We start from the raw sequence: 55,711 nt of genomic DNA on the forward strand, positions 1-55,711 counted from the left end.
GTTTCACGGGACAGGGCCCCCCTTCTCCCGAAGTTACGGGGGCATTTTGCCGAATTCCTTGACCACAGTTCGCTCGAACGCCTCGGTATTCTCTACCTGACCACCTGTGTTGGTTTGGGGTACGGGTCGCGTAGGAACTCGCTAGAGGCTTTTCTCGGCAGCATGGGATCACTCTACTTCGCCTCAAACGGCTATGCGTCACGTCTCAGCCTTGATGGTGAACGGATTTGCCTGTCCACCGGCCTACACGCTTGCACCAGCACTACCACTAGCTGGCGGAGCTGCCCTCCTGCGTCACCCCATCGCTTGGCTACTACCAGGCGGGGTCCCGCGCTCCCCTCGAGGTGCTCCCGAAGGAGACACCCGAGGTTCGGGCGGTTAGCACACCTGGATTCGCCAGGGACGCGCCTACACGAGCACGGGAATATCAACCCGTTGTCCATCGACTACGCCTGTCGGCCTCGCCTTAGGTCCCGGCTCACCCTGGGCGGAAAAACCTGGCCCAGGAACCCTTGGTCATCCGGCGGCAGAGTTTCTCACTCTGCTATCGCTACTCATGCCTGCATTCTCACTCACACGGGCTCCACGACTGGATCACTCCGCCGCTTCACCGCCCGCATGACGCTCCCCTACCCAACACCACCACCAGCTACGCCATCAAGGGCAAGCAGTGTTCACGCGGTGTTGCCGCGGCTTCGGCGGTGCGCTTGAGCCCCGCTACATTGTCGGCGCAGGACCACTTGACCAGTGAGCTATTACGCACTCTTTCAAGGATGGCTGCTTCTAAGCCAACCTCCTGGTTGTCTGGGCGATCCCACATCCTTTCCCACTTAGCGCACGCTTAGGGGCCTTAGCCGGCGATCTGGGCTGTTTCCCTCTCGACTACGAACCTTATCGCCCGCAGTCTCACTGCCGCGCTCTCGCTCACCGGCATTCGGAGTTTGGCTGACTTCAGTAAGCTTGTAGGCCCCCTAGGCCAACCAGTGCTCTACCTCCGGTGAGTACCACGCGACGCTGCACCTAAATGCATTTCGGGGAGAACCAGCTATCACGGAGTTTGATTGGCCTTTCACCCCTACCCACAGCTCATCCCCCAGGTTTTCAACCCTGGTGGGTTCGGGCCTCCACGCCGTCTTACCGGCGCTTCACCCTGGCCATGGGTAGATCACTCCGCTTCGGGTCTAGAGCACGCGACTACGATCGCCCTATTCGGACTCGCTTTCGCTACGGCTACCCCTCAACGGGTTAACCTCGCCACGTACCGCTAACTCGCAGGCTCATTCTTCAAAAGGCACGCCATCACCCCGCAAGGCTCTGACGGCTTGTAGGCACACGGTTTCAGGTACTGTTTCACTCCCCTCCCGGGGTACTTTTCACCTTTCCCTCACGGTACTCGTCCGCTATCGGTCATCAGGGAGTATTTAGGCTTACCGGGTGGTCCCGGCAGATTCACAGCGAATTTCACGGGCTCGCTGCTACTCGGGAACACCGCAACGGGAGAACGCAGTGTTTTCGTCTACGGGGGTCTCACCCTCTACGCCGACGCGTCCCAACGCCTTCGACTAACACCACGAACACCCGCACCAGGGCGGCAGCCCTGATACGCGGAACCCCACAACACCCCACCAGCAACGCCTGCCGGCTCTCACACTGGCGGGGTTTAGCCTCTTCCGCTTTCGCTCGCCACTACTCACGGAATCACTCTTGTTTTCTTCTCCTGCGGGTACTGAGATGTTTCACTTCCCCGCGTTCCCTCCCACCGTCCTATACATTCAGACGGCGGTGACACCCCATGACGGGTGCCGGGTTACCCCATTCGGACACCCTCGGATCAAAGCTCGGTTGACAGCTCCCCGAGGACTATCGCGGCCTCCCACGTCCTTCATCGGCTCCTGATGCCCAGGCATCCACCGTGCGCCCTTAACAACTTGACCAACACACACATCAAGAAATCACGACACAAATGTGCACAGAAACAAAAGATGCTCGCGTCCACTGTACAATTCTCAACGACCACACGAACCGCCACCACACCCCCCACAACACGGGGAGCAGGTGAACGATCGCCCCTAGAGACCAACAACCACCCCACACCTCCGAAGAGAGTGCGGGGCCGGTTGTCCTCTCAGGACCCAACAGTGTGCTGCCCAACCTCGAAAAGTCGGGAGTTCGGTGATTCCACATTTCTCGAGCAACCCCCTCCCACCCCCGACACAGAGTCCGAAGACTCCTGGTCCGAAGACCGAGTTCGGGGAGGTACTGGGGCCCTCCACCACCAGCACGGGCGTGCACAGAACATTCGCCTGTGGACACGCCGGCTGATGGTGTTCGGTGAAGCTCCTTAGAAAGGAGGTGATCCAGCCGCACCTTCCGGTACGGCTACCTTGTTACGACTTCGTCCCAATCGCCAGTCCCACCTTCGACCGCTCCCCCCCTTGCGGGTTGGGCCACGGGCTTCGGGTGTTACCGACTTTCGTGACGTGACGGGCGGTGTGTACAAGGCCCGGGAACGTATTCACCGCAGCGTTGCTGATCTGCGATTACTAGCGACTCCGACTTCACGGGGTCGAGTTGCAGACCCCGATCCGAACTGAGACCGGCTTTACGAGATTCGCTCCACCTCACGGCTTCGCAGCCCTCTGTACCGGCCATTGTAGCATGTGTGAAGCCCTGGACATAAGGGGCATGATGACTTGACGTCATCCCCACCTTCCTCCGAGTTGACCCCGGCAGTCTCCCATGAGTCCCCGGCATCACCCGCTGGCAACATAGGACAAGGGTTGCGCTCGTTGCGGGACTTAACCCAACATCTCACGACACGAGCTGACGACAGCCATGCACCACCTGCACACCAGCCACAAGGGAACGCCCATCTCTGGACGCGTCTAGTGCATGTCAAACCCAGGTAAGGTTCTTCGCGTTGCATCGAATTAATCCACATGCTCCGCCGCTTGTGCGGGCCCCCGTCAATTCCTTTGAGTTTTAGCCTTGCGGCCGTACTCCCCAGGCGGGGCGCTTAATGCGTTAGCTGCGGCACGGAACCCGTGGAATGGACCCCACACCTAGCGCCCAACGTTTACGGCATGGACTACCAGGGTATCTAATCCTGTTCGCTACCCATGCTTTCGCTCCTCAGCGTCAGTATCGGCCCAGAGACCCGCCTTCGCCACCGGTGTTCCTCCTGATATCTGCGCATTTCACCGCTACACCAGGAATTCCAGTCTCCCCTGCCGAACTCTAGTGATGCCCGTATCGACCGCACGCCCAGAGTTAAGCCCCAGGTTTTCACGGCCGACGTGACACACCGCCTACGAGCTCTTTACGCCCAATAATTCCGGACAACGCTCGCACCCTACGTATTACCGCGGCTGCTGGCACGTAGTTGGCCGGTGCTTCTTCTCGACCTACCGTCACCCCATCCAGAAGATGGAGCTTCGTCGATCGCGAAAGAGGTTTACAACCCGAAGGCCGTCATCCCTCACGCGGCGTTGCTGCGTCAGGCTTCCGCCCATTGCGCAAGATTCCCCACTGCTGCCTCCCGTAGGAGTCTGGGCCGTGTCTCAGTCCCAGTGTGGCCGATCACCCTCTCAGGCCGGCTATCCGTCGTCGCCTTGGTAGGCCATCACCCCACCAACAAGCTGATAGACCGCGGGCCCATCCCCCACCGAAAAAACTTTCCACCAAGAAACATGCGCTTCAAGGTCATATCCGGTATTAGACCCAGTTTCCCGGGCTTATCCCGAAGTGGAGGGCAGGTCACCCACGTGTTACTCACCCGTTCGCCGCTCGTGTACCCCGAAGGGCCTTACCGCTCGACTTGCATGTGTTAAGCACGCCGCCAGCGTTCGTCCTGAGCCAGGATCAAACTCTCCAACAAATAACATTGGAACAAAACAGTCCCAGCAAAAACACCCGACCCCACTGGCAAACAAGGCCGAGCGCACTCAAAGAAACCCGATCAAACACCCGAGAACCCCAAAAGAGGGGTCCTCACGATGCCGACGGGATAAAACCCACCAAACATTCAGCACACTGTTGAGTTCTCAAAGGACAACCACACCACCGTACAAGCCAGCCCGCGAGGGCCAGACCTTCCGGAGGGCGACCTTTCTACCCTAGTTCTCCGCGAGGCCCGGGGGCAACCCCTGATCTCGCGATGACCAGAACTCTACACACGCTCGAAACCTGCCCTCACGCGGGGGGTGGATCAGCGCGTCGTCCCTGGTCATCGGAGGTTCCCCCGCTCCCAGCAGGCGAAACGGCTCAGGCGCCGGCCAGCTCCACCCCGGCGGCGTTGCGCTTGCCCCGCCGCAGGACCAGCCAGCGGCCGTGCAGGAGGTCGCCGTCGCCGGGCGCCCAGTCCTCGGTCTCGACCTTCGCGTTGTTCACGTACGCGCCACCTTCGGCGATGGTGCGCCGGGCCGCGCCGCGCCCGGTGGCGAGGCCCGTCCCGACGAGCATGTCGACGATCGTGGGGCGCTCCGAGCGCTCCGCGGTGTACGACGGGATCTCGGCGACCGCGGCGGCGAGCGTCGCGGCGTCCAGCTCGCGCAGCTCTCCCCGTCCGAAGAGCGCGCGGCTCGCGGCCTCGGCCCGCTCGACCTCCTGCTGACCGTGCACCTGGGCCGTCACCGCCCGGGCCAGTGCCCGCTGGGCCTCGCGCGCCTGCGGCTTCTCCGCGGTGAGCCGCTCGAGCTCCTCGATCTCCTCGCGCTCGAGCCAGGTGAAGGCGCGCAGGTAGGTGCCCACCATCGCGTCCTCGGCCTGGATCCAGAACTGGTAGAAGGCGTAGGGGCTGGTCATGCTCGGGTCGAGCCACACCGTGCCCGACTCCGTCTTGCCGAACTTGGTGCCGTCGGCCTTCGTGATCAACGGTGTCCCGAGCGCGTGCAGCGACTTCCCCTCGACGCGGTGGACCAGGTCGGTGCCCGCGGTGAGGTTGCCCCACTGGTCGCTCCCCCCGGTCTGCAGCGTGCAGCCGTACCGGCGGTGGAGCTCGAGGAAGTCGTAGGACTGCAGCAGCTGGTAGGAGAACTCGGCGTAGCTGATGCCCTCGTCGGACTCCATCCGCCGGCTCACGGCCTCCTTGGCGAGCATCCGCCCGACCCGGAAGTGCTTGCCGACGTCGCGCAGGAAGTCGAGCGCGGAGAGCCCCTCGGTCCAGTCGAGGTTGTTGACCAGCAGGGCCGCGTTCTCGCCCGCGTCGAAGTCCAGGAACGGGCGCAGTTGCGCGCCGAGCTTGCCGACCCACTCGGAGACGACCTCACGGTCGTTGAGGACCCGCTCGGACGTCGGCTTCGGGTCGCCGATGAGGCCGGTCGCGCCGCCGACGAGGGCGATCGGACGGTGCCCGGCGCGCTGGAACCGGGCGAGCGTGAGCCACTGCAGCAGGTGCCCGATGTGGGCGCTGGGCGCGGTGGGGTCGATCCCGGAGTAGAGGGTGACCATGCCGGCGTCGAGGTCGCGGCGCAGGGCGTCGAGGTCGGTGCTCTGGGCGATCAGACCCCGCCAGGCGAGGTCGTCGAGGAGGTGCGGGCCCCCGGTCGAAGCGGTCACGGCGCCATTGTCGCGCGCGGGCTCACCAGTCGGGACCGTCGGCCCGCGCGCGTCCGGCCTTGTACGGCGTCACGGCCCGGGATCCCGCCACCCAGAACCGCCACGGACGCTCCTGGCCCGCCGCGACGCCGACGCGCGGACCGGTGCGGACGTCGGCGTCCGGCACCCGCTGCCCGGTCTCGAGACGGACCGGCGACGACGCGGACAGCACGTCGATGCCGTTGTGCTCGCGCCCGAGCCCGAGCAGGGCGCACAGGCGCGCGGGGCCCCGGGCCAGCTCGGCGTCGCGTCCCCGCGCCGTCGGGCGACGGGCGTGCGCGAGCCCCAGGTCGGAGATCACCTCGCCGGCGCGCAGGAGCACCGCGCCGGCCTCGCCCTCGGTGAGGCAGACGACGTTGGCGCAGAAGTGCATGCCGTAGACGAAGTAGACGTAGAGGTGCCCGGCCGGTCCCCACATGACGGCGTTGCGCGGGGTCCGCCCCCGGTAGCAGTGCGACGCGGGGTCGTCCGCGCCGCGGTAGGCCTCCACCTCGACCACGCGCACGCGCACCTCCCCCTCGGGGGTGTCGGCGACGAGCTCGGCGCCGAGCATGCGCGGAGCGGCCTCGAGCACGTCGACCGAGAGGTCCGAGGCGTCCAGGAGCGTCATCGCCGCTGATCCTCCCCCGCAGGATCGGACCGTCAGCGCGGCGCCCCCGTCCGGGCGAGGTACTCGTCGGCCCGGATCGCGCGGGGCTCGTCGTACCCGACGGGCAGGTGGACCCGGCCCGACGTCGTCCGGAAGTACACCTCCCAGGCGTGGAAGGCGAGGAACGCGCGCTCGTCGGCCGCCATCACGCCGGCGTAGGCGCGCACGGCGCGGACGTAGCGCTGGTCGTTGTTGTAGCGACGCAGCGCGCGGTCCACGCCCGCCGCGGTGTCGGCCCCGTTGGCCTGCAGGTAGTTCGCCGCCCCGAGGATCGCGTCGTGGGGGTCGTCGACGTCGCCACCGAGCCCGTAGCTCGCCCAGGTGGAGGGCATGAACTGCATCGGCCCGCGGGCCCCGGCCTCGGAGTGCGAGGCGATGCGTCCCATCCGGGACTCGACGAGGTTGACCGCGGCGAGGACGTGCCACGGCACGCCGAAGCGCTGCTCGGCCTCCGCGTAGAGGGCGCGCAGCCGGTCGGGCGGGAGCGGCTCGGCGATGCGCCAGGCCGGGAGCTCGTCGCCGGGGGCGCCCTTCGCCATCGCGAGCAGGTCGCGGCCCGCCGTGACGATGCGGTTCGTGACGTCGGCGGGGCCCGGCGGCAGGGCGGCGAGGACGGGGCGAGCCGCTCGGGGTGGAACGCGAGCTCCTCGTACGCGACCTGGGCGGTGCGCGCCGCGGCCGCGACCTCGCGTGGCGACCGCGCGGGGTCGGCGATCGTGGCCTGGGCCGTCTCGATCTCCCGGGCCAACGCCGCGGGGTCGCTCGAGACCGTCGGTCCGTGGGGGCCGATCGCGTCGGACGACGGCTCCGGCGCGGCGGCCGGGACGGGGGCCGCGGGTGGCGGCGTCGGGGGTTGGTCGGCACACCCGGCGAGCGCGGCGACCAGGGCGGCCCCGACCAGGAGTCGCCGACCCCACCGTCCCCCGATCACGGTGTCCGAGCGTAACGACGTCCGGCATCCTCGGGCGTGGCCGAGGGAGGAGCTCATGACCGCATCCACACGGACGGAGGACCTGCTGCGCGGGCTCCGGGACCGCTGCCTGGCGCTCCCCGAGGTGACCGAGGGCCCGACGCACGGCGCGCCGACGTGGTTCGTGCGCCGCCGGTCGTTCGTCAAGTTCGTGGATCCCGCCGGCCACCGGCTCGCCGAGCGCAGCATCGCGTTCTGGGCGGCGGCGCCGCCCGGGGCCCGCGACGAGCTGATCGCCGCGGACCCCGAGCAGTACTTCGTCCCGCGGTTCGGCGGTCGCGCGTGGGTCGGGATGCGCCTCGACACCCCGCGCCTGGAGTGGGCGGAAGTCGGCGAGATCGTCACCGACGCCTACCGCCAGGTCGCGCCGAGGTTCCTGGTCGCGCGTCTCGACCACGCACCGTGAGTCCGAGGCGCCCGTCTCCGATCGAGTGCGTGGCCCTCTCGGCGTGCTCCCCCGATTCGGACAGACTCAACGTCTGCGACGGTCCGACGCTGACACGAATCGGGGGTGACCCTCAGCGACGGTCGATCGGGCGCCCGGCCCAGGCGTGGGCCTCGATCGCGGCGGCGAAGACGCGGTCGAGCTGCTCGGACACGCGCTTCGGGGCCGTGCCGCCGTGCGCGTCGCGCGAGGCGATCGAGCCGGCGACCGTGAGCACGGCGCGGACGTCGGGGGTCAGCGCCGGGTCGCACTCGGCCAGCTCGGCGTCGGTGAGCTCGTCGAGCCCCACGCCGCGGGCCTCGGCCGCGCGGACGCAGGCGCCCGCCGCGGCGTGGGCCCGCCGGAACGGCACGCCCTGGCGCACCAGCCACTCGGCGAGGTCGGTGGCCAGCGTGAAGCCCGCCGGGGCGAGCTCGGCGAGACGGTCGGTGTGGAACGTCAGCGTCCTGATCATGCCGGCCATCGCCGGGAGCACCATCGCGAGCTGGGCCGCCGAGTCGAACAGCGGCTCCTTGTCCTCCTGCAGGTCGCGGTTGTAGGCCAGCGGCAGGGCCTTGAGCGTCGTCATCAGCCCCGCGAGGTTCCCGACGAGCCGGCCGGCCTTGCCGCGCGCGAGCTCCGCGACGTCCGGGTTCTTCTTCTGCGGCATGATCGACGACCCGGTCGACCAGGCGTCCGCGAGCGTCACGTACCCGAACTCCGCGGTCGCCCAGAGGATGACCTCCTCGGCGATCCGCGAGAGGTCCACCGCGATCTGGGCCAGCACGTACGCGCCCTCGGCGGCGAGGTCGCGCGACGCCGTCCCGTCGATGGAGTTGTCGACGGCGTCGACGAACCCCAGGTCGTGGGCGACGGCCGCCGGGTCGAGGCCCAGCGAGGTCCCCGCCAGGGCCCCGGACCCGTAGGGCGAGTACGCCAGCCGCCGGTCGAGGTCCCGGCACCGGCCGACGTCGCGCAGCAGGGCCTGGGCGTGCGCCGCGAGGTGGTGGGCCAGCAGCACCGGCTGCGCGTGCTGCAGATGCGTGCGGCCGGGCATGGCGGCGTCCGGGTAGGCGCGGGCCTGGATGAGCAGCGCGTCGACCACACCCGCCACGCCGCGCACCACCTCGCGCAGCTCGTCGCGCAGCCACATCCGCAGCTGGGTGGCGATCTGGTCGTTGCGGGAGCGGCCGGCGCGCAGGCGCCCGCCGACGTCCTCCCCCGCCCGTTCGATCAGACCCCGCTCGAGGGCGGTGTGCACGTCCTCGTCGTCCTCAGCGGGCAGGAACGCGCCGGAGTCGACGTCGTCGGCGAGGCGGCGCAACCCGTCGAGCATGGCCTCGAGCTGCTCGTCGGTGAGCAGCCCCGCGCCGTGCAGCACCCGGGCGTGGGCGCGGGAGCCGGCGATGTCGTAGGGCGCGAGCACCCAGTCGAACTGCGTCGACTTCGACAGGGCCGCCATCACCGCGTCCGGCCCGGACGCGAACCGCCCGCCCCAGAGGGCAGACCCTTCCGGCATCAGGCCTGATCCCCCAGATTCTGATCACGCCGTGCGGCGATCTTGGACGGCAGACCCCAGAGCTGCACGAAGCCCTTGGCCAGCGACTGGTCGAACAGGTCGCCCTCGTCGTAGGTGGCGAGGTTGAAGTCGTAGAGCGACTCCGCGCTGCGGCGCCCGGTGGGCACCGCGCGACCGCCGTGCAGCGTCATCCGGACCTCGCCGGTGACGTGCTCCTGGGTCGAGTCGACGAACGCGTCGAGGCTGCGGCGCAGCGGCGAGAACCAGAGGCCGTCGTAGACCAGCTCGCCCCAGCGCTGCTCGACCTGGCGCTTGAACCGCGCCTGCTCGCGCTCGACGGTGACGTTCTCGAGCTCCTGGTGGGCGGTGATCAGCGCGATCGCGCCCGGGGCCTCGTAGACCTCGCGGCTCTTGATGCCGACGAGGCGGTCCTCGACCATGTCCAGCCGCCCGATGCCCTGGGCGCCGGCGCGCCGGTTGAGCTGCTCGATGGCCTGCAGGACCGTGACCTTCTGCCCGTCGAGCGTCACCGGCACGCCGGCCTCGAAGCCGACGACGACCTCGTCGGCCTCGCGCGGCTCGGCGGGGTTCGCGGTGTAGGAGTAGACGTCCTCGATCGGCCCGTTCCAGATGTCCTCGAGGAAGCCGGTCTCGACCGCGCGGCCCCAGACGTTCTGGTCGATCGAGTACGGCGAGCGCTTGTTGACGTCGATCGGCAGCGAGCGCTCCTCGGCCCACTGGATCGCCTTCTCGCGGGTCCAGGCGAAGTCGCGGACCGGGGCGATCACGTCGAGGTCCGGCGCGAGCGCGCCGACGCCGACCTCGAAGCGCACCTGGTCGTTGCCCTTGCCCGTGCAGCCGTGCGCGACCGTCGAGGCGCCGTGGGCGCGGGCGGCGTCCGCGAGGTGCTTGACGATCAGCGGCCTCGACAGCGCCGAGACCAGCGGGTAGCGGTCCATGTAGAGCGCGTTGGCCCGCAGCGCCGGCAGGCAGAAGCCCTCGGCGAACTCGTCGCGGGCGTCGGCGACGGCCGCCTCGACCGCCCCGCAGTCCAGGGCGCGCTTGCGGATGACCTCCAGGTCCTCGCCGCCCTGCCCGACGTCGACGGCGACCGCGACGACCTCGCGCCCGGTCTCCTCCGCGATCCAGCCGATGGCGACGGAGGTGTCGAGACCTCCGGAGTACGCCAGCACGATCCGCTCGCTCACTGCTCTCCCTCTTCCTGCTCACGCTCGATGGTCGAGGACGACCGCGCCGTCGTCCGGGTGCTCAACGTCCGCAGCAGCGCCGCGAGACCTGCCCCGTCGAGGGGCTCGCGGGCGACGACGAGCACCGTGTCGTCACCGGCGATACAGCCGACCACCTCGGCCAGGGCCGCGCGGTCCAGTGAGCTGGCCAGGTAGTGCGCGGCCCCCGGTGGGGTACGCAGCACCGCCAGGTTGCCGGAGTGGTCGGCGGAGACCAGCAGCTCGGCGAGCAGCCGGGACAGTCTGTCGGTGCCCCCGACGACGCCGCGCACCGGGCTGCCGTCGTCGGGCACCACGTACCGGCCGATGCCGCCGTCGGCCCCGCGCAGCTTCACCGCGCCCAGCTCGTCGAGGTCGCGCGAGAGCGTGGCCTGGGTGACCTCGACGCCCTCGGACGCGAGCAGCCCCGCGAGCTCCGCCTGGCTGTGCACCTCGCGCTCGGTGAGCAGCGCGACGACCCGGGCCTGGCGCGCGGCACGACTGGTGACACCCCTGGTCTCGGTCATCGCGACCGCTCCAGCAACCACGCCAGCACCGCCTTCTGGGCGTGCAGGCGGTTCTCGGCCTCGTCCCACACCGCCGACGCGGGCCCGTCGATGACGCCCGCGGTGATCTCGTCCCCGCGGTGGGCGGGCAGGCAGTGCAGGACGGTGACGCCGGCGCCCGCGCGGGCCACCGCGGCCTCGTCGAGGCGGAACGGTTCGAGCACCGCGCGGTCGCGGCCGTCGGACTCCTGGCCCATGGAGGTCCAGGTGTCGGTGACCAGCACGTCGGCGCCGTCGGCCGCGCCCGGGTCGTCGGTGACGGTGACCGAGCCGCCGGTCTCGACGGCGCGCGCCCCGGCGTCCTCGAGCACCGCCGCGTCGGGGGTGAAGCCCGCCGGCGCGGCGATCCGGACGTGCATGCCGGCGGTGGCGCCGCCGAGCAGCAGCGACTGGGCCATGTTGTTGGCGCCGTCGCCGAGGTAGGTCAGCGTGAGGCCCGCGGTGCGGCCGTGGCGCTCGACGATCGTCTGCAGGTCGGCGAGGACCTGGCACGGGTGGAAGCCGTCGGTCAGCGCGTTGACCACCGGCACCGTCGCGGCGCCGGCCATCTCCTGGATGCGCTCCTCGGTGCTCGTGCGCCACACGATCGCGTCGACGTAGCGCGAGAGCACGCGGGCGGTGTCGGCGATCGTCTCGCCGCGGCCGAGCTGGGCGGCGTTCCCGTCGATCATCACGGGCGTGCCGCCGAGGGCGGCGATGCCGACCTCGAACGACACCCGCGTGCGCGTCGACGCCTTGTCGAACACCACCGCGACGGCCCGCGGGCCGGCCAGCGGCGTCCGGGCGAACGGGGCGGCCTTCATCGCCGCGGCGAGCTCCAGCACCTCGGCCTGCTCGGCCGGGGTCAGGTCGTCGTCCCGCAGGAAGTGCCGCACGCCCGTCGTCAGGAGGGTCACGAGCCGGCCGCCTCGGCCGCCGCGGCGCCCTGGTCGAGCACCTCGGGCAGGGCGTCGAGGAACCCGTCGAGCTGGGCGTCGCTGACCACCACCGGCGGCGCGAGCCGCACCCGCTCCGGGACGGCGTTGTTGATCAGATAGCCGGACTCGCGGGCCGCGGCGGTCACCTGCGTGGATATCGGGCTGCGCAGGGCGATCCCGATGAGGATGCCGACCGCGTCGACGTGGTCGACCTGGCCGTGGCCCAGACCCTCGATCCGCGTGGCGACGTCGCGCCCCAGGGCCGTCGCCCGCTCGAGCAGCCCCTCGGAGGCGATCGTGTCGAGGACGGCGAGCGCCGCGGCGCAGCACACGGGGTTGCCGCCGAAGGTGGTGCCGTGCTGGCCCGGGCCGAGGAGGTCGCCGGCCGCGCCGACCCCGATGCAGGCGCCGATCGGCAGCCCGCCGCCGAGGCCCTTGGCCAGCGTGACGACGTCCGGGACGACGTCGGTGCGCTGGTGGGCGAACCACAGGCCGGTGCGCCCGACCCCGGTCTGGACCTCGTCGAGCACCAGCAGCGCCCCGCGCTCGGTGGTGATGTCGCGGGCGGCGCGCAGGTAGCCGTCGGCGGGGACGATGACGCCGGCCTCGCCCTGCATCGGCTCGAGGAACACCGCCGCGGTGTCGTCGTCGACGGCCGCGCGCAGCGCCTCGACGTCCCCGTAGGGCACGAACTCCACGCCGGGCACGAGCGGCTCGAACGGCGTCCGCTTGGCCGGCTGCCCGGTCAGCGAGAGCGCGCCCATCGTCCGGCCGTGGAAGGCGTTCTCCGCGGCGATGATCTTCGGGCGGCCGGTGCGCCGGGCGATCTTGAAGGCGGTCTCGTTGGCCTCGGCGCCGGAGTTGCAGAACAGCACGCGACCCTCGTGGCCGAGCAGCCCGAGCAGGCGCTCGGCGAGCTCGACGGTCAGCGGGTTGATGACGAGGTTCGACGTGTGGCCCAGCGTCGCGACCTGCCGGGACACGGCCTCGACCACGGCCGGGTGCGCGTGGCCGAGCAGGTTGACCGCGATGCCGCCGAGCAGGTCGAGGTACTCGGTGCCGTCGGCGTCCCACACCCGCGCGCCCTCGCCGCGCACGAGGCTGATCGGCGGGGTGCCGTAGTTGTCCATGAGCGAGGCGGCCCACCGACGGCGGAGGTCCTCACCCGCTGCAGCTGTCTCCATGGCGGTCGCCGTCATCGTCAGGCCTCCTTCCCGTCCGTCGGGACGACCATCGTCCCGACCCCTGCGCTGGTGAACACCTCGAGCAGCACCGAGTGCGCGACCCGGCCGTCGATGACGTGGGCGCGCGGCACGCCGCCGCGCACGGCCCGCAGGCAGGCCTCCATCTTCGGGATCATCCCGCTGGCCAGGCTCGGCAGGAGCGTGGCGAGCTCGGTGTCGTCGATCTGCGAGCGCAGGCTCGAGCGGTCCGGCCAGTCGGTGTAGAGCCCCTCGACGTCGGTGAGGACGACGAGCTTGCGCGCGCCGAGCGCCTCGGCCAGCGCGGCCGCCGCGGTGTCGGCGTTGACGTTGTGGACGACGCCGTCGACGTCCGGCGCGACCGTGGAGACCACGGGGATCCGGCCGCCGGCGACGAGGTCGAGCACCGCCGCGGGGTTGACGTCGACGACGTCGCCCACCAGCCCGACGTCGACCGCCTCGCCGTCGACGGTCGCGGTGCGCCGGGCCGCGGTGAACAGGCGGGCGTCCTCGCCCGAGAGCCCGACGGCGTAGGGGCCGTGGGCGTTGATGAGCCCGACGAGCTCGCGGCCGACCTGGCCGACGAGCACCATCCGCACCACGTCCATGGTCTCGGGCGTGGTGACGCGCAGGCCGCCGCGGAACTCGCCCTCCATGCCGAGCCGGCCGAGCATGCTCGTGATCTGCGGCCCGCCGCCGTGGACGACCACGGGGCGGATGCCGGCGAGGCGCAGGAAGACCATGTCCTCGGCGAACGCGCGGCGCAGCGCGTCGTCCGTCATGGCGTTGCCGCCGTACTTGACGACGACGACCGCGCCCTGGAAGCGCTGCAGCCACGGCAGCGCCTCGGCGAGCACGCCGGCCTTGGCGGCGGCCGAGTGGAGGCGGTCGGGGACGTCGGCGGGGACGGGGATGGACGTGAGCGTCTGGTCGGCGTCGATGTCGATGTCGGTCATGTCGAGTACGCGCTGTTCTCCTCGACGTACGCGTGCGACAGGTCCGTGGTGAGCACGGTGGCCCGCCCGTCGCCCAGCCCGAGGTCGACGTCGACGGTGACCTCCGGGCCGGAGAGGTCGGCCTTCGAGCGGTCGCCGACGGCGGCGGCGGCCTCGCAGAGCAGCACGCCGTTGACGGTGACGCTCAGGCTCTGCGGGTCGACGTACGCCTCGCTCGCCCCGACCGCGGCGGCGATCCGGCCCCAGTTCGGGTCGGAGCCGAAGAGCGCGGTCTTGACCAGGCTGTCGCGGGCGATCGTGCGCGCGCCGAGCAGGGCGTCGCGGTCGTCGCGGGCCCCGGTCACGGTGACGGCGATCCGCTTGGTGACGCCCTCGGCGTCGGCCTGCAGGCCCTTCGCGAGCTCGTCGCAGACCTCGGTGAGCACCTCGGTGAACGCTCCTGCGTCGGCCTCGATCCCGGAGGCCCCGGAGGCGAGCAGCAGGACGGTGTCGTTGGTGCTGGTGGCGCCGTCGATGTCGAGGCGGTCGAACGTCGTCGACGTCGCGGCGCGCAGCGCGGCGTCGGCGGTGGCGGCGTCCACGACGGCGTCGGTGGTGATGACGACGAGCATCGTCGCGAGGCTCGGCGCCATCATCCCGGCGCCCTTGGCGAAGCCGCCGACCGTCCAGCCGTGGCGGGTGCGGGCGGCCTGCTTGTCGACGGTGTCGGTGGTCAGCACGGCGGTGGCCGCGCTGGTGCCGGCCTCCTCGCCGTCGGCGAGCTCCGCGGCGGCGGCGTCGACCCCGGCGAGGAGCTTCGACAGCGGCAGGCGCTCACCGATGAGGCCCGTCGAGCAGACGGCGACCTCGATGGCCCCGCAACCCAGGACGTCGGCGACCTTCTCGGCCGTGCGGTGGGTGTCGCCGAACCCGTCGGGCCCGGTGCAGGCGTTGGCGCCGCCGGCGTTGAGGACGACGGCGCGCAGGTCGTGCTCGACGAGCACCTGCTGCGACCACAGCACCGGCGCGGCCTTGACCTGGTTGCGGGTGAAGACCCCGGCGGCGACCTGCGTCGGACCGTCGTTGACCACCAGCGCGAGGTCGGGGCGCTCGCCGTGGGCCCGCAGGCCGGCGCGGACCCCGGCGGCCCGGAATCCCTGGGCGGCGGTGGCGCTCACGGACTCACTCCTGTCGTCGGGAGCCCGAGGGTCTCGTCGAGCCCGAGGGCGAGGTTGACCGACTGGAACGCGCCGCCTGCGGTGCCCTTGGTGAGGTTGTCGATGACCGCGGTGACGACCAGACGCCCGGCGTCGGGATCGACGGCGACCTGGATCTGCACGGCGTTCGAGCCGACCACGGACTTGGTCGCGGGCTGGACGCCGGCCGGCAGCAGGTGCACGAACGGCTCGGCGGCGTAGGCCTTGGCGTAGACCTCGCGGGCCTGGTCCTCGGTGACGGCGTCGTCGGCCAGGGGCGCGCTCGCGACGGCGAGGATGCCGCGCGGCATCGGGGCGAGCACGGGCGTGAACGACACCCGCACCGGCTCCGGGCTGACCGTCGCGAGGTTCTGGACGATCTCCGGGGTGTGCCGGTGCCCGCCGCCGACGCCGTACGCGGTGGCCGAGCCCATGACCTCGGAGCCGAGCAGGTGGGGCTTGGCGGCCCGTCCCGCGCCGGAGGTTCCGGAGAAGGCGACGATGCTGATGTCCGGGCGGACGAGGCCGCCGGCGACCGCGGGGAACGCGGCCAGGGTGCTCGCCGTCGGGTAGCAGCCGGGGACGGCGATGCGGCGGCTCCCACGCAGCGCCTCGCGCGCGCCGGGCAGCTCCGGGAGCCCGTAGGGCCAGGCCCCGGCGTGCTCGCCGCCGTACCAGCGCTGCCAGGCGACCGGGTCGGTGAGCCGGTGGTCGGCGCCGCAGTCGACGACGAGCACGTGGTCCGGCAGCTGCGCGGCGAGCTCGGCGGAGCGTCCGTGCGGCAGGGCGAGGAAGACGACGTCGTGCCCGGCGAGCTGCTCGGGCGTGGACTCGGCGATGATCCGGTCGGCGAGGGTGGGCAGGTGGGGCTGGTGGCCGCCGAGCGCGGTGCCCGCGGACTCCCCCGCCGTCACCGCCCCGATCTCGACCTCGGGGTGGCCCAGGGCGAGCCGCAGGACCTCACCCCCGACGTACCCACTGGCTCCGGCCACGGCGACGCGCATACGCATCACTATGCATGCTCACGGAAATCCATGCAAAGAGGGGTCAGCGACGGCGCCGCGCGGGGCGCCAGGTGAACGTGATCGTCTCGTCCGGGGCGAGATCGCGCCAGCGGTCCCGCAGGGTGCGCAGCTCCTGGACCGCGACCGAGGCCTGCGCCGCCGTGAACGGGCTCGGGCCGGTCCCGGTGATCCCCCATGCGCGGTCCAGCGCCGCCTTCGTCGACGGACCGTCGCCGCCGAGGCTCTGCGCGAGGACGCCGACGACGGTCTCGGCGAGCCGGAGCTCCGCCGCGTTCTCCCGCCGGACGGCGTCGGAGCGCTGCCGGCGGTCGTGGCGCAGCCGGCCGGACACGACCTCGACGCTGTCGAACAGCGCGCCCGCCTGCAGGGAACCCCAGAGCCCGCCGGTCAGGCCCAGTGCGCGCTCGCCGATGAGGTGGACCGCGTCGTGCGGGACCTCGCCCGTGCGGTCGTAGGAGCGCAGCCGCAGCCGCACCCCGTCCTCGCGGTCGATGAGCGCGAGCGACCCGCCGTCGGGGCGCTTCGAGAACGCGACGTCCACGGCGCCATGTCACCACCGAGCGGGGCGCTGCGCAGGCGATTTCTCCCGCGGTGACGGGCTGGTCTCAGTTGCGGCGGCTGTGGTCGGCGCTCAGGGAGTGCCGGGGCCGGCTCGTCGACGGGTACGGCGCGCGGGGGCCGGCGGCCGACTCGTCGCGGGCGGCCGTCGGGAACGACGGGTGCGGCTCGCGGAAGGACCCCGACGGGCTCGGGTCGTCCACCGGCTCCCCGAACGAGAGCGACGGGGTGGGCTCGCGGAACGTGGGCAGCGGATAGCGGTCGGCGGGGTGCCCCTCGACCGTGTGCTGCTCCGCGAAGCCCTGCCCGGCGAACGGGAGCGACGGGTGCGGCTCCTGGACGGCGTCCTTCGCCGCGTCCACGGCGGGGAAGTCGCCCGACTGCATCGCGGCCATCTGGAGCGCCGGGATGCCCTGGGAGTCGGTGGCGCTGCGGAGCGGCTCGGCAGCCGGGTCGGCCGGGGCCGGGCGGACGACGGGGCGCGACCCGGTCGCGGTCGGGTCGGCGCCCCACGTCGGGGTGCCGCCGGTGATCGGGAGGACGGGGAGCTCGCCGGTCTCTCCGGTCGCGTCCTCCTCGACGCGCGGGGCGACCGTCGGCGGCGCGTCGGCGTCGGGCACGGGGCGGCGTCGCGACGACCCACGGCCACGAGGTCGCGGCCGAGCAGCCCGGACACCAGCCAGTCCAGCGCGATGCGCACGGTGCGGTCGGCGGTCGGCATCGCCCACAGGTGGTAGGCGCGGTGGAGCACGAACGCGGGCCACCCCGTCATGCGCAGCGGCCCGATCTGCGCGGCGCCGCGGCGGCGCCCCAGCCCGGCGACCGCGCCGGCGTTCTTGTGGCGGTAGCCGCGCAGCAGGCGCCCGGAGAGGAAGGCGTCGACGTTGCGCGCGAGCAGCCGGGCCTGGCGGACGGCGTGCTGGGCGGTCGGCGCGGTGGTGGCCGGCTCGCCCGTGCGGGTGGACGGGACGGTCACGTCCGGCACCGCGGCGCAGTCGCCGGCGGTGAACACGTGGGCGCGGTCGCGCACCTGCAGCGTGGTCGCGCAGCGCACGCGGCCCCGCGCGTCGAGGGGCAGGTCGGTGCGCTCGAGCAGCGGGTTGGGCACCGAGCCGGCCGCGACGACGATCGTGTCGGTGGCGAACGTCGTCCCGCCGGCGAGCACGACCTGGCCACCCTCGACGGAGCTGATCTTGGCACCGACCCGCACCTCGATGCCGCGGCGCAGCAGCTGGGCGTGCACGCGGGCGGCGAGCGCCGGGGTGACCTCGGGCATGATCCGCCCGGCCGCCTCGAGGACCACCCAGCGGACCTCCTCGCCGATGTAGGCGGGCTGGTGGCGGGCGGCGCGTCGCGTCATGTCCTCGAGCTCGCCGAGCACCTCGAGCCCGGCGAACCCGCCGCCGATGACCGTGAAGGTGAGCAGGCGGCGGCGCTCGGCGAGGTCGGTCGTCGAGGCGGCGGCGTCGAGGCGGGACAGCACGTGCTCGCGCAGGGCGAGGGCGTCGGTGACCGAGCGGAACGGCAGCGCGCGGTCGTCGAGGCCGGGGATCGGCAGGCGACGCGGGGCCGTGCCGGGCGAGACCACGAGGACGTCGTAGGTGAGCTCGCGGGTGCCGCCGTCGGGCAGGCTGACCACCACGCGGCGGCTGGAGTCGTCGACCGCGGCGACCGACCCGGTGATCACGTCGCAGCGTCGCAGGACCCGGCGCAGGGGCACCGTGAGGTGGCGCGGCTCGATCGCGCCGGCCGCCGCCTCGGGGAGGAACGGCTGGTAGGTCATGTGCGCCTGCGGGTCGATCACCGTGATGCCGGCGATGCCGGAGCCCGCGTCCCCCGCGCCGAGATGGCGGCCGCCGCGCGTGCCGCCGGGCAGCCGCGCCTGTAGCGCCCGCGCCGCCACGAGTCCCGCGTAGCCGCCCCCGACGACGACCACGCGCGCCCCTCGGCGCCGTCGCCCGTGCGCGCGCCGCGCAGCCGGACGAGGAAGACCACCGCGACCACGCAGAGGAAGCCGCCGAGCGCGGCCGCGCCCCACGCCGGCAGCGCGCCGAACGCCCACAGCAGCGCCACGACCACCGGCCCGATGACGAGCAGCGATCCGCGCCCGACCACGAAGTCCGCGGTGGCCCACCGGCTGCCCGTGTCCGGGGACGGGTCGAGCTGGTGCGGCTCTTCGGGCGCGCTGGACATGCGTGGATCTCCTCGCGATCGGGGTCGAGGCGGCCGGCCCGGGCGATGGGGGAGCCCCCGGGGTCACGACTCGGTCACGCTACGAAGCTCGATCTTGTCGGGGCCGCCACCTGAGAACGCGACGCGCCGCGAGCCGTCCATCCACCCGTGCCGCGCGGTCACCGGTCGGGTGATCGTCCGATCGGGGTAACCGACGCCCTCATGGCTCTCAGGAACGGCGACGAGCGGTCCTCACGGGAGCCGAGCGTGCGTGCGCGCGACGGCCGTGTCGGACGGCGTGGACGTCTCGCGGAACCGCGCGACCTCCAGCCGCCCCCGGGGCTCCGCCCACGTCCCGACGATCCGGCCCCGGTGGACGACGGTCGAGCGGAACACCCCGTTGCCGCCGGGGACGATGCGGTCGCGCTCGGCGGCCTCGAGGACGTCGTCGCGGCCCCGGTAGCCCAGCACGAACTCGTCGAAGCCCGGCAGCAGGTGCACCCCCGCGGCCTCGCGACGGTGCGCGGCGAGGAGGTCGGGCACGGCGGGGTCCAGCAGGTACTCGACGCCGTCGACGTCCATCGCGGCGAGGTCGGGCCGCGCCAGGGCGACCCCGGTGCGGGCGTCGGCCGCGGTCAGGCTGGTCCAGAGCGCGAACTCGGCGGCGGGGACGGGCCCGTGCGAGCGGAAGTAGCGGCGCGCCCACTCCCCCAGCGCCTCGTCGCGCTCGAGGGTGCGGGGCGCCGGGATCCAGCGGGCGACCTCGACGATCACGGGCTCGGTGCCGTCCCGCAGAGGGCCGAAGCACAGCACGCCGGTCTGGGCGAGCTCGGCGAGCAGGTGGTAGCCGCGACCCTTCGCCGGCTCGAGCCCCGCCTCCTCCCAGACGGCGAAGAGCTCCGCGCGGGTGGCGGGCACGGCGGGGAGGGCCAGCGCGCGGGCCCGGTCGATGTCGGCGTCGGTGAGGCCCAGCTCGACGCGCCGCCGGGCGGCCTGGGCCCGGGCCCGCGGCGTCCCGAGCGGCAGCATCCAGCCGAGGTCCTCCGCCGGGACGAGGTGCAGCGTCCCGCGCATCGGCCAGCTGCGGACGACCTCACCGGCGTCGCAGGCGGCGACGACCGCCGCCCGCGACCGGCTCGCCGTCCGGAGCGCCACCGATCGCAGCGCCCCCGGGAGATCCTGGGCCTGGACGGCGCCGAGGTGGCGGACGACGCCGGAGACGTCGTCCGCCTGCGGCCCGACGACGCGTTGGGCGACCAGCCGCAGCAGGCCGATCTCCGACGCGCCCGGGGTGCTCACACCCCGAGATGCTGCCGGAACCACGCGACGGCGGCGGCGTCGGCCTCCGCGGCGTGCGCGGTCTGCGGCGCCGGCTCGAGTCCCGGCTCCTCGGCGAGCGCGTGCCCCATGCCCTGGATCACGACGACGTCCGCGGGGCCTGCAGCGCCCGCCGCGAGCTCCCGGGCGGGCCCGAGGAAGGCCGACGCGTCGTCCTGCGAGCCCACGACCAGCCGCACCGGCATCTGCCCCAGCTCGGTGACCCGGGCGACGTAGTCCATCCGGGCGGCGACGGCGTCCGACTCGGGAGACCACCGGTAGTCCACGCCGAAGAGCGCCCCGAGGATCGCGACCACCGGGCGCAGCTGGAGCAGCGGGCTCAGCGCCACCACCGCCGCCACGTCGTCGCGCCGCGTCGCGACCTCGAGCGCCACGCCCGCGCCGGCCGAGCCGCCGAAGAGCCCGAGCGGCCCCGCGCCGAACCCGAACCGCGCGCGCAACGCCTCCAGGGCCGCGTCGAACTCGTCGGCGGCGTCGGCGTTGACCGGCCCGTGCATGAGCAGGACCGCGTCCTCGTACCCGCGGCCCATGAGCTCGTCCATCCCGCCCGCCGGCAGCCGGGCCCCCATCATCGGCAGGCCCAGATAGACCCGCCAGGCGTCGAGCCCGGCCAGCGGCAGCGCCGCGGCGAACGCGGCCTCGCTGCGCGGTGCGTCCATGAGGTGCCAGCCGACGAGCACCGGCGCGTCAGGACGCGGCCCGTTCTCCGGTGGCACCACGACGAACGGCACACCTGCGGCGGTCCCGACCTCGGCAGAGCTGGTGATCACGGCGCTTCCCTCCGTCGAACTGTACGGTGTCCAGCATACTGGACGGTGTACAGTTCGTCCATGCCCAGGACCCCGGGTCAGCGTGCCGGACTCACGTACGACGCCGTGCTCGCCGCGGCGCGGGATGTGTTCGCCGAGCGCGGACGGGCCGGGCTCTCCATGCGCTCGGTGGCCGCGCACCTCGGCGTCGCCCCCAACGCGCTCTACAGCCACGTCGCCGACAAGACCGCGCTCGTCGACGCCCTGCTCGACGACGTGCTCGGGGCCCTCGCTCCCCCGCCGGCCGACGCCGACCCGATGGCCGGCCTCCGCGACGTCATGCTCGCGACGTTCGACCTGCTCGTCGCCCACCCGGGCCTCGTGCCGGCCTACCTGGAGCGCCAGGGCGCCCGCGGGCCCCGCGCCCGGGCGCTGGGCGAGGCGATGACCGTCCTGCTCGCGCGGCTCGGCGTCGCCGAGGACGCGGCCGGGCGCGTGGTGCGCGCGCTGATCGTCCACACCCTCGGCTACGCGGCCCTGGCCACCGCGGACGACGCGACCCTGTCCCCCGTCCAGCTCCGCGCCGACCTCGAGGTCACGCTCGACTGGCTGCTGGTCGGCGCTTCGCGCTCGTGAGGGCCGGCTCGGGCTTCCGCTCACGGGCGCGGAGCACCACAGCGACGGTCAGCACGACGAGGGACAGCACCGGCAGGGGCCCGGTGACGGCGACGCCCAGGACCGTCTCGACGACCGGGGCGAGGACCGCGAGGGCGAACAGCCACGCCGGCGCCGAGCCCGGGCGCCGGACGGTCGCGGCACGCCGCGTCCTCCCTCCCGGCTTCGCGACCGAGAGCCAGACCTGCACGGCGAAGGCGCTCGCCATGAGCGTGGCCGCAGCGCCCAGCCCGGCGACGCCGGCGGAACCCCCGCTCGTGGCGGTGGTGACCGCGGCGTCCATGCGCAGCGACAGGATGCCGATGCCGAGGTAGAGCTGGCCGGTCGTGAGCACGAGCTTGATCGCCACCCAGCGGTGCAGCCAGAAGCGCCAGCTCGTCGTGGCGGCCAGCAGCAGTCCCGTCGCCGTCGCGACGTTCGCGGAGTACACGAGGAGTGTGGTGTCCAGGAGCTTCGCCGACGTCGCCGCGCCGACCCGGACGGGCATCGGCGCCGGCCCGATGGCCGTGAACAGCAGGACGGCCAGCGCCGCGGCCTGGCTCATCCAGCTCACCGACGACGCCACGTGCAGCCACACGAGCAGCTGCCGCCACGTCCGAGCCGACATCGCCGTCCTCCTGTCTACCAAGTGGAAGACAGGATGCCGAGCCGTCCAGCCCCGTGTCAACCAGGTGGTAGACAGGCGCGGGTCGAGTGCGTGTCCCGACGGACGTCCGACGTCCGCGGCGCCACGCCGCTGACATCTGAGCGGCGCCGTTCAGACGCTGAGCAGGGAGACCAGCTGCTCGACGCCGGCGGCGGCGAGGCCGTCCGGCAGGGGCGCGCGGGTCTGGGCGCCGAGGCAGAACTCCATGATCAGCCCGGCCGTGGCGTCGGGGTCGAGGTCGGCGCGCAGCTCCCCCGCCGCCCGCCCCCGCGCCACGAGACCGACGAGATAGCCCCGCCACCGGTCCATGTATCGCCCGAGGGAGGCGACGACCTCCTCCGCGTCGCCGTGGCGCAGCAGCTCCAGCATGGCCGCCGTGCGCGCGTCGTCGCCGTAGCCCGCGACCACCCCGTGCAGGACACCACGCAGCTCGTCGAGGGCCGTCGTCGCGGAGGAGCGCTCGACCAGCGGGACGGCGATGCCCTCGTAGATCAGGCCGTGGAGCACCGCGGCGACGAGGTCGGCCTTCGTCGGGAAGTAGTAGTGCAGGGTCGCGTGGCTGACGCCGACCTCGCGCGCCACCGCCCGCACGCGCAGCGCCGGGAGGCCGTCGCGGGCGATCGTGGCCGTCGCCACCCGCACGATCTCCGCGCGGTGGTCGCCGCCCCCGGTGGCCGCCATGGCTGCTGTGCGCTGCGCCCGGACGCGTCAGCGCAGACGCGCCCCGTGGCGCTCGGCAGCGGTCTCGACGGCGGCGTCGCGGCGGGCGGACGCCTCCTCGAGGGTCAGCGTCCGGTCCGGGGCGCGCAGGCGCAGGGCGAAGGCGAGCGAGCGGTTCCCCTCGCCCACCTGCGGGCCCGTGTAGACGTCGAAGAGCCGCACGTCCTCGACGAGGTCGCCGCCGCCGTCGCGCAGGGCCGTGACCACCGCGTCGGACGGGACGGCCGCGTCGAGCACGAGCGCGACGTCGAGCAGCACCGGCGGGAACGGCGACACCGCCGGCGACGGGCGCGCCTCGACCAGCGGGAGCCGGTCGAGCTCGAGCTCCATCGCGCAGGTGCGCGCGGGCAGCCCGAGGGTCTCGAGCACCTTCGGGTGCAGCTCGCCCGCGTGGCCCACGAGGGTGCCGTCGGGCAGGTGCAGCGCCGCGCATCGTCCGGGGTGCCAGGGCGCGTGCCGGTCGGAGGTCACGGTCAGCTCGGCGCCGTACACCTGGCCGACCAGGCGCGCCGCCTCGATCGCGTCCGCCCAGTCCGCGGGGCGCCCGGGACCCCACCAGCCGGCCCGGTCCCACGCCCCGGCGAGCACCGCGCCCACCCGCAGCGGCTGGTCGGGCAGGCCCTCGAGCACGGTCGCGAACGCCGCGTCGTCGGGCCGGGCGTCCACCGGCAGCACCGGGGCCTCGGTCGGGCCGTCGGCGCCGGGCCGCACGACCTGGCCGATCTGGTAGAGCGCGAGGTCCCGCAGACCGCGCGAGACGTTGCGGACCACGGCGTCGAGCAGACCGGGCAGCAGCGTCGTGGCCATGAGCGCGCGGTCGGCGTCGAGCGGGTTCGCCAGGCGCAGCGCGCGGCGGCGCGGGTCGTCGGCGTCGAGACCGAGCGCGTCGAACACCGACGGCGCGACGAACGGCGACGGCAGCACCTCGTCGTACCCGGCGTCGGCCAGCGCCCGCGACACCTGGCGCCGGCGGCGCTGCCCGAGCGTCAGACCGGTGCCGGGCCGCGCGGCCGGCAGCTCCGAGGGGATGCCCGCGTAGCCCTCGAGGCGCAGGACCTCCTCGACGAGGTCGGCGGGGCGGGTGAGGTCGGGGCGCCAGGTCGGCGGGGTGGCGCGCACGCCGGCTTCGCCGCTGCCCCCGGGGTCGGCGCCGGCGACCTCGACGGCGCAGCCGATCTGGCTCAGCCGCCGCACCACCGCGCCCCGCTCGTAGCGGGTGCCGGCGACGCGATCGGGCAGGTCGAGGGCCATGAGCACGGGCGCGGGCGTCGGCACCCCACCCTCGTCGGTGACGCCGGCCGACACCGTGGCGCCGCCGTAGTTCGCGAGCAGCCAGGCGGCGCGGTCGGTGGCCGCCCGGGCGACCGCGGGGTCGACCTCGCGCTCGAAGCGGCGAGCCGCCTCGCTGGGCAGGCGGTGGCGTCGCGCGGCGCGGGCCACGGACGGCGCGTCCCAGGTCGCGGCCTCGAGCAGGACGTCGGCGGTCTCCGGCCCGACCTCGGTGCTGGCACCGCCCATGATCCCGGCGAGCCCGATCGGGCCGGAGTCGTCGGTGACGAGGACGTCGTCGGGGTCGAGCGCGCGCTGGGCGTCGTCAAGGGTCGTGATCTTCTCATCGGCGCCGGCGCGGCGGACCACGATGTCGCCGCTGAGCCTCGTCGCGTCGTAGGCATGCATCGGCTGGCCGAGCTCGAGCATCACGTAGTTGGTGACGTCGACGGCCAGCGAGATCGGGCGCACCCCGCACAGCAGCAGGCGACGGCGTAGCCACCACGGCGACGGGGCGGTGGGGTCGAGGTCGGTGACCCGGCGGGCGACGAAGCGACGGCAGCCGGACGCGGGGTCCAGGTGCACGGGCCAGGCGTCGCCCTCGGGGGCCGGCAGCTCGAAGCCCATGAGGGCCGGGTCGCCGTAGGGCACGTCGAGCGCGCACGCGAGCTCCCGGGCGACCCCGCGCACCGAGAGCGCGTAGCCGCGGTCGGGCGTCACGGCGATGTCGAGGACCGCGTCGTCCAGCCCCAGCAGCGTCGCGCCGTCGTCGCCCGGGTCGGCGGTGCCGGGCGGGAGCACGAGGATGCCGCTGTGGTCGTCACCGAGGCCCAGCTCGTCGAGCGCGCAGATCATGCCGTCGGAGACGTGGCCGTAGGTCTTGCGGGCCGCGATCGCGAAGTCGCCGGGCAGCACGGCGCCGGGGAGCGCGGCCACGACGAGGTCGCCCTCGACGAAGTTGGTGGCCCCGCAGACGATGCCGCGGGTGCCCGCGCCGTCGCCCTCGGTGTCGTTGTGCTCGGGCCCCACGTCGACCCGGCAGTAGCGGATCGGCTTCTTGAACTCCGTGAGCTCCTCGATCGAGGCGACGCGACCGACGACCAGCGGGCCCGTGGTGGCGGGGATCGGGAGGACGTCCTCGACCTCGAGCCCGACCCGGATCAGCGCCTCGCCGACGGCGTCGGCCGTCAGCGGAGCACCGTCCGGGGGCAGCTGGACGTGCTCGAGGAGCCAGGAGACGGGGACGCGCACTTCGGTCAGGACCTTCCGTGGGTGGGGGTGGCGGGAGGGCTGGACGTCAGGGCTCAGCCAAGATCACGGTTCAACCGCGAAGGCCGAGGTGAACCGCACGTCGCCCTCGACCATGTCCCGCATGTCGGGCAGGCCGTTGCGGAACTGCAGGGTGCGCTCGAGACCCATGCCGAACGCGAAGCCGGAGTACTTCTCGGCGTCGACGCCGCAGGCCCGCAGGACGTTCGGGTCGACCATGCCGCAGCCGCCCCACTCGACCCAGCCGGCGCCGCCGCGCTTCTCCGGGAACCAGACGTCGACCTCGGCCGACGGCTCGGTGAACGGGAAGTACGACGGGCGCAGGCGCGTCACCGACTCCGGGCCGAACATCGCCTGGGCGAACGCGTCGAGCGTGCCCTTGAGGTGGGCCATCGTGATGCCCTCGTCGACGGCCAGCCCCTCGACCTGATGGAACACGGGGGTGTGGGTGGCGTCGAGCTCGTCGGTGCGGAACGTCCGGCCGGGGCACACGACGTAGACGGGCAGGTCGCGCGCGAGCAGCGTGCGGATCTGCACCGGTGAGGTGTGGGTGCGCAGCACCTGCCGGGCCTCGGGCGGCTCGACGTGGAACGTGTCCTGCATCGTGCGCGCCGGGTGGTCGGGCAGGAAGTTCAGCGCGTCGAAGTTCAGCCACTCCGACTCGACCTCGGGACCCTCGGCCACCTCGTAGCCCATCCCGATGAAGATGTCGGCGACGCGCTCCGAGATCTGGGTCAGCGGGTGGCGGCTGCCGCGGGCATGCCGGTCGCCGGGCAGGGTGACGTCGACGGCCTCCTCGGCCAGCACCCGCTCGTCGCGCTCGGTGGAGAGCACCGCGAGGCGCTGCTCGTACTCGGTCTGGATCGCCTGCCGGACCTCGTTGACGCGCTTGCCCGACTCCGAGCGCGCCTGCGGGGGCAGCGCCCCGATCTCGCGGCGCGCGGTGAGCACCGGCGAGCGGTCGCCGAGGTGCGCGGGCTTGAGCGCCGTCAACGCCTCGAGCGTCGTCGCGCCGGCGAACGCCGCGCTCGCCTCGGCGCGTGCCGCGTCGAGGGTCTCGGGGTCGAGCGCCGCGACCTGCTTGGGGTCGTAGAGGTCGTTGGTGCCGGACATCGAGGTGGTCTCGCTCCTGCCGCTCTCGGGTGCGTCGCCGATGGTATCGGAGCAGGTCGAACCCGTTCGGCGACCGCCTCCCGGATCAACCCGCCGAGGCTGCCGGACCCGACGCCTGCCCGAGAGCCGCCAGCCGCGCGCGCACGGTGTCGCCGATGGCCGCCAGGGTCTCCAGCTCGTCCGGCGAGAGGTGGTCGACGAGGACCTCCCGGACGTCCCCGAGGTGCTGCGGGGCCGCGGCCTCGATCAGGACCCGGCCCCGCTCGGTGAGGGCGACCACCGCCCCGCGCTGGTCGGTGGCGCACGGCTCGCGCGTCACCAGGTCACGCTTCTCCATGCGGCCGAGGTGCTGGGACAGGCGGCTCTTCTCCCAGCGCAGCAGCCGGCCGAGCTCGAAGGGCCGCAGCCGCCCCTCCGACGCCTCCGACAGGTGGGCCAGGACGTCGTAGTCGGCCCCGGAGAGCCCGCAGCGCGTGCGGAGCCGCCGGTCGAGGAACTCGGAGAGCCCGTCCTGCATCACCATCAGGGCGCGCCAGGCCCGCTGCTCGCGCTCGTCCAACCACCGCACCTCGTCCACGGCCCGCAGCCTAGCGATTGGTTGACGTGTGAACCACGCCGGACGTACGTTCTGGTTCACACGTGAACTACTGATAGTGCGCGGCGGAGGAGACCGACATGAGGATCGTGACGATCGGGCGAGGGAACATCGGCGGCGGGCTGGCCCGGCTCTGGCGCGCGGCGGGACACGACGTCGGGGAGCTCGGGCGGGACGGCGGGGACGCGTCGGACGCGGACGTCGTCCTGGTCGCCGTGCCCGGCGACCAGATCACGCCGGCGCTCGGGAAGGTCACCGGCCTCGCCGGGAAGATCGCCATCGACGCGACGAACGTCTTCGGCGACCGGCCCGGCGACGTCCCGTCGAACGCCGAGGAGGTGCAGGCCTCCACCGGCGGACCGGTGGCCAAGAGCTTCAACATGAACTACGCGAGCCTGTTCGACCGCATCGGCGAGCAGCGGGTGCGCCCGAGCAACTGGTACGTCGCCGACGACGGCGCCGTCGAGGTCACCGAGACCCTGATCCGCGACGCCGGCTACGACCCCGTCCGCGTCGGCGACCTCTCGCGGGCCCGCGCCTTCGAGGACGCGGTGTGGCTGCTCCTCGCCGCCACGCCGCCCGGCGGGGTCTTCTACCGCTTCGCGCCGCCCGGCGAGCTCTGAGCTCCGACCGGCCTCCGCCGCTGGTCAGTGCTGGACGCGCGCCGACGCGTAGAGGCAGACCGCGGCAGCGGTGGCGAGGTTGAGGCTCTCGGCCCGGCCGTGGATCGGGACGCGGACGCGACGGTCCGCGCCGCGGGCGACGGCGTCGTCGAGCCCGTGGGCCTCGCTGCCGAACAGCCAGGCCGTGGGCCCGGCGAGCAGGTCCTCGGCGGTCGCGTCGAGCACGGTGTCCCCGTCGCCCGCGGTCGCCAGCACGGTCAGACCGCGGGCCCGCAGGGCGTCGAGCACCTCGTCGACGTCGCGGTGGACCGCCACGGGGACGTGGAACAGGCTGCCCATGCTCGCCCGCACGCACTTGCCGTTGTGGGGGTCCACGGCCTCCCCGGCGAGGATCACCGCGTCCGCGCCCGCGGCGTCGCTGGTGCGCACGACCGTGCCGGCGTTGCCGGGGTCGGCCACGCCGACCAGCACCGTGACCAGCCGCGGGTCGCCGGCGAGGGCCTCGTCCAGCCCGACGGTGACGGTGGAGCACACCGCGGCGACGCCCTGGGGCGTGACGGTGTCGGAGAGGGCGGCCGCGGCCTTCTCGGTGACGAGGGCGACGCGCACGCCGGCGGCGTCGGCCCTCCCGGCGAGGTCCGGGTGGCGGTCGGCCACGGCGTCGGTGAGGAAGAGGTCGTGCACCCTGCGGTTCTCACGAGGGCCGGGGTCGTCCTCGGCCCAGGCCAGCGCGTCCCGTACGGGGCGCAGGCCCTCGACGAGGAAACGCCCGGCCTCGACACGCGCCGCGCGCCGCAGCAGCTTGCGGGCTGCGACGACGCGCGGCGTGCGTTCGGTGAGGAGCTCGCTCAGGCGGCGTCCTCGTTCTTCGCGTTCTTGTCGTTGGGGACCGCCGCCCGGGCGACCTCGACCAGCGCGGTGAACGCGGCCGGGTCGGAGATGGCGATCTCCGAGAGGTTCTTGCGGTCGACCTCGACGCCCGCGAGCTTGAGGCCCTGCATGAACCGGTTGTAGGTCATGTCGTTGGAGCGGGCCGCCGCGTTGATGCGGGTGATCCACAGCTGCCGGAAGTCGCCCTTGCGCTGCTTGCGGTCGCGGTAGGCGTACGTCAGCGAGTGGAGCGTCTGCTCCTTGGCCTTGCGGTAGAGCCGGGAGCGTTGACCGCGGTAGCCGCTGGCCATCTCCAGGGTGGTGCGACGCTTCTTCTGCGCGTTGACCGCGCGCTTCACGCGTGCCACGTGGTCCTGCCTTCGATCTGATCAGGGAGCGGAGGTGATCCGTCCGGGGTGGGTCGGCCGGGGCCGGGTGGGGCTCAGACGCCGGTGAGGCTCAGCTGTTGCCGAGCATGCGCCGGATGCGCCCGGTGTCCTGCGGCGCGACCACGTCGTTGCCGGAGAGCTGGCGGGTCTTGTGGCTGGACTTCTTCTCCAGCAGGTGGCGCTTGCCCGCCCGCTCGCGCAGCAGCTTGCCGGTGCCGGTCACCTTGATGCGCTTCTTGGTGCCGCTGTGCGTCTTGTTCTTCGGCATGTCCTGTCCTTGCTCCTCGTGCGGATCGGGATGCTCCGGAGTCGATGGCCGAGCTCCGCTGCGCTCCGTCTCCTGCCGGGGTGGTCGACGCCTGCACCGTGGTTCTCACGACGGTACGGACGCCCGGGATCCCGGCCGACGCCCACCCGGGGATGGGTCCGGCCGGTCGTGCGGACCGCTCAGCTCGCCGGCTCGGGGGCCGGCTCCTGGGCGTCCTGGTTGGCTTCCTGATTCGCGCGCGGCGCCTTCTGCGGCTTCTTGTTCGGCGCGAGCACCATGGTCATGTTGCGACCGTCCTGCTTCGGCGTCGCCTCGACGTAGCCGAGCTCGCCCACGTCCTCGGCGAGACGCTGGAGCAGACGGAAGCCCAGCTCCGGGCGAGACTGCTCGCGACCACGGAACATGATCGTGACCTTGACCTTGTGACCCTGCCCGAGGAAGCGGGTCACATGACCCTTCTTCGTCTCGTAGTCGTGCGGGTCGATCTTCGGCCGGAGCTTCTGCTCCTTGATCACCGTCTGCTGCTGGTTGCGCCGCGACTCGCGAGCCTTCTGCGCGCTCTCGTACTTGAACTTGCCGTAGTCCATGAGCTTGCAGACCGGCGGGCGGGCCTGGGCGGCCACCTCGACCAGGTCGAGGTCGGCCTCGCGGGCCAGGCGCAGGGCGTCCTCGATACGGACGATCCCGACCTGCTCCCCGTTGGGGCCGACCAGTCGCACCTCGGGAACGCGGATGCGCTCGTTGATGCGGGTCTCTGTGCTGATGAGCTCTCCTCGGGTCCGTGACACTGTCTCTGCGACCCTGGCGCGAGGAGCCCCGATGAACGTCGGGCCCCGCGCCACGTCAGGTGGCTGCAGGGCCCACGGTCGACCGATCCCGCGTCCCGTCTCGGGACGCGTCCACCCCGACACTCACGTGCCACGATGGCGGACCGGAACCCGTTCGCCTGTGCGGCGGACGGGTGGGAGCCGGGGCTCCACTTGCCGCTCGGTGGACGCAGAACACCCACCGAGCTGGTCGCTCAGGTCACAACGTACCACTGCGCTGCGGTGTTCCCCGGCAGCGGGGGCCGGCGCCGGGTCAGCCGGCCTTGCGTGCGCGGGCGCGGCGCACCGGCGCGACCTCCGGCTCGACGAGGTCGGCCAGGAACTGACCGGTGTAGCTGCCCTCGACGGCCGCGACCTGCTCCGGGGTGCCCTGGGCGACGACGGTGCCGCCGTTGTTGCCGCCCTCGGGGCCCATGTCGACCACCCAGTCGCTGACCTTGATGACGTCGAGGTTGTGCTCGATGACGAGGACGGTGTTGCCCTTGTCGACGAGGCCGTTGATGACGCCGAGCAGCTTGCGGATGTCCTCGAAGTGCAGGCCCGTGGTCGGCTCGTCGAGGATGTAGATCGTCCGGCCCATCGACCGCTTCTGGAGCTCGGAGGCCAGCTTCACGCGCTGGGCCTCCCCGCCGGAGAGCGTCGGGGCGGGCTGCCCGAGCCGGACGTAGCCCAGCCCGACCTCGGTGAGCGTCTGCAGGTGCCGGTGGATCGCGCCGATGGGCTTGAAGAACTCGGCGGCCTCCTCGATCGGCATGTCGAGGACCTCGGCCACGTTCTTGCCCTTGTAGTGCACCTCGAGCGTCTCGCGGTTGTACCGCGCGCCCTTGCAGACCTCGCAGGGCACGTAGACGTCGGGCAGGAAGTTCATCTCGATCTTGATCGTGCCGTCGCCCGCGCACGCCTCGCAGCGCCCGCCCTTGACGTTGAACGAGAACCGCCCGGGCCCGTAGCCGCGGACCTTCGCCTCGTTGGTGGCGGCGAAGAGCTTGCGCATGTGGTCCCACACGCCGGTGTAGGTCGCGGGGTTCGACCGCGGCGTGCGGCCGATCGGCGACTGGTCGACGCGCACCAGCTTGTCGAGGTGCTCGATCCCGGTGACGCGGGTGTGCCGGCCCGGGACCTGGCGGGCCTTGTTGAGCTTGTTGGCCAGCACCGTCGCGAGGATGTCGTTGACCAGCGTCGACTTGCCCGACCCGGAGACCCCGGTGATCGACACGAGGCAGCCGAGCGGGAACGCGACGTCGACGTCGTGCAGGTTGTGCTCGCGGGCGCCGACGACGCCGACCTGGCGCGACCGGTCGATCGGGCGGCGGATCTCCGGGACAGGGATCTGCTCGCGGCGCGAGAGGTAGGCGCCGGTGAGCGACTCGGGGCACTGCTCGAGCCCCTCGACCGGGCCGGAGTAGACGACGCGCCCGCCGTGCTCGCCCGCACCCGGGCCGATGTCGACCACCCAGTCGGCGGCGCGCACGGTGTCCTCGTCGTGCTCGACGACGATGAGGGTGTTGCCGAGGTCGCGCAGCCGCGACAGCGTGTCGATCAGCCGGCGGTTGTCGCGCTGGTGCAGCCCGATCGACGGCTCGTCGAGCACGTACAGCACGCCGACCAGGCCGGATCCGATCTGCGTGGCGAGCCGGATGCGCTGCGCCTCGCCGCCGGAGAGCGTCGCCGCCGCGCGGGCCAGCGACAGGTAGTCGAGCCCGACGTCGAGCAGGAAGCCCAGGCGGGCGCCGATCTCCTTGAGCACCGCACCCGCGATGACCTGCTCGCGGTGGCCGAGCTGCAGGCCCTTCATGAACTCGGCGCAGTCGGCCACCGAGAGCGCGCAGACCTCGGCGATCGAGCGGTCGCCCAGGGTCTCGTGCCGCAGCGTCACCGCGAGGATCTCCGGCTTGAGCCGCGTCCCGCCACACGCCGGGCACGGCACGTCGCGCATGTAGCCCTCGTAGCGCTCGCGGGCGCTGTCGGACTCGGCCTGGTCGAGCCGGCGCTCGAGGAACGGCACGACGCCCTCGAACGACGCGTAGTACGAGCGCTCGCGGCCGTAGCGGTTGCGGTAGCGCACGTGCACCTGGTCGTCCGAGCCGTGCAGCACGGCCTTCTGCACCCGCGCCGAGAGCTTGCGCCACGGTGCGTCCATGCGGAAGCCGACCTGCTCGGAGAGCGCGGTGAGCAGCCGGGTGAAGTACTCGGCGGACTGGCCGATGGCCCAGGGCGCGATGGCGCCGTCGGCGAGCGAGAGCTCGTCGTCGGGCACCAGCAGCTCCGGGTCGACCTCCTTCTTGATGCCCAGGCCCGTGCACGTGGTGCACGCGCCGTAGGGCGAGTTGAACGAGAAGGCCCGGGGCTCGAGGTCGTCCACCTGGAGCTGGTGGCCGTTCGGGCAGGCCATCCGCTCGGAGAAGCGGCGCTCGCGGTCCGGGTCGTCCTCGGGGAGGTCGACGAACTCGAGGACGATGATGCCCTCGCCGAGACGCAGCCCGGTCTCGACCGAGTCGGTGAGGCGCTGCTTGGCGCTCGACTTCACCGACAGGCGGTCGACCACGACCGAGATGTCGTGCTTCTCCTGCTTCTTCAGCGTCGGCGGCTCGGCCAGCGGATAGACCGTGCCGTCGACCAGCACGCGGGAGTAGCCCTGGCCCTGGAGCTGGCTGAACAGGTCGACGTACTCGCCCTTGCGGCCGCGGATGACCGGCGCGAGCACCTGGAAACGCCGGCCCGACTCCATGTCGAGCACCTGGTCGACGATCTGCTGCGGCGTCTGCTTCGAGATGATCTCGCCGCACGTCGGGCAGTGGGGCGTGCCGGCGCGGGCGTAGAGCAGACGCAGGTAGTCGTAGACCTCGGTGATGGTGCCGACCGTCGAGCGCGGGTTGCGGCTCGTGGACTTCTGGTCGATCGACACCGCCGGCGAGAGGCCCTCGATGAAGTCGACGTCGGGCTTGTCCATCTGCCCGAGGAACTGTCGCGCGTAGGCGGACAGCGACTCGACGTACCGCCGCTGGCCCTCGGCGAAGATCGTGTCGAAGGCGAGGCTGGACTTCCCGGACCCCGAGAGGCCGGTGAAGACGACGAGGCTGTCCCGTGGCAGGTCGAGATCGACGCCCGTGAGGTTGTGCTCACGAGCGCCTTGAACGACGAGACGATCGACCACGTGCAGGGCCTCCTGGTCTCCGGTGAGAGCGCGCCGAGGTGGGGACACGCCCGAGCGGACGTCTGGTTCAGCTGCCTCTCCCCCGGCGTTCTCCATGCTAAGAGGGACCCCCGACAACGGCCGCCGGTGGCCGGGTGAGCTCGGCCGGGTGGCCCCCCGAGGCGACGACCGGTCCCGGGGGCGGGGACCGTCCGTGTGGCTCAGGGCGACGGGTAGCGCCGGGCGTACCAGGTGGGCGGTTCACCGAACAGATCCGCGAAATCGCGCGAGAGGTGCGCCTGGTCGGCGTACCCCAGCTCGGCGGCCAGGCCCGCCCAGTCGACCCGCGTGCCCGCCTCCAACCGGTCGACGACCTCCTGCAGCCGGTACCGGCGGATGACCCACTTCGGACCCAACCCGACGTGCTCGGAGAACAGGCGCTGGAGGCTGCGCATTCCCAGCCCCGCCGCCGCGGCGAGCCGGTCGACCCGCGCGATCGTGGGGTCGGCGGCGACCCGGGCGACGAGCTCGCCGGCCTCCCGCGCCGCGGGTCCGGGGCCCTCGCCGGGCAGGTGGGCGCGCAGCCAGTCGGCCATCGCACCGTCCCAGGCAGGCTCGGAGGCGAGCGCCGGGACGTCGGGCACCTCGACCTCGCGGTCGACGAGGGCGCTCACCGGCCCGTCGGAGAGCGCCCGGAACACCCCGGGCCGGAAGGCGGCGCCCACCACCGAGCCGCGGCCGGCCAGCTCGCGCACCATGTGCCGGCTGCGCGGCCCGACGACGCGCGGCGGCCCCTCGTCGATGAGCGACACGTGCACCTGCGGCAGCGGCACGATCTTCTGGGCGTAGGGCTCGGCGTACTCCCAGGACGCCGTCCACAGCCGCTCCACCCACGGGGCGAGCTCCGCGTCCGGCTCCTGCACGTCGATCCGCTGGGCCGTGCGCCAGTGCCCGCCGAGCTCGCGGGGGTCCCGCTCGTCGGGTTGTCGCGTTCGTCCATGACCGGGCGCCGGCACGTCACTAGCGTCCCGTGCCGTGTTCCCCGACTTCACGCCCCGCCCGCACCTCGTCGTCGCCGCGGCCGCGCCGCACGAGGCCCTCGTCGCCGCGGCCGCCGACCACCTCGACGCCCCCGTGCCCTGCGAGGGCTGGACCGTCCGCGACCTCGCCGAGCACATGCTCACCTGGACACCGGTGCTCGCCGGTGCCGGCCGCGGCGCGCCGCCCGAGCCCGGCTCGCCGACGCTCGGGGGCGACTGGACCGCGGAGCTCGGCAAGGACCGCGCCGACCTCGTCGCCGTCTGGAGCGACCCGGCCTCCTGGCAGGGCACGACGACGATGACGAGCTCCGAGCTGCCGTCCGCGGTCGTCGGGACGATGACGTTCTGCGAGCTCGTGCTGCACGGCTGGGACCTCGCCCGCGGACTCGGCGAGACCGTGACCTGGGACGACGCGCTGCTCGAGGAGGCGTACGAGGCGCTCTCCCAGCTCACGCCCCTGGGTCGCCAGATGGGGGCGTTCGGCCCCGCCGTCGACGTCGCGCCCGACGCGCCGCTGCTCGACCGCGTCGTCGCCGTGGCGGGCCGCGATCCGTCCTGGCGGCCCTGACCTCCCCGGCGGGGGCAGGATGGTGTCCATGAGCGAGATCGACCCCGCGGACCTGGCCCGGTTGCGGTCGCGGAAGGCGTGGAGCGAGGACGTCGGCGCGGACCGCGCCGCACGCCGCGCCGAGTGCGCCGCGACCCGTGCCGGCCACCTCGCCGTCGTGGTCGCGTCGGACGAGGTGCCGCGGTGCGAGCACTGCGGCGAGACGCTGAGCCCGGACGCGCTGCGGAAGGCGGGCTACAAGCCCGCGCGGTCCTGACCGCGCCCATCCCCGTCGGCACTATCCTTCCGGGCGTGGACCTCCTCGACCAGTACACCGGCCATGTCGAGCCCGCCGGCCCCGCCGCGCGCCGCGACCTCCAGGACGTGTCGATCACCAAGGTGTCGGTCGGCCCGATGGACAACAACGCCTACGTCCTGGTCGACAAGGCGACCGGGCAGGCGCTGCTGATCGACGCGGCGAACGAGACCGACCGGCTGCTCGACACCGTCGACACCGTCGCCTCCCGGGACACGCTGTCCGCCCTCGCGACGACCCACAAGCACTGGGACCACATCCAGTCGCTCGAGGACGTCGTCGGCGCCGTGCACCCGAGCACCTACGCGCACGAGAAGGACGCCCCGGAGCTGCCCGTCACGCCGGACCGCATGGTCGGCGACGACGACACCGTGTCCTTCGGCAACTCGTTCGTCGAGATCATCCACCTCGACGGGCACACGCCCGGCTCGATCGCCCTGCTCTACCGCGACCCGGCCGGCAGCGCCCACCTCTTCACCGGCGACTCGCTGTTCCCCGGCGGCCACGGCAAGACGGCCACCCTGGAGCACCACGAGTCGCTGATGAACGACCTCGAGCACAAGGTGTTCAGCCGCCTCGACGACGACACCCACGTCTACCCGGGCCACGGCGACGACACGACGCTGGGCACCGAGCGCCCGCACCTGTCGGAGTGGCGCGAACGGGGCTGGTGAGCGGGCTACTCCCGCTCGACCCTGCGGAGCCCGTGCGCGGGCGTCCACCACTCGACGACGAGGCGCGTGGCCTGCTCGTCGAGGTGGGTGTGGACGACCTCGTCGATGTCGGCGTGGAAGAGGTCGCCGTCCGGACCCTCCGTGATCGCCCCGGCGAGGTGGGCCCGGCCGGCGATCTTGGCCTCGCCCGGCCACTGCGCCTCGGCGCCCTCGACGGGGTCGACCGTCGCGCTGTGTACGGCGAAGCGCGGGTCCCGGCGCAGGTCCGCGCCCTTGCGCGCGCCGGCCATGGAGCCGAAGGTCAGCCGGCCGTCGTCGAAGACCGTCTCGATCCCCGAGATCCGCGGCGAGCCGTCGGCCCGCAGGGTCGCGAGGGTCTTGTGCTTGTGGGCGTCGAACAGCGCGCGGACCCGCTGCGCGAACTGCGGCGCCGCCTCTTCGACGTCCTGCCAGGCCACCATGCGCCGAGGATCGCACCGGGCACCGACACCGCGATATGCGCCGAGGCCGTCGGCCACCGCCACTCGTTCGGCGTATCGGCTCGCTAACGTTCCGTAGATCTGCTCCGATCGTGCTGCTGACAGGTCGAGCACAACCATCGGGGGACGTCCATGTCGACGCAGGAGAGCTCGCCGCCGCGGGGGCGGACACGGATCGTCGTCGGGGTGCTGGCGGCGCTCCTCGTGGTGATCGTCGTCCTCGCCGTGCTCGTGCTGACCGGGGTCACCCGCGGCCTGTTCACCAAGGACATCACCCGCACGGTCCGCAACGACGTCGACGCGAGCGGGCTGGTGGCCGCGCTCGTGTCGTACCCGGACTCGTTCCGCGGCGGCACGCTCGCGGGCGGCCGGGCCGAGCTCGGCGTCCAGATCGACCAGGCGGCGCTGCGCGGCGGCGACCCCGCGGCGCAGCCGGCGACGATCCTCCTGCGCACCTACAGCTGCCCCGGTGCCGACGGCAGGCCTGCGACGACCCGCATCACCGTCGAGGGCGCCGACGCCGAGCACCTCGCGCCGCGACCCGCCTCGGCCGGTGGCGGCGTGGCGCTGACCGGCACGTTCGAGGTCGTCTCGGTCGCCCCGGTGGCGCCGGGCGCTGCGCCCGAGTGCCGCATCGACCTCGCCGCACGCTGACCGAACCGTGACGCGGGAGCGGTATCCGCGCCGCACCTCGGCAGGCCACGCTCGGGTCGTCAGGGTCGACGACTTCTGGGAGCGACGATGCGCGAAGACATCTCTTTCGACGCCGAGGGCGCGACGCTGCGCGGGTGGTTCTACGCACCCGACGCCGCGGACGCGAACGGTGGCCATCCCTGCGTGGTGATGGCGCACGGCTTCTCGGCGGTCAAGGAGCAGCACCTCGACGACTACGCCGAGGTCTTCGCCGCCGCGGGCCTGGCGTGCGTGGTCTACGACAACCGCGGGTTCGGCGCCTCCGACGCCGCACCGGGCAAGCCGCGCCAGGAGATCGACCCCTGGGAGCAGATCCGGGACTACCAGCACGCGATCACCTACGCGCAGAGCCGCGACGACGTCGACGCCGACCGGATCGGCGCCTGGGGCTCCAGCTACTCGGGCGGGCACGTCTATGTGCTCGGTGCGATCGACCGGCGCGTGAAGGCGGTCTCCGGGCAGGCGCCGCTCGTCTCGGGCCGTCGGGGCTTCGAGTCGCTCGTGCGCATCGACGCGTGGGGACCGACGTGGGAGGCCTTCGCCGCCGATCGTCTCGAGCGCGCCCGGGGCGGCGAGCCGGCGATGATGCCCGTCGTCACCGAGGACCCGACGGCGCCGGCGGCCCTGCCGACCCCCGACTCCTACGAGTGGTTCACCCGCACCCAGCGGGACCGCGCCCCGTCCTGGCGGAACGAGGTGACGCTGCGGTCGGTCGAGCTTCTCCAGGGCTACGAGCCGCGCGCGTTCCTCCCGCTGATCTCCCCGACGCCGGTGCAGATGGTGGTGACGCCGAACGATCGGCTCATCGCCGGCGAGCTCGCGGCCGCGGCGTACGAGACCGCCGTGCACCCGAAGAAGATCGTGATCGCGCCGGGCGGGCACTTCGACGCCTACACGGGCCCGGGCTTCGAGATCACCTCGGCCGCCGCCCGCGACTGGTTCGTGGAGCACCTGCGGGTCGGGAAGACCGGGTGACCCTCTAGGACCCGGCGACGTTCGCCCGCAGGCGGGCGAGCACCCGGCGGGTGACGTCCAGATCCTCCTCGGTGAGGCCGTCGCGCAGCCGACGGTCGTGGGCGGCGGCGACCGTCCGCAGCCGGCGGAACGCCGCCCGGCCCTCCTCGGTGAGCTCCACGAGGTGGACGCGGCGGTTGGTGGGATCGCGCTCGCGGGTCACCAGGCCGTCGCGTTCCATCCCGTGGAGGTGGTGGGTCAGCGTGGCGCCCCGGATGCCGACGGCGGCGGCCAGCTCGCGCTGGCTCGCCGTCGTCCGCGTCGTCAGCGCGAGCAGCACCAGCCACGTCGACAGCGACCCGCCCGCCGCGGTGAGCGCGGCGTCGAACGCGCGCGCGACCTCGCGGGCGGCGCCGGTGAGCGCGAGCCCGATCGGCGTCTCGGGCGGAGGTCCGGGCACGACGCAGAACCTACCCTTTGACATCGCACCGTTCGATATCTAACGATGAGACCATGCTCGTCGTCAGCGGGGCCACCGGACACGTCGGTCGTGAGCTCGTCGCGCAGCTCGCGGCGGCGGGCCGACCCGTCCGCGCCGTCACCCGCCGTCCGGAGACCCTCGAGGTGCCGGCCGGTGTCGAGGTCGTACGGGGCGACGCCGACGAGCCCGCGGGCCTCGACGCGGTCTTCGCCGGCGCCGAGCGCGCGTTCCTCATGTCGTCGCAGGCCGTCGGCAGCGCGCCGCGGCCCACCCACGTCCCGGCGCTGGTCGCCGCGGCCGTCCGGGCGGGGGTGTCGCACCTCGTCCTGCTGTCGGTCTACTCCGGCGGGGAGGGCGACGACGCGGTCGCCGAGTGGGCGGGCGAGGTCGAGCGGGCCGTGGTCGACAGCGGGGTGCCGTCCACGCTCCTGCGTCCCGGCCGGTTCATGTCCAACGCCCTCCAGTGGGCCCCGCAGATCCGGCGCGGCGACGAGGTGACGATCCCGTTCGCCCGCCGGCCCGCGGCGTCCGTCGACCCGGCGGACGTCGCCGCCGTGGCCGCGGTCGCGCTCACGGCCGCCACCCCGGGCGCGGTGTACCAGCTCTCCGGCCCCGAGGCGCTCCGTCCGGTCGACGAGCTGGCGGTGCTCGGCGAGCTCCTGGGCCGGCCGTTGCGGGCGGTCGAGCCGCCGCTCGAGGACGTCCGTGCGGGCATGATCCGGGGCGGGTTCCCCGAGGTCGTCGTCGACGCGATCCTCGCCCGTACCACCGATACCGAGGACGGCACCGAGGTGCTGGACACCGTCGAGCGGGTGGTCGGGCGACCGCCGGCGACGTTCCGCGAGTGGGCGCGTCGCCACCGGGAGCACTTCAGCTCCACGACCACCCCGACCACCGCGTGACCTCGACGACGATCACCGGCCCCTCGGGGGGCTCCTCGCGGTGCTGGGGGTAGCGGGTGCCGAGCGCCTCGCGGGCCCGCGCGAGCACCGCCGCGTCGTCGGTGACCGTCGCGACCCCGTCGGCACGCACCCACCACAGGGCGCTCCAGTCGTCGTCGTAGTGGTCGGCGAGCAGCGCGACGGCCGGGTGGTCGGCGATGTTGCGCAGGCGCTTGAGCGCGCGGTGGCGCTTGGGCTTGGCGTCCACGGCGATGAGGACGGTGTCGCCCTCGACCGCGAACACGACGGGCACGAGGTGCGGCTGCCCGTCCTCCGCGACCGTGGCCAGACGCGCGACGCGCGCCGCGGCGAACCGGCGGCGCGCGTCGTCGACGTCGAGCGTGGGCACGTCAGCCGACGAGCTTCGCGAGCTCGTCCAGCTCCTTGAGCACGGTGTCGCGGTCGGCCGAGCTGACGCCGTAGATGGCCCGGTCGAGGCCGATGCGACGGTAGCCGTCGAGGGCCTCGGACGAGGTCTCGGCGCCGAACAGCGACATCGGGATGCGGCCGCGGCCGGCGTCGGCGGCGCGCTGCTGGAGCGCGTTCGCCCGCTCCTCGAACTGGCCGATGTTGTCGGGGCCGACGCGCTGCGGCAGCCAGGCGTCGCCGAAGTCGAGGACGCGGTCCTCGACGCCGGGGCCCATGCCGCCGATGTAGACCGGCGGGTGCGGGTCCTGCACCGGCTTGGGCCAGGCCCAGCTCGGGTCGAAGTCCACGAACTCCCCGTGGAACTCCGCCTCCTCCTTCGTCCACAGCTCCTTCATGGCCTTGATCTGCTCGCCCATGAGGCGCATCCGGGTCTTGGGGTTGGTGCCGTGGTCCGCCATCTCCTCGCGGTTCCAGCCACCGCCGATCCCGAAGAGGAAGCGTCCTCCCGACAGGCGGTCGAGGCTCGCGACCTCCTTGGCGGTGTTGATCGTGTCGCGCTCGATGACCAGGCAGATGCCGGTGGCGAGCTTGAGCGTCGTCGTCGCGCACGCGGCGGCGGTGAGCGCGACGAAAGGGTCGTAGGTGTGGGCGTACATCCGCGGCAGGTCGCCGCCGCCCGGGTAGGGCGACTCCCGGCTGGTCGGGATGTGGCTGTGCTCGGGGAACCAGAGGGAGTCGAAGCCCCGGTCCTCCACCTCCTTGGCCAGCGCGGCCGGGTCGATGGCGTAGTCGGTCGGGAACATCATGATGCCGTGGTCCACGTCCCCTCAGTTATCCCGTCGCGGGGGACGGCACACTGGGCGGGGATGGAGTCCACACGCGTCGACCGCTGGCTGTGGGCCGTGCGGCTGACCAAGACCCGCGCCGACGCGGCCGAGGCCTGCCGCGGTGGGCACGTGCGCGTCAACGACACCCCGGCCAAGCCCGCCACCGCCGTGAAGCCGGGCGACACGATCCGCACGCGGGTCTACGAGATCCCCCGGATCGTCGAGGTCACCAGGGTCATCGAGAAGCGCGTCGGCGCCCCCGTGGCCGTGACCTGCTACGTCGACCACACCCCGCCGCCCCCGCCGCCCGAGGAACGGCCCGCGCCGGTCGCGGTGCGCGACCGCGGCGCGGGCCGTCCGACCAAGCGGGACCGCCGGCTCATCGACGCCCTGCGGGAGGGCACTGTGCCGCACAGTGCGGACCCCGACGAGGCGTGAGCAGAGCTCAGAGCGTCGCCGAGAACGACTTCGTCGTCAGGCCCCGGCCGCCGATCCAGGGCTCGAAGCCGGCCTGGACGCTCGTCATGTACCACTCGGGCTTGGCGACGCCCCGGCGCTGGGCGTCGGCGACGAACTGGTCGAGCGGGAGGTCGGTGACCTCGAGCGTCGGCTGCTGGCGCACGTAGCTGATCGTCGGCAGGTCGATGGCGCCGAGCCAGACGTCCCAGGTGGTGCCGCCGATGCTGACCTCGGCCTTCTTCTCCCCGATCGGCTGCACGCGCGGGGTGTTCTTCAGCCAGACCATCAGCTCGAGTCCGGTCGGACGCCCGGTGCGTCGCGGCGTCGGGTCCATCCACAGGTCGTAGGAGACGTTGTAGTCGCCGGTCGGCGGCACCGCGACCGACCAGGACGAGCGCAGCCCGGCGAGCTGCGAGACCGGCTTCGGGAACGGGCTGTCCTTCGTGCAGTTGCCGTAGTTGCAGCCCCAGACCATCGACGGGTACGACGCCGGCTCGTTCTCCTTGTGGTGGTCGGCCGGGTCGACGACGAAGCCGGTGTCGAACGCGGTGATGCACTGCGGGGTGTCGGCGCCCCACACGTTGTTCTGCGCCTCGTAGCGCCCGCCGGCCACCGGGGTGGACTCGGTCTTGCCGCAGACCCGGGTCCCCTCGACGCGGGGCGTCGTGGCGGTGGCCGGGCTCGCGCCCAGCAGCACCGAGAGCACGGCCAGGAGCGCCACGATCATCCCGCTCGTCGCCCGTCGTCGACCGTTCATCCGTCGCCATCCTCGCTGCTCGACCGCTCGTCGCGCCTGAAGCTACGTTCGTCGCGACGTTCGGTGGAGCATCGTCCCCCGTCCGAACGGGTGGAGCTTCCCTCACACGGACCTCAGGAGGGCACTCAGACACCGTTCCGGGTGAGGGCGAAGGCGTCGGTCGAGAGGCCCTCGCCGCCGATCCAGGGCTCGAAGCCGGCCTGCACGTTGGTGAGGAACCAGGACGGTTCGACGACGCCGCGCCGGGTGGCGTCGGTGATGAAGTCGCTGATCGGGAGGTCGAGGACGGTGGTGGTCGACTCCTCGCGGACGTAGGAGATCACCGGCAGGCCCTCGTTCTCGCCCTGCCAGATCTCCCACCGTGCGTCGCCGATCTCGACGTCGGCGCGCTTCGAGCCGATCGGCTGGACGCGGTCGGTGCGGTCCAGCCAGATCATCAGCTCGGCGCCGGTGTTGGCGCCGTCGCGGCGCGGGGTCGGGTCGAGCCAGACGTCGTAGGCGACGTTGTAGTCGCCGCGGCGCGGGACGGTGACCGCCCAGCTCGAGCGCACGTCCCCGAGGTCGGCCAGCGGGCGCGGGAACGGCGCGTCGCGGGTGCAGGTCCCGTAGTTGCAGCCGACGACGATCGACGGGTAGGCGGCCGGTCCGGAGTCCTTGTCGTGGCTCGCCTGCACCGAGAAGCCGGTGTCGAACGCCGTGGTGCACTGGGGAGTCGTCGCGCCCCAGGCGTTGTTCTGCACCTCGTAGCGTCCACCCGCCACGGGCACCGACTGGAACTTCCCGCAGATCCGCTGACCCTCGCGCGAGCCCTCCGGCGGCAGGGGCGCGAGCGGTCCCGCCCCGGCGCCGTTGACGATCGGGGCCCCGGCGGTCGGGATCGTCGCCGGCGTCTCCTCGCCCGCGCCACCGCAGCCGGCGAGGACGAGAGCCAGCACGGCCACTGCGGCGGCGAGCAGTCGCCGGGCATCACCCATACGGGGGAGGCTAACGAGGACGATCCGGACGCTCGCCGGGGGTGGGCATGCGCCGGGCGAGCACGTCGTCGAGCCCGGCGCCGTGGTCCTCGAGGGCGGCGACGACGTCGGCGGGCGGGTCCGCGCCGGTGATCACGGCGGCGGCCAGGACGGCGGCCGCCGGGGCGGTCTCGATGCCCGAGCCGCCCTGGCCCGCGAACAGGTGCAGGCCGGGGTGCTCGGGGCGGTCGCCGATCACCAGGGAGCGGTCCGGGGCGAAGGTGCGCAGCCCGGTCCAGCTGGTGACCACCGAGCGCAGGCCCAGCGTCGTCACGTCGTTCACGGCCTCGAGGGCGCGGGCGACGTCGAGCTCCTCGGGGCGGGGGTCGCCCGGCTCGGCGGGGGTCTCCTCGGACGGCGAGACCAGCAGGTACTCGCCCTCCGGCTTGGCGTACCAGTGCTCGCCCACGGAGACGGCGAACGGGTCGTCGCGGCGGACCGGCGCGCCGTCGGGGATCCGGGCGATCGCGATCGTGCGCCGCAGCGGGCGCAGGCCGATCGGCGCGGCGCCGGCGAGCGTGAGCAGCCCGTCGGTCCAGGCCCCGGCGGCGAGCACGACCAGGTCGGTGTCGACGTGGTCGTCCCCGATCGCGATGCGCCAGCCGGTCGCGGTCGGGTGCAGCGCCGTGACCGGGACGCCGGTCCGGATCTCCCCGCCGCGGGCGCGCAGGGTGCGGCGATAGTGCTCGTGCAGGCCCAGCGGGTCGGCGTCCTGGGCGTCCTCGACGACGCCCGCCGCCCGCACGCGGTCGGCGCGCAGCGCCGGCCAGCGCTGCACGGCCTCGGCGACGGTGAGCTCGTCGACGCTGCCGAGCGTCAGGATCTCCTCGCGCAGCGTCCGCTCCTCGTCGTCGTCCTGCGCGATGTGCAGGACCGCCCGCGGTCGCAGGAACGCGTGGCCTGCCTCCTCAGCCAGCGCGGCGAAGCGCTCGCGCGAGGCGGCGACGAGCGCGCGGGCGGGCGCCGCGCCGTGACCCGGGATGTAGCTCGCGGCGGAGCGTCCCGTCGTGTGCCGGGCGAGCTCGCGCTCCCCCTCGACGAGCAGCACGTCATGGTCGCGCGCGAGCTCCGCGGCGACCGACATCCCGGCGATCCCGCCGCCGACGACGACCACACCCATGTGAGCGATCTTCCCGGCTATAGCCGGGAACTTCACTCACGGACGGAGGTCGAGGCCCAGGTCCAGGACGGGCGCGGAGTGGGTGAGGGCGCCGACGGCGAGGTAGTCGACGCCCGCGGCGGCGTGCGCGGCGGCGGTGTCGAGGGTCAGGCCGCCGGAGACCTCCAGGCCCGTGCCCGGCGCGCGGGCGTCGCGACGCGCCACGGCCTGCGAGGTCTGCGCGGGCGTGAAGTTGTCGAGCAGGACCAGTTCGACGCCGAGTCCGAGGGCCTCGTCGAGCTGCGCGAACGAGTCGACCTCGACCTCGCACGGCAGGTCCGGCGCCGCGGCGCGGGCGGCGGCGAGCGCCGCGGTCACCGACCCCGCGGCGGCGACGTGGTTGTCCTTGATCAGGACGGCGTCGCCGAGGGACATCCGGTGGTTGACGCCGCCCCCGCAGCGCACGGCGTACTTCTGCAGCGCCCGCAGCCCCGGGACGGTCTTGCGGGTGTCGCGGATGCGGGCGCGGGTGCCCTCGACGGCGTCGACCCAGGCCGCGGTGGCCGTCGCGACCCCCGAGAGCTGGCCGAGCAGGTTGAGCGCGGTGCGTTCGGCGGTCAGCAGGGTGCGCAGCGGGGCGCGGACGGCCAGGGCGACGTCACCGGGGGCCAGCCGGTCGCCGTCGGCGCGTGCGTCGAGGATCTCGAGGTCGGGCCCGCAGACCCGCTCGAGCACCCGCACGGCCACGCCGACGCCGGCGAGCGTGCCCGCCGGGCGGGTGCGGAACTCCCCACCGCGACGGCGCCCTCGGGCACGCACGCCTCGGTGGTGGCGTCCGGCCCGTCGCGCAGGTCCTCGTCGAGGGCGCGCGCGACCACCGCGTCGACCTCGGCGGCGTCGAGGGTGTCGGGCAGGGACAGGGTCCCGGACAGCGTCATGCCACACCTCCGTGGCGGGCGTCGGTGGTGCCGACGTGCAGCCGTCCCTCGCCGTCGAGCGCGACGGTGCTCGAGGCGCGCTGCCAGTGGTCGTCGGTGGCCGGGTGGTCGGTGCGGACGTGGCAGCCCCGCGTCTCGGTGCGCGACCCGGCCGCCGCGAGCAGGGCGTGTGCGGCGAGGGTCAGGGCGGCGTCCTCGGTCTCGGCGCGGGTCACGGGCAGCCGCAGGGTGCTGGCGGCCTCGACGGCGTCCGAGGCGGCGGCGAGCCCCGCGGCGTCGCGCCCGATCCCGGCGCTGCGGGTCAGCGCGGCCCGGAGGACGGCGCGGTCGGCGACCGGCACGGGCCGGGCCTGGGTCTCGGTGGGCTCGGCGAGCCTGCGAGGACCGGCGAGCGCCCGCGCGACGTCGTCGGCCGCGCGGCGACCCACGACGAGGCCCTCCAGCAGGCTGTTCGAGGCGAGTCGGTTGGCCCCGTGCAGGCCGGTGCGCGCGACCTCCCCGCCGCCCAGAGCCCCGGCACCCCGGTCCGGCCGTGGGTGTCGGTGACGACGCCGCCGCACGAGTAGTGCGCGGCGGGCCGCACGGGGACCGGGTCGCGAGCGAGGTCGACGCCGATCGCCGCGCACGAGGCGGCGACCGTCGGGAAGCGCGCGGCGACGTCCGGGACGCCCGTGGCGTCGAGCCAGACGTGGTCGACGCCGAGCGCCGCGATCCGCCGCGTGATCGCCGTGGCGACGACGTCGCGCGGGGCGAGGTCGCCGAGCGGGTGCACGCCGGCCGTGACCGAGGCGCCGGTCGTGTCGCGCAGCACCGCGCCCTCGCCGCGCAGGGCCTCGGTGACCAGCGGGGCGCGGCCGTGGGCTCGTGGTGTGTAGAGCGCCGTCGGGTGGAACTGCACGAACTCGACGTCGGCCAGCGCGGCGCCGGCGCGCAGGGCGAGCGCCCAGCCGTCGGCGGTGGCCACGTCGGGGTTGGTCGTCGTCTCGTAGAGCCCGCCGACGCCGCCGGTCGCGAGCAGGACCGCGGGCGCCGCCAGCCGGCCCGCGCGCCCGTCCGCGTCGCGGACCTCCAGACCCTGCACGGTGCCGTCCGGGCCCGTGAGCACCGACGACGCCGCGTGGCCGGCGAGCACGGTCAGCGCGACGCGGTCGCCGGCGGCGAGCAGGGCGCGCTCCACCTCGGCGCCGGTCGCGTCCCCGCCGGCGTGCACGACCCGCAGCGCCGAGTGCCCGCCCTCGCGGGTGCGGGCGAGACGCGCGGCGGGCCCGTCGAAGACCGCGCCCTCGGTGCGCAGTCCTGCGACGGCAGCCGGGCCGGCGGCGAGGATCTCCCCGGCGGCGCGGGCGTCGACCAGCCCGCCCCCGGCGGCGAGCGTGTCGGCGAGGTGGGCGTCGACGGAGTCGTCCCCTCCTGTGACACCGCGTCCCCGAGCACGACCGCGATGCCGCCCTGCGCCCACCGCGTGCTGCCCGCGTCGGGGGCGTCCTTGGTGACCACGACGACGCGCAGGCCGCGGCGCCGGGCCGCCAGCGCCGCGGTCAGCCCGGCGACGCCGGAGCCGACGACGACCAGGTCGGCCGTGGTTTCCCAGTCGACGGGTCCGGCTCCGCTGCGCTGCGCGTCCCGGTCCCCCGCGCTCACTCCCCGCCCCCGGGCCGGCCGATCTCGATCATCCGCTGGACGGCGCCACGGGCGCGCGCGGCCGTCCCGAGGTCGACGTGCACCTCGTCGCGCCCCTCGAGCAGCGCCCGGGTGAGGGCACCCGGCGTGATCATCTTCATGTAGCCGCAGGAGGCGCGGTCGTTGACGGCGCGGAAGTCGACGTCGGGGTTGGCGCGGCGCAGCTGGTGGAGCATGCCGACCTCGGTGGCGACGAGGACGCTGCGCTTGGTGGTGTTCTTCGCGGCGTCGAGCATCCCGCCGGTGGACAGGATGTGGACCTGCTCGGCGGGGACGGCGCCCGCGCCGGCGAGGTAGAGCGCGCTGGTCGCGCAGCCGCACTCGGGGTGCACGAACAGGTCGGCGTCGGGGTCGGCCTGTGCCTGCGCGGTGAGCTCGGCGCCGTTGATGCCGGCGTGGACGTGACACTCGCCGGCCCAGATGTGCAGGTTCTCCCGGCCGGTGATGCGCTTGACGTGGGCGCCGAGGAACTGGTCGGGCAGGAAGAGGACCTCGCGGTCCTCGGGGATCGAGGCCACGACCTCGACGGCGTTCGACGACGTGCAGCAGACGTCGGTCTCGGCCTTCACCGCGGCCGTGGTGTTGACGTAGCTGACGACGACCGCACCGGGGTGCTCGCTCTTCCACTCGCGGAGCTCGTCGGCGCTGATCGAGTCGGCGAGGCTGCAGCCGGCGCGTGCGTCGGGGATGAGCACGGTCTTGTCCGGCGCGAGGATCTTCGCGGTCTCGGCCATGAAGTGGACGCCGCAGAAGACGATCGTGCTCGCGTCGCTCGCGGCGGCGATCCGGCTCAGGGCCAGCGAGTCGCCGGTGTGGTCGGCGACGTCCTGGATCTCGGGGCGCTGGTAGTTGTGCGCGAGCACCACGGCGTCGCGCTCCCGGGCGAGCCTGCGGATCTCGTCGGCCCATCCGGGTCCGGCGGTCAGCGGCCCGACGAGGTCCGTGGCAGCGGTGACGGTCATCGCCGTCTCCTCCCCCGGCGGCCCCTCGGCGTCGAGGGCGGCCGGTCTCGGTGGTTTTCGCCTCGTGGTCGAAAACATGGTCGACCGTACCCGTCACCCCGAGGCCCACGCCAGCACTCGTCACGGGCAGTGGCGCGCACCACGTCCCGGCGCGCGACGATGCGGCTTTCCGCGCGATGAGTGCCAGCGAGGCCGCAGGGCTTGCACGGCCTACGATCACTCTCCGTGGAGACCGCAGGCGAGCAGGGCAACTACGCCCACGACGTGCTCGCCGTCGTCCTGCGCATCACCGGGTCGGTGCCGAGCGTGCTGCTCTGGCAGCGGGCGCGGGAGCCGCAGGCCGGCCGGTGGGCGCTGCCCGGGGGCCGGCTGGGGCCCGACGAGGACGTCGAGGCCTCGGTGCGCCGCCACCTCGCCGAGAAGGTCGACCTCGCCGAGGTCGCCCACGTCGAGCAGCTCGGGGTGTTCTCCGACCCCCACCGCGGCCCGCCGCCGCGGCGCGTCGCCACCGCGTTCCTCGGCCTCGTGCCCTCCGACGCCGACCCGGCCGTCCCCGACGACACCGCCTGGCACCCGGTGGACGCGCTGCCGGAGACGGCGTTCGACCACGGGGCGATCACCCGCGACGGCGTCGACCGGCTGCGCGCCAAGCTGTCCTACACGAACATCGGCTTCGCGCTCGCCCCCGACGCCTTCACGGTCTCCGAGCTGCGCGACCTCTACGCCGCGGCCCTCGGGCACCGTGTCTCGGCGACCAACCTGCACCGCGTGCTGACTCGCCGCGGCGTCCTCGTGCCCACCGGTGAGACCGCGCCGCCGGGCCCGAGCGGTGGGCGCCCCGCGGCGATGTACCGGTTCTCCGAGCACGAGTTGCGCGTGACCGATCCCTTCGCCGCGCTCCGGCCCCCCGGGGACGCCGTGTGACGCCACCCGGCGGCGAGCTCGCCGGGGTCGTAGCGTGGTCGACGTGGTCGAGACGCTGCCCCTGTTCCCGCTGGGAACCGTGCTGCTTCCCGGCGCCTCGCTGCCACTGCACGTCTTCGAACCCCGCTATCGCCAGCTCACGATCGACCTGGTGACGGGGACGATCCCGGGCAAGCAGTTCGGGGTGGTCGCGGTGCGGGAGGGCTGGAGCCCCGACGACGGCCGCGAGGGCCTGCACGATGTCGGCTGCACGGCGTCGCTGCGCGAGGTGCGGCGCCTGCCCGACGGGCGCTTCGACCTGCAGACCACCGGCGACCGGCGCTTCCGCCTCGTCGACGTCGACGACTCGACGGCGCCCTACCTCGTCGCCAACGTCGAGTGGCTCCCCGACGACGAGGGCGACGCCCCCACCGACCTCGCGCCGTTCGCGATGGCCGCCCGCGCCGCGCACCGCCGCTACTGCACCACCGCCTGGCGCCAGCAGGGCGGCGGGGACGGCGAGATGCCCGCCGACCTCACCGACGAGGCCGCGACCGACGTCGCCGACCCCGAGCTCGCCCACATCCTCGCCGGCGACTGCCTCCTGCCGCTCTCCGATCGCCAGGAGCTGCTCGAGGAGACCTGCCCGATGCAGCGCCTGCAGCTCATCCGGCGCTCGATGACCCGCGAGGCGGTCCTGCTCGCCGAGCTGCGCGCGGTGTGGGCGCCGAGCGCCAAGTTCGCGGTCGAGCACAGCCCGAACTGAGGGCAGGCCGCTCGTGACCCTGCCCGTCCCGGGCCTCGAGTTCCTCGCCCACGTCGAGGTCGAGCTCGGCGAGCTGCTCGACCTCGGCGTCACCGACGCGGGGCACCGCCGCATCGTCCCGATCGTCGGGGGCACGGTCACCGGCGAGCGCTTCTCGGGTGTCGTCCTGCCCGGCGGGGCCGACTGGCAGGTCGTCCACGACGACGGCGCCGTCACCATCGACACCCGCTACACCCTGCGCGCCGACGACGGCGCGCTCGTCCACATCCGCACCAGCGGGGTGCGCTCCGGGCCGCGCGCGGTGCTCGACGCCCTGGGCCGTGGCGAGGACGTCGACCCGTCGGCGTACTACTTCCGCGTCTGCGCGACGTTCGAGACCGCGGCGCCGCAGCACCGCTGGATGACCCGGGTCCTCACGGTCGCCGTGGCCCGCCGGCGGGCCACGGCCGTCGTCTACGACGCCTACACGGTCACCTGATCCGCGACGACCTCCCGCACCCGGTCCCGCAGCCAGCGGTGCACCGGGTCGGCGTCGGTCCGCGGGTGCCAGGACTGCGCGATCACCAACGGCGGCAGGGGCGTCGGGACCTCCCAGACGACGAGGTCGTCGGCTCCCAGCGACTCGACGATCCAGCGCGGGGCCAGGGTGACGAGGTCGGCGGCGCGGACCAGGGCGAGAGCGGCCGTGAGGTCGGGCGCCGTGGCGACGACGTCGCGTGCCAGCCCGTGGACGGCGAGTGCGTCGTCGAGCGGGCCCGTCCGACGCCCGCGCCGGGTCGCGTTGACGTGCCCGACCTCCGCCAGCATCGACGGCGTCGGCGCGCCGTCGCCGGTCCGCCGTGCGAGCGTGCCGTCGCGGCCTCCGACCAGCACCATCCGGTCGTGCCGCAGCACCTCGTGGTGCAGCTCGGGCTCGTCCCCGGCGGCGCCGACGTCCAGGTTCACCTCCCCGTCGCGCAGCGCCGCGACGCTCTCGTCGCCCTCGCCGACCAGCCGCAGACGCACGCCCGGCGCCCGCCGGCGGACGGCGGCGAGCAGGGCCGGGCCGAGCGCGGCGGCCGCCACGGGACCGGTGCGCACCGCGAACGTCGCGGTCAGCGCGGCCTCGTCCACCTCCCCGTGAGGCGCGAGGAGCTCCTGGGCGGCAGCGTGCACCGCGTGGGCGCGCTCGCGCAGCCGGTCGGCGTGCGGGGTCGGCACGAGGTCGCGCCCGACCCGCACCAGCAGCGGATCGCCGGTCAGCCGGCGCAGCCTCGCCAGGCTGCGGCTCACCGCCGGCGGGCTGAGATGCAGACGCTGCGCGGCGCCGGTGACGCTGCCCTCCTGCAGCAGCGCGTCGAGCGTCGCCAGCAGGTTGAGGTCAACGGATTGCACGGCACGCAATAGTAGGTGCACAACCATTCACTGGTCCGCAACGACGTACCTTTCTACCGTCACGACCATGACCTCCACCCTCGACGCCCCCGCCGTCCGCGACGAGCTCACCCGCCTCCTCGACGCCGCCGACGCCCAGGAGCCCGAGCTCCACGCCCGCCTCGCCGCCCGCTTCCCCGGCTCCTTCCCGACGTCCGACGAGGAGGCCGCCGACCTCCTCACCGACGCCTACATCGCGGTGCCGCGCGAGGTGGGCGAGCTGCTCGCGATGCTGGTGCGCGCGACGGGCGCGCGCACCGTCGTCGAGTTCGGCACGTCCTTCGGCATCTCGACGATCTACCTCGCCGCCGCGCTGCGCGACAACGGTGGCGGCCGCGTGATCACCACGGAGATCGAGACCGCGAAGGCCGACGCCGCCCTGGCCAGCCTGCGCCGTAGCGGGCTCGACGACCTCGTCGACGTGCGCGTCGGCGACGCGCTGGCGACGCTGCGGGACCTGCCCGGGACCGTCGACCTGCTCCTGCTCGACGGCTGGAGCGCCCTCTACCTGCCGGTGCTCGAGATCGTCGAGCCCGCGCTGCGTCCCGGCGCGCTGGTCGTCGCCGACGACACGAGCCTCTTCCCCGACGTGCTCACGTCCTACCTGGCCCGCGTGCGGGACCTCGGGAGCGGCTACCGGTCCGTCGACATCCCGCTGGGCGACCGGCTGGAGCTCTCGATGCGCACCGGTCAGGTCAGCGCGGCCAGCACCGCGCGGTAGGCCTCGGCAGCGGGGCCGATGAGGCCGGCCGGGGCGGTCTCGTCGGTGACGTGGGCCTGCTCGGGCTCGCCGGGGCCGAAGACGATCGTGTCGGCGCCGCCGAGGGCGGAGGCCAGCACGCTCGCGTCGGTGAAGTAGGTGGCGTAGCCCGGCGTCCCGCCCCCGAGGAGCTCGACCGCCCGCGTGACCCGGGCCGGAGCGGTGTCGATCAGCGGCAGCTCGACGAGACGCTCGGTCTCGACGGGGCAGCCCGCGAGCCCGACGGTCGTGGCCTCGGCGGCGTCGGCCGTGTCGCCGGGGACCAGGCGCAGGTCGACGGTGAGCGCGGCCCGGTCCGGCACGACGTTCGGCTGGACGCCGGCGCGCATCATCCCGACGTTCGCCGTCGTCGCGCCGTGCGTCGGGCTCGTCGGCCACCCGTCGTGCTCGTGGATCCGCACCGCCGCCCGGGCCAGGTCGACGAGCGCGTTGTGGCCGAGGTCGGGTCGCGAGCCGTGCGCCGGGATCCCGGTGGCCCGCAGCACCAGCCACAGCACACCCTTGTGACCGAGGACGACGCGGTTGGAGGTCGGTTCGGCGACGAGCAGCGTCCCGGACGGGGTCAGTGCGTCGGCCGGGATCTCGCGGGCGCCCTCGCAGCCGGTCTCCTCGCCGAACGTCAGCACGACCTGCACGCCGCTGCCGCCCGCGCGGACGTGCTCGGCGGCCGCGACGACCGCCGCGGCCACGCCCGCCTTCATGTCGCTGCTCCCCCGCCCGCGCAGCCGCCCGTCGACGACGTCGCCGGCGAGCGGGTCGAACGACCACACCGCCTCGTCGGCGGGCACCGTGTCGAGGTGCCCTGTGAGCGTCGCGGGCGTCTCGTCGCCGTGGCGCGCGACGACGTTCGCCCGTCCCGGCCGGGTCTCGTGGACGGCGACGGACAGCCCGGCGTCCTCGAGGTGCCCGGCGAGCAGTGCCGCGGCCGCGCTCTCGCCACCGCCCCGGGTGTCGAGACGGACCAGCTTGCAGGCCAGGTCGACGGCGTCCATGCGACTCACGGGGTGCCTCCAGCGGGGGTCAGAGCGGGTCGTCCCGCCCCATGTCCTCGTGCCCGTCGACGATGGCGGAGAGCACGTAGGTCAGCGCCGCCCCGAGGCCCGCGACCAGCGCGATCCACCACGGTCCCGGCGACGGCGGCAGGCTCGTCAGCACGGCGGGCACGGGCGCCCCGGGAGCGCCGGCCGTGCCGAGCGCCCGGGGGTCGACGAGCACCGGGACCGGCGAGGCCGCCCACGCGAGCAGCCCGCCCACCCGACCGGCGAGGACCGCCCCCACCAGCGACCCCGTGGCGGCGGCCACGAGCAGCACCGGGCCGCGCCGGTGCCGGCGTCGCCAGGCCACCGCGCCCGCGATGACCCCGAACGACGCGACGAGCAGGACATGGATCGCGACGGCGTCGAAGGCGTGGTCGGCCTCCCCCGCCGGCGAGCCCGACCCCCCACCGGGCAGCGCCACCATGTGCACGACGGGCGCCAGCAGCGCCCACAGCGCCCCGAGCGGGAGCCCGATCACGACGAGGATCGCGGCGTAGCGCAGCGCGCCCGGGAGGTCCCCGCGCAGCTCGGCCCGCTCGAGCCGGCCCGTGGGCTCGAGGGGCAGGAAGTCGTCCACGGTCAAGGTCGAGCTCCGCTCCGCTGCGTCTCCCGGGTCGACGGCCGTCATCCGAACCCGTTCGCCCCCGCCGACTCCCCGTGCCGGCTGCACCGCGCGGTCCAGCCGACGGGGTCGACCTGCACGACCATCCGCCGCGCGCACACCGGGCAGTGCCGCGGCGGGTCGACGGTGGCGAGTCGTCGCTCGCACCCGGCGTGGTCGCCCTCGGCGCGGGCGCCCCCGCACCACGCGCAGAAGGGCTGGGCCCCGGCGTCGGCGGCGGGCGGCTCCACGACGGCACTCACAACGTGTCGTTCAGGGCCTTGATCGGCATCTTGAGGGTCTCGAGCATGTCGAGGTCCTGCTCGGCCGGGCGCCCGAGGTTGGTCAGGTAGTTGCCGACGATGATCGCGTTGACCCCGCCGAGCATCCCCTGCTCGGCCCCGAGGTCGCCGAGGGTCAGCTCGCGGCCGCCGGCGAAGCGCAGCACCGTGCGCGGCAGCGCGAGGCGGAACGCGGCGACGGTCATCAGCGCGTCGGCACCCTGGGGCACCTCGAGGTGCGCGAACGGGGTCCCCGGGTTCGGGATCAGGAAGTTCAGCGGCACCTCGTCGGGCTCGAGCGCCGCGAGCTGCACCGCGAACTCCGCGCGCTGCGCCAGCGTCTCGCCCATGCCGACGATCCCGCCGCAGCAGACCTCCATGCCGGCCGCGCGCACCATCTGCAGGGTCTCCCAGCGCTCCTCCCAGGAGTGCGTGGTGACGACCTCGGGGAAGTGCGAGCGGGCGGTCTCGAGGTTGTGGTTGTAGCGGTGGACGCCCATGGCGGCGAGCTCGTTCACCTGGTCCTGGGTGAGCATCCCCAGCGAGCAGGCGACGTTGATGTCGACCTCGGCACGGATCGCGGCGATGCCGGCGCGCACCTGCTCCATGAGCTTCGCGTCCGGCCCGCGGACCGCGGCGACGATGCAGAACTCGGTGGCCCCGGTCTTGGCGGTCTGCTTGGCCGCCTCGACCAGCCGGTCCTTGTCCAGCCACGCCGCGCGCACCGGGGACTCGAAGAGCCCCGACTGCGAGCAGAAGTGGCAGTCCTCGGGGCAGCCACCGGTCTTGAGGGACACGATGCCCTCGACCTCGACCTCCGGCCCGCACCAGCGCATGCGGACGTCGTGGGCGAGCTTCAGGGCCTCCTCGAGACGCTCGGTCGGCAGCGACAGGACGGCCAGGACCTGGTCCTCGGTGAGGCCCACCCCCCGCTCGAGCACCTGCTCGCGGGCGACGGCGAGCACGTCCTCGCGGGTCTCCTCACCGGTCCCACCGGTCTCCACGGCCGTCACGCAGGGCTCCCTTCGTCGGACACGGTGTCGCGGGACGTCCGTGCCGACACGGCCGCGATCATGACCATGATCGCACCGCACCGCCCGTGCCCGTCCCGCGCCGCAGTGTGCCTCACGAGGCTGCGGACGGGGACCACCCACCACCGAGGACGGGACCGATCCCACACCGTGCGGCGGCGAGCAGGGCGTCCCGGTCGGCCCCGCCCAGACCGGCGGGCAGGACCCCGAGCAGCGGTGCGCCCGTGACCCGCGGCAGGTCCTCGAGATTGGTCCGCTCGGCGAGGTCGGGCTCGGCCGGAAAGGCGCCGACGACGACGCCGGCCAGCGGGATGCCGCGGCGGGCGAGGGCCTCGGCCGTCAGGGCCGCGGTGTTGAGCACCCCGAGCCCGGCGCTCGCGACGAGCAGGACGGGCGCGTCGAGACCCGCGGCGACGTCGGCGAGGGTCTCGTTCAGGTCGTTGAACCGCACGAGCAGGCCGCCGGCGCCCTCGACGATCACGAGGTCCGCGTCGATCGCCCGCACCGCGTCCACCACCTGCGCCGCCATCACCGGCGTCGCGCCGGCCCGCCGGGCGGCGGTCGCCGGGGCGAGCGGCTCGGGGTAGCGGGCGAGCTCGACGGTGTCGACGGGCCCGGCGAGGCGAACGACCTCGGCGAGGTCGCCGTCGTCGGCGGGCCCGACCCCGGTCTGCGCCGGCTTCACCACCGTGACCCGCTCCCCCGCCGCCCGGGCCAGGACGGCGATCGCCGCGACGACCACGGTCTTGCCGACGTCGGTGCCCGTGCCGGTGACGATCAGGGTCCGCACGCCGCGGGAGCCTAGGTGCAGGCCCGGCGGTGAGGGGTCAGACGGTGGTCAGCACCCGGACCGCGCGACGGCCCGCGTCGTCGTGCAGGACGGCGCACGAGCAGAACGGCCGCACGTGGGACAGCGGGTCGCCGTCGGGCACCGGTGCGCGGCGCGGGCCGACGACCTCGGAGAACAGGGTGCTGCCCGGGCGGGCGCGGATCTCCAGGGTCAGGCCGGCGGGCTCGGGGTCGCTGCCGCGGCAGGCGAGCACGGCCGCCTCGTGCACCGCGAGCACCGCGGCACGGACGGCGTCGCCCTCCAGCCCGGCGCGGCCGGCGACGTCGGCGACGCGACGGCGCACCTCGGCGAGGTCCTCCGTGCCGTCGACCTCGAGCCGCGCCGCCACCGTCCCCCAGAGCGCGGCGGGCGTCGGGCTGGCCGTGGGGGGCGTGCGGTAGTCGGCGTTGTCGGCGGGGCCCG

The 55,711-nt window shown here is 73.6% G+C and carries 56 protein-coding genes, 2 rRNA genes and 2 pseudogenes (2 of these 60 running past the window's edge); 14 read left to right on the forward strand and 46 right to left on the reverse strand.

Features of this window, described 5'->3' with window-relative positions:
• The 5 genes from ACQPYN_RS18705 to ACQPYN_RS18725 form a co-directional block, all read right to left on the reverse strand.
• Positions 1–1,934: ribosomal RNA gene (locus ACQPYN_RS18705) — 23S ribosomal RNA — on the reverse strand (it extends 1,176 nt beyond the left edge of the window).
• Positions 1,935–2,345: 411 nt separating this feature from the next.
• Positions 2,346–3,877, reverse strand: a 16S ribosomal RNA gene (locus ACQPYN_RS18710).
• The 16S and 23S rRNA genes sit together here, the layout of an rRNA operon.
• Before the next feature lie 386 nt (positions 3,878–4,263).
• On the reverse strand, positions 4,264–5,556 hold the full coding sequence (gene tyrS, locus ACQPYN_RS18715; protein ID WP_433025916.1) for a tyrosine--tRNA ligase: 1,293 nt from the start codon (positions 5,554–5,556) through the stop codon (positions 4,264–4,266).
• A 22-nt stretch (positions 5,557–5,578) separates the two neighbouring features.
• Positions 5,579–6,205, reverse strand: coding sequence for a DNA-3-methyladenine glycosylase (locus ACQPYN_RS18720; RefSeq protein ID WP_433025919.1), 627 nt, complete (start codon positions 6,203–6,205; stop codon positions 5,579–5,581).
• A 32-nt stretch (positions 6,206–6,237) separates the two neighbouring features.
• Entirely contained in the window at positions 6,238–6,783 is a 546-nt protein-coding gene (locus tag ACQPYN_RS18725) for a lytic transglycosylase domain-containing protein (RefSeq protein WP_433025922.1), read from the reverse strand.
• Positions 6,784–7,230: 447 nt separating this feature from the next.
• On the opposite strand from ACQPYN_RS18725, the gene ACQPYN_RS18730 reads away from it, so the two are divergent.
• A complete protein-coding gene (locus tag ACQPYN_RS18730; RefSeq protein WP_433025925.1) occupies positions 7,231–7,620 on the forward strand; it encodes an MmcQ/YjbR family DNA-binding protein in 390 nt (129 codons plus the stop codon).
• 112 nt (positions 7,621–7,732) lie between these two features.
• Here the strand turns inward: ACQPYN_RS18730 and argH are convergent, their stop codons facing one another.
• The 13 genes from argH to ACQPYN_RS18795 form a co-directional block, all read right to left on the reverse strand.
• A complete protein-coding gene (argH, locus tag ACQPYN_RS18735) occupies positions 7,733–9,157 on the reverse strand; it encodes an argininosuccinate lyase (protein ID WP_433025928.1) in 1,425 nt (474 codons plus the stop codon).
• Positions 9,157–10,365, reverse strand: a complete 1,209-nt coding sequence (locus ACQPYN_RS18740; RefSeq protein WP_433025931.1) for an argininosuccinate synthase — start codon at positions 10,363–10,365, stop codon at positions 9,157–9,159. The genes argH and ACQPYN_RS18740 overlap by 1 nt, the downstream gene beginning before the upstream one ends.
• Positions 10,362–10,910 (reverse strand): arginine repressor, encoded by a 549-nt coding sequence (locus ACQPYN_RS18745; protein WP_433025934.1) that lies wholly within the window; start codon positions 10,908–10,910, stop codon positions 10,362–10,364. The genes ACQPYN_RS18740 and ACQPYN_RS18745 overlap by 4 nt, the downstream gene beginning before the upstream one ends.
• Entirely contained in the window at positions 10,907–11,845 is a 939-nt protein-coding gene (gene argF, locus ACQPYN_RS18750; RefSeq protein ID WP_433025937.1) for an ornithine carbamoyltransferase, read from the reverse strand. Before argF ends, ACQPYN_RS18745 begins: the two co-directional genes overlap by 4 nt.
• Positions 11,842–13,065 (reverse strand): acetylornithine transaminase, encoded by a 1,224-nt coding sequence (locus ACQPYN_RS18755; protein WP_433025940.1) that lies wholly within the window; start codon positions 13,063–13,065, stop codon positions 11,842–11,844. The genes argF and ACQPYN_RS18755 overlap by 4 nt, the downstream gene beginning before the upstream one ends.
• Before the next feature lie 2 nt (positions 13,066–13,067).
• Positions 13,068–14,024, reverse strand: coding sequence for an acetylglutamate kinase (gene argB, locus ACQPYN_RS18760; protein WP_433025943.1), 957 nt, complete (start codon positions 14,022–14,024; stop codon positions 13,068–13,070).
• The gene (gene argJ, locus ACQPYN_RS18765) at positions 14,021–15,181 is read right to left on the reverse strand and encodes a bifunctional glutamate N-acetyltransferase/amino-acid acetyltransferase ArgJ (RefSeq protein WP_433025946.1); all 1,161 of its coding nucleotides are present in this window, start codon (positions 15,179–15,181) and stop codon (positions 14,021–14,023) included. Before argJ ends, argB begins: the two co-directional genes overlap by 4 nt.
• Positions 15,178–16,209 carry an N-acetyl-gamma-glutamyl-phosphate reductase gene (gene argC / locus ACQPYN_RS18770; RefSeq protein ID WP_433025949.1) on the reverse strand — a complete coding sequence of 344 codons (1,032 nt, stop codon included), beginning with the start codon at positions 16,207–16,209 and terminating at the stop codon, positions 15,178–15,180. Before argC ends, argJ begins: the two co-directional genes overlap by 4 nt.
• A 37-nt stretch (positions 16,210–16,246) precedes the next feature.
• Positions 16,247–16,765 (reverse strand): hypothetical protein, encoded by a 519-nt coding sequence (locus tag ACQPYN_RS18775; RefSeq protein ID WP_433025952.1) that lies wholly within the window; start codon positions 16,763–16,765, stop codon positions 16,247–16,249.
• Between the two features lie 90 nt (positions 16,766–16,855).
• Positions 16,856–18,685, reverse strand: coding sequence for an NAD(P)/FAD-dependent oxidoreductase (locus tag ACQPYN_RS18780; RefSeq protein WP_433038955.1), 1,830 nt, complete (start codon positions 18,683–18,685; stop codon positions 16,856–16,858).
• Positions 18,583–18,975 (reverse strand): hypothetical protein, encoded by a 393-nt coding sequence (locus ACQPYN_RS18785; protein ID WP_433025955.1) that lies wholly within the window; start codon positions 18,973–18,975, stop codon positions 18,583–18,585. The genes ACQPYN_RS18780 and ACQPYN_RS18785 overlap by 103 nt, the downstream gene beginning before the upstream one ends.
• A gap of 231 nt (positions 18,976–19,206) precedes the next feature.
• Positions 19,207–20,253, reverse strand: a complete 1,047-nt coding sequence (locus ACQPYN_RS18790; protein WP_433025958.1) for a winged helix DNA-binding domain-containing protein — start codon at positions 20,251–20,253, stop codon at positions 19,207–19,209.
• Positions 20,250–21,062 carry an alpha/beta hydrolase gene (locus ACQPYN_RS18795; protein WP_433025961.1) on the reverse strand — a complete coding sequence of 271 codons (813 nt, stop codon included), beginning with the start codon at positions 21,060–21,062 and terminating at the stop codon, positions 20,250–20,252. Before ACQPYN_RS18795 ends, ACQPYN_RS18790 begins: the two co-directional genes overlap by 4 nt.
• A 60-nt stretch (positions 21,063–21,122) precedes the next feature.
• On the opposite strand from ACQPYN_RS18795, the gene ACQPYN_RS18800 reads away from it, so the two are divergent.
• A complete protein-coding gene (locus tag ACQPYN_RS18800) occupies positions 21,123–21,677 on the forward strand; it encodes a TetR/AcrR family transcriptional regulator (protein ID WP_433025964.1) in 555 nt (184 codons plus the stop codon).
• Here the strand turns inward: ACQPYN_RS18800 and ACQPYN_RS18805 are convergent.
• From ACQPYN_RS18805 to ACQPYN_RS18825, 5 genes are all read right to left on the reverse strand, one after another.
• Entirely contained in the window at positions 21,637–22,323 is a 687-nt protein-coding gene (locus tag ACQPYN_RS18805) for a hypothetical protein (RefSeq protein ID WP_433025967.1), read from the reverse strand. The genes ACQPYN_RS18800 and ACQPYN_RS18805 overlap by 41 nt on opposite strands.
• Before the next feature lie 150 nt (positions 22,324–22,473).
• On the reverse strand, positions 22,474–23,043 hold the full coding sequence (locus ACQPYN_RS18810; RefSeq protein WP_433025970.1) for a TetR/AcrR family transcriptional regulator: 570 nt from the start codon (positions 23,041–23,043) through the stop codon (positions 22,474–22,476).
• 27 nt (positions 23,044–23,070) lie between these two features.
• Positions 23,071–25,602: a phenylalanine--tRNA ligase subunit beta gene (gene pheT, locus ACQPYN_RS18815; protein ID WP_433025973.1), complete on the reverse strand. Its 2,532-nt coding sequence runs from the start codon at positions 25,600–25,602 to the stop codon at positions 23,071–23,073.
• Positions 25,603–25,665: 63 nt separating this feature from the next.
• Entirely contained in the window at positions 25,666–26,733 is a 1,068-nt protein-coding gene (pheS, locus tag ACQPYN_RS18820; RefSeq protein WP_433025976.1) for a phenylalanine--tRNA ligase subunit alpha, read from the reverse strand.
• 85 nt (positions 26,734–26,818) lie between these two features.
• A complete protein-coding gene (locus tag ACQPYN_RS18825) occupies positions 26,819–27,310 on the reverse strand; it encodes a MarR family winged helix-turn-helix transcriptional regulator (protein WP_433025979.1) in 492 nt (163 codons plus the stop codon).
• A gap of 98 nt (positions 27,311–27,408) precedes the next feature.
• Here ACQPYN_RS18825 and ACQPYN_RS18830 point away from each other — a divergent pair, with 98 nt between their 5' ends.
• Positions 27,409–27,951, forward strand: coding sequence for an NADPH-dependent F420 reductase (locus ACQPYN_RS18830; RefSeq protein ID WP_433025982.1), 543 nt, complete (start codon positions 27,409–27,411; stop codon positions 27,949–27,951).
• A gap of 24 nt (positions 27,952–27,975) precedes the next feature.
• Here the strand turns inward: ACQPYN_RS18830 and ACQPYN_RS18835 are convergent, their stop codons facing one another.
• The 6 genes from ACQPYN_RS18835 to ACQPYN_RS18860 form a co-directional block, all read right to left on the reverse strand.
• The gene (locus ACQPYN_RS18835) at positions 27,976–28,803 is read right to left on the reverse strand and encodes a TrmH family RNA methyltransferase (RefSeq protein WP_433038957.1); all 828 of its coding nucleotides are present in this window, start codon (positions 28,801–28,803) and stop codon (positions 27,976–27,978) included.
• Positions 28,800–29,189, reverse strand: a complete 390-nt coding sequence (rplT, locus tag ACQPYN_RS18840) for a 50S ribosomal protein L20 (RefSeq protein WP_433025984.1) — start codon at positions 29,187–29,189, stop codon at positions 28,800–28,802. Before rplT ends, ACQPYN_RS18835 begins: the two co-directional genes overlap by 4 nt.
• A gap of 91 nt (positions 29,190–29,280) precedes the next feature.
• Entirely contained in the window at positions 29,281–29,478 is a 198-nt protein-coding gene (gene rpmI, locus ACQPYN_RS18845; protein ID WP_274190115.1) for a 50S ribosomal protein L35, read from the reverse strand.
• Between the two features lie 179 nt (positions 29,479–29,657).
• Entirely contained in the window at positions 29,658–30,266 is a 609-nt protein-coding gene (gene infC / locus ACQPYN_RS18850) for a translation initiation factor IF-3 (protein WP_328306723.1), read from the reverse strand.
• A gap of 292 nt (positions 30,267–30,558) precedes the next feature.
• Positions 30,559–33,459 (reverse strand): excinuclease ABC subunit UvrA, encoded by a 2,901-nt coding sequence (gene uvrA, locus ACQPYN_RS18855; protein ID WP_433025987.1) that lies wholly within the window; start codon positions 33,457–33,459, stop codon positions 30,559–30,561.
• Positions 33,460–33,659: 200 nt separating this feature from the next.
• Positions 33,660–34,454 (reverse strand): AraC family transcriptional regulator, encoded by a 795-nt coding sequence (locus ACQPYN_RS18860; RefSeq protein WP_433025989.1) that lies wholly within the window; start codon positions 34,452–34,454, stop codon positions 33,660–33,662.
• A 19-nt stretch (positions 34,455–34,473) separates the two neighbouring features.
• Between ACQPYN_RS18860 and ACQPYN_RS18865 the strand changes: the two genes are divergently transcribed.
• From ACQPYN_RS18865 to ACQPYN_RS18875, 3 genes are read left to right on the forward strand one after another with little or no spacing between them, the layout of a single operon-like run.
• Positions 34,474–35,046, forward strand: a complete 573-nt coding sequence (locus ACQPYN_RS18865; RefSeq protein WP_433025992.1) for a TIGR03086 family metal-binding protein — start codon at positions 34,474–34,476, stop codon at positions 35,044–35,046.
• A gap of 28 nt (positions 35,047–35,074) precedes the next feature.
• Positions 35,075–35,302 (forward strand): hypothetical protein, encoded by a 228-nt coding sequence (locus ACQPYN_RS18870; RefSeq protein WP_433025995.1) that lies wholly within the window; start codon positions 35,075–35,077, stop codon positions 35,300–35,302.
• 35 nt (positions 35,303–35,337) lie between these two features.
• A complete protein-coding gene (locus ACQPYN_RS18875; RefSeq protein WP_433025998.1) occupies positions 35,338–36,015 on the forward strand; it encodes an MBL fold metallo-hydrolase in 678 nt (225 codons plus the stop codon).
• A 5-nt stretch (positions 36,016–36,020) separates the two neighbouring features.
• Here the strand turns inward: ACQPYN_RS18875 and ACQPYN_RS18880 are convergent, their stop codons facing one another.
• Positions 36,021–36,476, reverse strand: coding sequence for a pyridoxamine 5'-phosphate oxidase family protein (locus tag ACQPYN_RS18880; RefSeq protein WP_433026001.1), 456 nt, complete (start codon positions 36,474–36,476; stop codon positions 36,021–36,023).
• A 150-nt stretch (positions 36,477–36,626) separates the two neighbouring features.
• On the opposite strand from ACQPYN_RS18880, the gene ACQPYN_RS18885 reads away from it, so the two are divergent.
• Together ACQPYN_RS18885 and ACQPYN_RS18890 are read left to right on the forward strand one after the other, a co-directional pair.
• On the forward strand, positions 36,627–37,148 hold the full coding sequence (locus tag ACQPYN_RS18885) for a hypothetical protein (protein WP_433026004.1): 522 nt from the start codon (positions 36,627–36,629) through the stop codon (positions 37,146–37,148).
• Between the two features lie 87 nt (positions 37,149–37,235).
• The gene (locus ACQPYN_RS18890; protein WP_433026007.1) at positions 37,236–38,162 is read left to right on the forward strand and encodes an alpha/beta hydrolase; all 927 of its coding nucleotides are present in this window, start codon (positions 37,236–37,238) and stop codon (positions 38,160–38,162) included.
• A gap of 4 nt (positions 38,163–38,166) precedes the next feature.
• Here the strand turns inward: ACQPYN_RS18890 and ACQPYN_RS18895 are convergent, their stop codons facing one another.
• Positions 38,167–38,601 (reverse strand): MarR family winged helix-turn-helix transcriptional regulator, encoded by a 435-nt coding sequence (locus tag ACQPYN_RS18895; protein WP_433026010.1) that lies wholly within the window; start codon positions 38,599–38,601, stop codon positions 38,167–38,169.
• A 53-nt stretch (positions 38,602–38,654) separates the two neighbouring features.
• Here ACQPYN_RS18895 and ACQPYN_RS18900 point away from each other — a divergent pair, with 53 nt between their 5' ends.
• Entirely contained in the window at positions 38,655–39,524 is an 870-nt protein-coding gene (locus ACQPYN_RS18900; protein ID WP_433026013.1) for an NAD(P)H-binding protein, read from the forward strand.
• On the opposite strand, the gene ACQPYN_RS18905 is transcribed toward ACQPYN_RS18900, so the two are convergent.
• Positions 39,493–39,912 (reverse strand): TIGR03668 family PPOX class F420-dependent oxidoreductase, encoded by a 420-nt coding sequence (locus tag ACQPYN_RS18905; protein WP_433026016.1) that lies wholly within the window; start codon positions 39,910–39,912, stop codon positions 39,493–39,495. The two genes, ACQPYN_RS18900 and ACQPYN_RS18905, sit on opposite strands and share 32 nt — an antisense overlap.
• Position 39,913: 1 nt before the next feature.
• Positions 39,914–40,753 (reverse strand): LLM class F420-dependent oxidoreductase, encoded by an 840-nt coding sequence (locus tag ACQPYN_RS18910; protein ID WP_433026019.1) that lies wholly within the window; start codon positions 40,751–40,753, stop codon positions 39,914–39,916.
• Between the two features lie 45 nt (positions 40,754–40,798).
• Here ACQPYN_RS18910 and ACQPYN_RS18915 point away from each other — a divergent pair, with 45 nt between their 5' ends.
• The gene (locus ACQPYN_RS18915; protein WP_433026022.1) at positions 40,799–41,197 is read left to right on the forward strand and encodes an RNA-binding S4 domain-containing protein; all 399 of its coding nucleotides are present in this window, start codon (positions 40,799–40,801) and stop codon (positions 41,195–41,197) included.
• Positions 41,198–41,204: 7 nt separating this feature from the next.
• Here the strand turns inward: ACQPYN_RS18915 and ACQPYN_RS18920 are convergent, their stop codons facing one another.
• The 6 genes and pseudogenes from ACQPYN_RS18920 to nadA all read right to left on the reverse strand — a co-directional run bounded on the left by ACQPYN_RS18920 (position 41,205) and on the right by nadA (position 47,667).
• Positions 41,205–41,975 (reverse strand): GH12 family glycosyl hydrolase domain-containing protein, encoded by a 771-nt coding sequence (locus ACQPYN_RS18920; protein WP_433026025.1) that lies wholly within the window; start codon positions 41,973–41,975, stop codon positions 41,205–41,207.
• Between the two features lie 125 nt (positions 41,976–42,100).
• Positions 42,101–42,949 carry a GH12 family glycosyl hydrolase domain-containing protein gene (locus ACQPYN_RS18925; RefSeq protein WP_433026028.1) on the reverse strand — a complete coding sequence of 283 codons (849 nt, stop codon included), beginning with the start codon at positions 42,947–42,949 and terminating at the stop codon, positions 42,101–42,103.
• Positions 42,950–42,959: 10 nt separating this feature from the next.
• Positions 42,960–44,108 (reverse strand): NAD(P)/FAD-dependent oxidoreductase, encoded by a 1,149-nt coding sequence (locus ACQPYN_RS18930; protein WP_433026031.1) that lies wholly within the window; start codon positions 44,106–44,108, stop codon positions 42,960–42,962.
• 36 nt (positions 44,109–44,144) lie between these two features.
• A pseudogene (gene nadC / locus ACQPYN_RS18935) lies at positions 44,145–45,025 on the reverse strand (carboxylating nicotinate-nucleotide diphosphorylase).
• Positions 45,022–46,666, reverse strand: a pseudogene (locus tag ACQPYN_RS18940) (L-aspartate oxidase). Before ACQPYN_RS18940 ends, nadC begins: the two co-directional pseudogenes overlap by 4 nt.
• Positions 46,663–47,667: a quinolinate synthase NadA gene (gene nadA, locus ACQPYN_RS18945; RefSeq protein ID WP_433026034.1), complete on the reverse strand. Its 1,005-nt coding sequence runs from the start codon at positions 47,665–47,667 to the stop codon at positions 46,663–46,665. The pseudogene ACQPYN_RS18940 and the gene nadA overlap by 4 nt, the downstream one beginning before the upstream one ends.
• A gap of 225 nt (positions 47,668–47,892) precedes the next feature.
• On the opposite strand from nadA, the gene ACQPYN_RS18950 reads away from it, so the two are divergent.
• The 3 genes from ACQPYN_RS18950 to ACQPYN_RS18960 are packed head-to-tail and all read left to right on the forward strand — an operon-like array spanning position 47,893 to position 49,814.
• Complete coding sequence (locus ACQPYN_RS18950) at positions 47,893–48,591, forward strand: NUDIX hydrolase (protein WP_433026037.1); 699 nt, start codon at positions 47,893–47,895, stop codon at positions 48,589–48,591.
• Between the two features lie 43 nt (positions 48,592–48,634).
• A complete protein-coding gene (locus ACQPYN_RS18955) occupies positions 48,635–49,336 on the forward strand; it encodes an LON peptidase substrate-binding domain-containing protein (protein WP_433026040.1) in 702 nt (233 codons plus the stop codon).
• A 13-nt stretch (positions 49,337–49,349) separates the two neighbouring features.
• Complete coding sequence (locus ACQPYN_RS18960; RefSeq protein WP_433026043.1) at positions 49,350–49,814, forward strand: DUF3237 domain-containing protein; 465 nt, start codon at positions 49,350–49,352, stop codon at positions 49,812–49,814.
• Here ACQPYN_RS18960 and ACQPYN_RS18965 read toward each other — a convergent pair.
• On the reverse strand, positions 49,799–50,710 hold the full coding sequence (locus tag ACQPYN_RS18965) for a LysR family transcriptional regulator (protein WP_433026046.1): 912 nt from the start codon (positions 50,708–50,710) through the stop codon (positions 49,799–49,801). The two genes, ACQPYN_RS18960 and ACQPYN_RS18965, sit on opposite strands and share 16 nt — an antisense overlap.
• Positions 50,711–50,777: 67 nt before the next feature.
• Between ACQPYN_RS18965 and ACQPYN_RS18970 the strand changes: the two genes are divergently transcribed.
• Complete coding sequence (locus ACQPYN_RS18970) at positions 50,778–51,470, forward strand: O-methyltransferase (RefSeq protein ID WP_433026049.1); 693 nt, start codon at positions 50,778–50,780, stop codon at positions 51,468–51,470.
• Here ACQPYN_RS18970 and ACQPYN_RS18975 read toward each other — a convergent pair.
• From ACQPYN_RS18975 to ACQPYN_RS19000, 6 genes are all read right to left on the reverse strand, one after another.
• Positions 51,440–52,501, reverse strand: coding sequence for a M20 family metallopeptidase (locus ACQPYN_RS18975; protein WP_433026052.1), 1,062 nt, complete (start codon positions 52,499–52,501; stop codon positions 51,440–51,442). The genes ACQPYN_RS18970 and ACQPYN_RS18975 overlap by 31 nt on opposite strands.
• Positions 52,502–52,529: 28 nt before the next feature.
• Entirely contained in the window at positions 52,530–53,123 is a 594-nt protein-coding gene (locus ACQPYN_RS18980; protein WP_433038959.1) for a DUF2567 domain-containing protein, read from the reverse strand.
• Positions 53,124–53,170: 47 nt separating this feature from the next.
• A complete protein-coding gene (locus ACQPYN_RS18985; RefSeq protein WP_433026055.1) occupies positions 53,171–53,410 on the reverse strand; it encodes a hypothetical protein in 240 nt (79 codons plus the stop codon).
• Positions 53,407–54,441 (reverse strand): biotin synthase BioB, encoded by a 1,035-nt coding sequence (gene bioB / locus ACQPYN_RS18990; RefSeq protein ID WP_433026058.1) that lies wholly within the window; start codon positions 54,439–54,441, stop codon positions 53,407–53,409. The genes ACQPYN_RS18985 and bioB overlap by 4 nt, the downstream gene beginning before the upstream one ends.
• 112 nt (positions 54,442–54,553) lie before the next feature.
• Positions 54,554–55,249, reverse strand: coding sequence for a dethiobiotin synthase (gene bioD, locus ACQPYN_RS18995; RefSeq protein ID WP_433026061.1), 696 nt, complete (start codon positions 55,247–55,249; stop codon positions 54,554–54,556).
• A gap of 37 nt (positions 55,250–55,286) precedes the next feature.
• Positions 55,287–55,711, reverse strand: partial view of a hypothetical protein gene (locus ACQPYN_RS19000; protein ID WP_433026064.1) — the 3' portion only. Its footprint extends 448 nt past the window's final position; only the last 425 of its 873 coding nucleotides appear in the window; its start codon lies off the right edge, out of view; the stop codon is at positions 55,287–55,289.

This window comes from Actinomycetospora sp. CA-053990 (assembly GCF_050948445.1).
In the GTDB taxonomy this organism is placed as follows: Bacteria; Actinomycetota; Actinomycetes; order Mycobacteriales; family Pseudonocardiaceae; genus Actinomycetospora; species Actinomycetospora callitridis.

What these genes read in the sequence shown, in the direction of transcription:
- ACQPYN_RS18720 (WP_433025919.1), bottom strand. Translation starts at nt 6,205, where the DNA reads ATGACGCTCCTGGACGCCTCGGACCTCTCGGTCGACGTGCTCGAGGCC.
- ACQPYN_RS18725 (WP_433025922.1), bottom strand. Translation starts at nt 6,783, where the DNA reads ATGGCGAAGGGCGCCCCCGGCGACGAGCTCCCGGCCTGGCGCATCGCC.
- ACQPYN_RS18730 (WP_433025925.1), top strand. Translation starts at nt 7,231, where the DNA reads ATGACCGCATCCACACGGACGGAGGACCTGCTGCGCGGGCTCCGGGAC.
- argH (WP_433025928.1), bottom strand. Translation starts at nt 9,157, where the DNA reads ATGCCGGAAGGGTCTGCCCTCTGGGGCGGGCGGTTCGCGTCCGGGCCG.
- ACQPYN_RS18745 (WP_433025934.1), bottom strand. Translation starts at nt 10,910, where the DNA reads ATGACCGAGACCAGGGGTGTCACCAGTCGTGCCGCGCGCCAGGCCCGG.
- ACQPYN_RS18755 (WP_433025940.1), bottom strand. Translation starts at nt 13,065, where the DNA reads ATGACGGCGACCGCCATGGAGACAGCTGCAGCGGGTGAGGACCTCCGC.
- argB (WP_433025943.1), bottom strand. Translation starts at nt 14,024, where the DNA reads ATGACCGACATCGACATCGACGCCGACCAGACGCTCACGTCCATCCCC.
- argC (WP_433025949.1), bottom strand. Translation starts at nt 16,209, where the DNA reads ATGCGTATGCGCGTCGCCGTGGCCGGAGCCAGTGGGTACGTCGGGGGT.
- ACQPYN_RS18785 (WP_433025955.1), bottom strand. Translation starts at nt 18,975, where the DNA reads ATGTCCAGCGCGCCCGAAGAGCCGCACCAGCTCGACCCGTCCCCGGAC.
- ACQPYN_RS18800 (WP_433025964.1), top strand. Translation starts at nt 21,123, where the DNA reads ATGCCCAGGACCCCGGGTCAGCGTGCCGGACTCACGTACGACGCCGTG.
- ACQPYN_RS18805 (WP_433025967.1), bottom strand. Translation starts at nt 22,323, where the DNA reads ATGTCGGCTCGGACGTGGCGGCAGCTGCTCGTGTGGCTGCACGTGGCG.
- ACQPYN_RS18810 (WP_433025970.1), bottom strand. Translation starts at nt 23,043, where the DNA reads ATGGCGGCCACCGGGGGCGGCGACCACCGCGCGGAGATCGTGCGGGTG.
- pheS (WP_433025976.1), bottom strand. Translation starts at nt 26,733, where the DNA reads ATGTCCGGCACCAACGACCTCTACGACCCCAAGCAGGTCGCGGCGCTC.
- ACQPYN_RS18830 (WP_433025982.1), top strand. Translation starts at nt 27,409, where the DNA reads ATGAGGATCGTGACGATCGGGCGAGGGAACATCGGCGGCGGGCTGGCC.
- rpmI (WP_274190115.1), bottom strand. Translation starts at nt 29,478, where the DNA reads ATGCCGAAGAACAAGACGCACAGCGGCACCAAGAAGCGCATCAAGGTG.
- ACQPYN_RS18870 (WP_433025995.1), top strand. Translation starts at nt 35,075, where the DNA reads ATGAGCGAGATCGACCCCGCGGACCTGGCCCGGTTGCGGTCGCGGAAG.
- ACQPYN_RS18880 (WP_433026001.1), bottom strand. Translation starts at nt 36,476, where the DNA reads ATGGTGGCCTGGCAGGACGTCGAAGAGGCGGCGCCGCAGTTCGCGCAG.
- ACQPYN_RS18885 (WP_433026004.1), top strand. Translation starts at nt 36,627, where the DNA reads ATGTCGACGCAGGAGAGCTCGCCGCCGCGGGGGCGGACACGGATCGTC.
- ACQPYN_RS18890 (WP_433026007.1), top strand. Translation starts at nt 37,236, where the DNA reads ATGCGCGAAGACATCTCTTTCGACGCCGAGGGCGCGACGCTGCGCGGG.
- ACQPYN_RS18900 (WP_433026013.1), top strand. Translation starts at nt 38,655, where the DNA reads ATGCTCGTCGTCAGCGGGGCCACCGGACACGTCGGTCGTGAGCTCGTC.
- ACQPYN_RS18915 (WP_433026022.1), top strand. Translation starts at nt 40,799, where the DNA reads ATGGAGTCCACACGCGTCGACCGCTGGCTGTGGGCCGTGCGGCTGACC.
- ACQPYN_RS18920 (WP_433026025.1), bottom strand. Translation starts at nt 41,975, where the DNA reads ATGAACGGTCGACGACGGGCGACGAGCGGGATGATCGTGGCGCTCCTG.
- ACQPYN_RS18925 (WP_433026028.1), bottom strand. Translation starts at nt 42,949, where the DNA reads ATGGGTGATGCCCGGCGACTGCTCGCCGCCGCAGTGGCCGTGCTGGCT.
- ACQPYN_RS18930 (WP_433026031.1), bottom strand. Translation starts at nt 44,108, where the DNA reads ATGGGTGTGGTCGTCGTCGGCGGCGGGATCGCCGGGATGTCGGTCGCC.
- nadA (WP_433026034.1), bottom strand. Translation starts at nt 47,667, where the DNA reads ATGACCGTCACCGCTGCCACGGACCTCGTCGGGCCGCTGACCGCCGGA.
- ACQPYN_RS18970 (WP_433026049.1), top strand. Translation starts at nt 50,778, where the DNA reads ATGACCTCCACCCTCGACGCCCCCGCCGTCCGCGACGAGCTCACCCGC.
- ACQPYN_RS18975 (WP_433026052.1), bottom strand. Translation starts at nt 52,501, where the DNA reads ATGGACGCCGTCGACCTGGCCTGCAAGCTGGTCCGTCTCGACACCCGG.